Origin of the sequence: Cellulosimicrobium funkei, from assembly GCF_004519295.1 — a bacterium.
In the GTDB taxonomy this organism is placed as follows: Bacteria; Actinomycetota; Actinomycetes; order Actinomycetales; family Cellulomonadaceae; genus Cellulosimicrobium; species Cellulosimicrobium funkei.
Genome location: NZ_SOZH01000005.1, coordinates 1 through 56863, shown reverse-complemented (window position 1 = coordinate 56863; position 56863 = coordinate 1). Strand labels below are relative to the sequence as shown.

Sequence of the window (56863 nt, the reverse complement as noted above, 5' to 3'; positions counted from 1 at the left end):
CGGCACCGCCGACCCGAGCGCGAGCGAGACCGAGCTCGCGTCCCTCATGGTCGGCCGGTCCGTCTCCCTCGGGGTCGACAAGGCGCCCGCGGAGGACGGTGACACCACGTTCCACGTCGACGAGCTCACGGTCATGGACGACGCCGGCACGGCCGTCGTCGACCGCGTGAGCCTGGAGGTCGCGCGCGGCGAGATCCTCGTCGTCGCGGGGGTCCAGGGCAACGGCCAGACCGAGCTCACGGAGACGATCGTCGGGCTGCGCAAGCCGGTCGCGGGCTCGATCCTGCTCGACGGCAAGGAGCTCGTGGGGCGCAGCGTGTCCCAGGTGCTCGAGGCGGGCGTGGGCTACGTGCCCGAGGACCGCAGCACCGACGGGATCATCGGGACGTTCTCCGTCGAGGAGAACCTCGTGCTCGACCTCGTGACGTCCGCGCCCTACTCGCGCGGCGGCGCGCTCGCGCGCGGCACGATCCGCGCGAACGCGGAGCAGCGCATCGGCGAGTTCGACGTGCGCACCCAGTCGGTCGAGACCCCGGCGGGCACGCTCTCCGGCGGCAACCAGCAGAAGGTCGTCCTCGCGCGCGAGATGTCGCGCCCGCTGCGCCTGTTCATCGCGTCGCAGCCGACGCGCGGCCTCGACGTCGGCTCGATCGAGTTCGTGCACCGGCGCATCGTGCAGGAGCGCGACAACGGCACCCCCGTGATCATCGTGTCGACGGAGCTCGACGAGGTGCTCGCCCTCGCCGACCGGATCGCCGTCATGTACCGCGGCCGCGTCGTCGGGGTCGTGCCCGGCGACACCGACCGCGACGTCCTCGGCCTCATGATGGCCGGGGTCCCGCTCGAGGAGGCCGTCGTGCAGGCCGCCGAGCACCACACGACCCTCGGCGAGGCGGACGCCGTCGCCGAGGACGCGCCGTCGGGCGCCGCACAGGACGCGGCCGCCGCCCGCGAGGAGGAGATCCAGTGACCCAGCAGGCCACGCCCGAGGACGCGTCGGCGCTCCCGCCGACGGCGGCACCGCCGAGCGACCCCCAGAAGCCGGAGGCGCCGGCCGGGCAGGGCGTCCTGCGCGAGATGCTCGAGAGCAGCTGGCTCGTCTCGCTGCTCGCGATCGTCGCCGCGCTGATCCTGGGCGGCGTCCTCATCGCGGCCGCCGACCCCGCGGTCCAGGAGGCGGCGTCCTACTTCTTCGCGCGCCCCTCGGACTTCTTCCAGGCCGTCTGGGACGCGGTGTTCGGCGCGTACGCCGCGCTCTTCCAGGGCGCGGTCCTCAACGTCGACGCGCCCGACGTCTCGCGGGCGCTGCGCCCCCTCACCGAGACGATGACGGTCGCGACGCCGCTCATCCTCGCGGGCCTCGGGCTCGGCATCGGCTTCCGCGCGGGCCTGTTCAACATCGGTGCGCAGGGCCAGATCATCCTCGGCGGCATCTTCGCCGGGTTCGTCGGCTGGACGTTCGCGCTCCCGCCGGGGCTGCACCTCCTGCTCGCCGTGCTGGGCGCCGCGCTCGGCGGGGCTCTGTGGGCGAGCATCGCGGGCGTGCTCAAGGCCCGCACGGGCGCCCACGAGGTGATCGTCACGATCATGCTCAACAACATCGCGATCTACCTCGTCGCGTACCTGCTCACGACAAAGCCGTTCCAGGCGCCGGGCAGCTCCAACCCGATCAGCCCGCGCATCCCGGGGAACGCGCAGTTCCCGCTGCTGCTGGGCGAGGGCTTCCGCCTCCACGCGGGGTTCGTCCTCGCGCTGCTCGTCGCGGTCGGCGTGTGGTGGCTCATGGAGCGCTCGACGCTCGGCTTCCGCTTCCGCGCCGTCGGCGAGAACCCGCACGCGGCCCGGACGGCAGGCATGTCGGTCCCGTGGACGACGGTGTGGGTCATGGCCATCGCGGGCGCGCTCGCGGGCCTCGCGGGCAGCGCGCAGGTCCTCGGCACGGAGCACGTCCTCACGGCCGGCGTCGCGGCGAGCTTCGGGTTCGACGCGATCACGGTGGCGCTGCTCGGGCGGTCCCGTCCGCTCGGGACGGTGCTCGCCGGCCTGCTGTTCGGCGCACTGCGCGCGGGCGGGTTCGTCATGCAGGCCCGCACGGGGACGCCGATCGACATCGTCCTCGTCGTGCAGTCGCTCATCGTGCTCTTCATCGCCGCGCCGCCGCTCGTGCGGGCGATCTTCCGCCTCCCGACCCCGGGCGGCCCGACGCGCGCCGAACGGCAGGCAGCCCGCCGCCGCGCGAAGGCCGTCCCGACCACGACGACCACCCAGGAGGCCGGAGCATGAGCACCGCGACCACCACCCCGGCACCGGCCGCCGCGCCGGAGCGCGCGGCCAAGCCCCTGCCGCCCATCAGCTGGAAGGCCCCGGTGGCGTACGGGGTCATCGGGCTGCTGGCCCTCGTCGTCTTCGCGCTGCTCCCCGCGGGCGGCCAGCAGACGACGTTCCGCCTCTCGACGGCGAAGGACTTCTTCCAGATCGAGCCGATCACGGTGAGCTCCACGGGGGCGGCGCTGTTCCTGTCGATCCTCGCGCTGCTCCTCGCCGGCCTGTCGTTCTGGGCCGCGCGCGACCGGCGCAAGGTCGGCGTGTGGCTGCCGATCGTGTACGGCGTCGCGATCGTCTTCGCGTTCCTCTCCTGGGCCGGGGCCGGGAAGTCGGCGATCCCGCTGACGGGCCTGCTCCAGGGCTCGCTCTTCCTCGCGGTCCCGCTCGTGTTCGGCGCGCTGTCCGGCGTGCTGTGCGAGCGCGTCGGCATCATCAACATCGCGATCGAGGGCCAGCTCCTCGCGGGGGCCTTCCTCGCCGCGGTCGTCGCCTCGCTCACGTCGTCGGCGTACGCCGGCCTCATCGCCGCGCCGATCGCGGGCGCGCTCGTGGGCGTGCTGCTCGTGATCTTCTCGGTGAAGTACTGGGTGAACCAGATCATCGTCGGCGTCGTGCTCAACGTGCTGGTCGTCGGCGTGACGAGCTACCTCTACTCGACGGTCCTCAGCGCGGACCCGGCGACGTGGAACTCGCGCAACCCGCTGCCCGTCATCGAGATCCCGGTGCTGTCGCAGATCCCGGTCGTCGGGCCGGTGCTGTTCCGCCAGACCCTCCTCGTGTACCTCATGTACGTGGTCGTGATCCTGCTGCAGGTCTTCCTGTTCCGCAGCCGCTGGGGCCTGCGCCTGCGCGCGGTCGGCGAGCACCCGAAGGCGGCCGACACCGTCGGCATCAAGGTCAACGCGACGCGCGTGCGCAACACGATCCTCGGCGGCGCGGTCGCCGGCCTCGGCGGCGCGTTCTTCACCGTCGCCGCGGGGCTCGCCTTCGGCAAGGAGATGACGGGCGGCAAGGGCTTCATCGCGCTCGCCGCGATGATCCTCGGGCGCTGGAACCCCGTCGGCGCGCTCGTCGCGGCGCTCCTGTTCGGGTTCTCGGACAACCTCCAGACGGTGCTCGGCATCGTCGGGACGCCGATCCCGAGCCAGATCATGCTCATGACGCCGTACGTCGTGACGATCTTCGCCGTCGCCGGCCTCGTCGGGCGCGTGCGCCCGCCGGCCGCCGAGGGCATCCCCTACGTCAAGTGAGGACGGCATGACGGACGTGCACGACGGCGGCACCCGGCCGGGCGGGGGGACGGACCCGGACGGGTCCGCCGCCGGGCCGGCCGTCGACTGGGACGCGCTGCGCACCGCGGCGCGCGACATCATGACCCGCGCCTACGCGCCGTACTCGGGCTTCCCCGTGGGCGCGGCCGCGCTCGTGGACGACGGCCGCGTCGTCGTCGGCTGCAACGTGGAGAACGCCGCGTACGGCGTGACGCTGTGCGCGGAGTGCTCGCTCGTGAGCTCGCTCGTCGGCTCGGGCGCCGGCCGCCTCGTCGCGTTCGCGTGCGTCGACAAGCACGGCGCGCCGCTCATGCCGTGCGGCCGGTGCCGCCAGCTCCTGTGGGAGCACGGGGGGCCCGACCTGCTGGTCGAGACGGTGCGTGGTATCAAGACGATGAGGGACGTGCTGCCCGACGCCTTCGGGCCCGAGGATCTGGAGGAGCGCTCGTGACCAGCGACGACGTGGCCACGCAGGACGGCATCGAGGACGACGGCGAGGACCGCGGCACCGAGGGGCCGGCGCCGGAGGCGTTCGACGCGGTCGACGTCATCCGGACCAAGCGCGACGGGGCGCGGCTCGCGCCCGAGCAGATCGACTGGGTGATCGACGCCTACACGCGCGGCGTGGTGGCCGAGGAGCAGATGGCCGCCCTCGCGATGGCGATCTACCTCAACGGCATGGACCGCGCCGAGATCGGCCGCTGGACGCAGGCGATGATCGCGTCGGGCGAGCGCATGGACTTCTCGGGGCTCTCGCGCCCGACGGCGGACAAGCACTCGACCGGGGGAGTCGGCGACAAGATCACGCTGCCCCTCGCGCCGCTCGTCGCGGTGTACGGCGTCGCGGTGCCGCAGCTCTCCGGCCGCGGCCTGGGCCACACGGGCGGCACGCTCGACAAGCTCGAGGCGATCCCCGGCTGGCGCGCGGCGCTGACCAACGCACAGATGATGAACGCGCTCGAGCACGTCGGCGCCGTGATCTGCCAGGCGGGCTCGGGCCTGGCGCCCGCGGACCGCCTCCTCTACGCGTTGCGCGACGTCACGGGCACGGTCGAGTCGATCCCGCTCATCGCGAGCTCGATCATGAGCAAGAAGATCGCGGAGGGCACGGGCGCTCTCGTGCTCGACGTCAAGGTCGGCTCGGGCGCCTTCATGAAGGAGCTCGGCTCGGCGCGCGAGCTCGCGCGCACGATGGTCGACCTCGGGACCGACGCCGGCGTGCGCACGGTCGCGCTGCTCACCGACATGTCGACCCCGCTCGGCCTCACCGCGGGCAACGCGCTCGAGGTGCGCGAGTCCGTCGAGGTGATGAAGGGCGAGGGGCCGCAGGACGTCGTCGACCTCACCGTCGCGCTCGCGCTCGAGATGCTCGCCGGGGCGGGCCGCCCGCAGGACGAGGACGACGTGCGCCACGCCCTCCTGGGCGGGCGCGCGCTCGACAAGTGGCGCGAGATGATCGCGGAGCAGGGCGGCGACTCGCGCGCCCCGCTGCCCGTCGCGCGCGAGCGCGAGCACGTCGTGGCCGACCGCGACGGGGTGCTCGAACGGCTCGACGCGTACGCTGTCGGGGTCGCCGCGTGGCGCCTCGGGGCAGGCCGGGCCCGCAAGGAGGACCCGGTGCAGGCGGGCGCGGGCGTCGAGCTGTTCGCCAAGCCCGGGGACACCGTCCGCAAGGGCCAGCACCTCATGACCCTGCACACCGACACCCCGGAGCGCTTCGAGCGCGCGGTGCAGGCCCTCGACGGCGCATGGTCCGTCGCGGAGCCCGGCACCGTGGTCGAGCGCGGCTCGGTCGTCCTGGACCGCGTCGACTGAGCGTGTCGGCCGACGAGCAGGGCCCGCCCGAGCCGGCCGACACGCGCCGGCCGCGGTCGGTCTACGGCGTGGGGACCGAGCCCGACGCGCGGTTCAGCCTCGCCAACGAGCGCACCGCCCTCGCGTGGGTGCGCACCGGGCTGGGCCTGGTCGCGGGCGGCGTCGCGCTGACGTCGTTCGCGACGTTCGCGGGCATGGCGGGCCTGCTCGACGTCGTCGCGGGCGTCGCGTGCCTCGCCGGCGCCGGGTTCGCGGGCTACGCGCTCGTGTCGTGGCGCCGTAACGAGCGGGCCCTGCGGCTGCGGTGGCGCCTCCCGGCGCCGAGCGGCCTGCCGGTGCTCGTCGTCGGCGTCGTCGTGCTGGCCCTGCTGCTCGCGGGCTACGCCGTCGGGGCGGCGACCGGAGGGTGAGCGTGCCGGCGGGGGAGCCCGGCGCCGTGCCGCCGCGGGACGAGGGGCTGCAGCCCGAGCGCACGGCGCTCGCGTGGCAGCGCACGGTGCTCGGGGTCGTGGTCGGTGCGCTCGTGCTCGCCGCCGCCGGGCTGCGCTCCGGCTCCGTGGTCACGGTGTGCGCGGCGGTCGCGGTGGCCGTGCTCGCGCTCGTCCCCGCGGTGCTGCGCCCGCCGACCGGCGGGCTCCCGCGCGACGGGCGGCTCCGCTCGTGGTCGTTCCTCGTGCGCGTCGGCGGCCTCGTCGTCGTGCTCGCCCTCGTGGGCGCGGCCTGGGCGTTCGGCCGGGTCCTCGGCGGTGCCGCGTGAGGCGCGGGCCGGGGGCGCTGCGGGCGACCGACGTCGCGCGCCTCCTCCCGGCACGCACCCTGCCGCCGTCCCCGCCGCCCGGCGTCTACGCGCCCGACGCCGCGACCCCCCACGTGCTCGACCTCGCGCGCCGCGCGGGGCACCCCGAGCCCCGCGTGCGCGCGCTCGCGACGACCCTCGACGGGCTGCGGCCCGCGGACCGGCGTGCCGTCGTCGACCCGCTGCGCCGGCTCGACGGACCTGGCGAAGGGCCCGCGGTCCGGCCGCTGGAGATCGCGGGCGCGCCCGCCCGCCAGACCGACGGGACGACGTGCGGGTCGGCCGTGCTGGGCCTCCTCGCCGCGGCCGGCGACCCGGTGCTCGCCCTGTGGCTCGCCACCGGGCTGCGCCCGGGGGACGCCGCGCGGCACGACCCGTCGGACGCTCGCGCCCGGGGCGGCGTCGAGCGGTTCAGGACGCTCCAGCAGGCGCTCAAGCGCCGCACGAACCGGCGCGCGCTCGGGCCGCTGCCGTGGCCCGCGGCGCTCGGGACGCCGCCCTGGGGCGCCGCCCGGACCGCACGCCACGCGGACGTGCGGTTCGTGGACCGGGTCGTCGCGGGGCCGGGCGCGGAGCGTGTCGTGGGCGCCGCGCTCGCGGCGGCGGCGCGCGGCGTGCCCGTGCCGCTCTTCACCGGGGGAGACCTCGCGCTCGGGCTCGCGACCGCCGTCCCGCGCCACGTCGTGCTCCTCACCGACGCCGACGCCGGGGCGGGATGGTGCCGGGTCTACGAGCCGTCGTCGGGCACGCTCCGCACCGTCGCGGCGGGCGCGCTCCTCGACGGTGCCCGGGTGCCCGCCGTGCGCCGCGCGCTCGGGGGCTGGCCGCACGTGTGCTGGGCGCTCCTGCCCGACGGCCGCGCTGGCGAGGGGGCGCGCCCGGCGGCAGGATGGGCGCAGCCGCCACGACCGTGGTGAGCACGCCGATCGTCGAGGAGGAGTCGCGATGAGCACCGTGCCCGGGAACGACGCATGGCGGGACGCCGGACTGGACGAGCAGGGCGAGGACGCCGTCAGCCTGGTGGAAGAGGTCGAGGACGACGACCCCGGGGTCGAGGACCCCGTGCACGAGGTCGACGAGTACCAGCCGCGGACCCCACGCCCCGACCTGGAGGGCGAGGCCGCCGAGGCCGACGTCGTCGAGCAGGCGTCCGCCGTGCCGGGCGGCGACGACGACTACGCCTGACCGTCCGCACCCGGTCGGTGCGCTCGGCGCGAGGCGGGGCGTACCGGCCGGTACCGTGAGCGCATGACCACCGAGAACGCCCCGCTGACGGTCGACGTCATCCGCGCGCTGCCCAAGGTCGTGCTGCACGACCATCTTGACGGCGGGCTCCGCCCCGCCACGATCCTCGAGCTCGCCGCCGACGTGGGGCACCAGCTCCCCGCGGACGACGCCGAGGCGCTCGGCGCCTGGTTCGCGGAGTCCGCGGACTCCGGGTCGCTCGTGCGCTACCTCGAGACGTTCGACCACACGATCGCCGTCATGCAGACGCGCGACGCCCTCGCCCGCGTGGCGCGCGAGGCGGTGCTCGACCTCGCGCGCGACGGCGTCGTGTACGCCGAGCAGCGCTGGGCGCCCGAGCAGCACCTCCAGCGCGGCCTCACCCTCCAGGAGACGGTCGACGCCGTGCAGTCCGGCATCGAGCAGGGCGTCGCCGAGGCGGCCGCCGAGGGGCGGACCATCCGCGTCGGGCAGCTCGTCACCGCGATGCGGCACGCCGACCGCTGGTCGGAGATCGCGGAGCTCGCCGTCGCGAACCGCGGGAACGGCGTCGTCGGGTTCGACATCGCGGGCGCCGAGGACGGCTTCCCGCCCTCGCGCCACGTCGAGATCTGGCGCTACCTGGCCGAGCAGAACTTCCCCGTGACGATCCACGCGGGGGAGGCGGCGGGCCCGCAGTCGATCGCCGAGGCCGTGCACCTGGGCCAGGCGAGCCGCATCGGCCACGGCGTGCGCATCGTCGAGGACATCGCGTTCGACCCGGAGTTCCCGCACAGCGCCGAGGGCGAGCCCGGGACGGCCGCGCTCGGCCTCCTCGCGCACTGGGTGCGCGACCACCAGATCCCGCTCGAGCTGTGCCCGTCGTCGAACGTGCAGACCGGGGCGGCGACGTCGATCGCCGACCACCCGATCACCCGCCTCAAGGAGCTCGACTTCGCGGTCACGCTCAACACCGACAACCGGCTCATGTCGCGCACGACGATGACCCAGGAGATGGCGCTCCTCGTCGAGCACGCCGGCTGGACCATCGACGACCTCGCGGACGTCACGATGACCGCCGCGTGGAGCGCGTTCGTGCACCACGACGAGCGTCGTGCGCTCGTCGACGACGTGATCCTCCCCGGCTACCAGCAGATCGAAGGAGCCCAGCTGTGAGCGACGCGACCGGCACGCAGCCCCTGGACGCGGCGGGCCTGGCCCGCTTCGTCGACCACACGCTGCTCAAGCCCGAGGCCACCCCCGCGGACGTCGCGGCGCTCGTCGAGGAGGGCGTCCGCCTGGGCGTCTACTCCGTGTGCGTCTCCCCGTCGATGCTGCCCCTGGACCCGGCGACCACGCGCGAGCGCGGGCTGCTCGTCGCGACGGTGTGCGGCTTCCCGTCGGGCAAGCACCACAGCGACGTCAAGGCGTTCGAGGCCGCCCGGTCCGTCCGCGACGGCGCCGACGAGGTCGACATGGTCATCGACGTCGGCGCGGCCAAGGCCGGCGCCTGGGACGCGGTGCGCGACGACGTCGCGGCCGTCCGTGCCGCCGTCCCTGCGGACAGGGTCCTCAAGGTCATCATCGAGTCCGCCGCGCTCACGGACCACGAGATCGTCGAGGCGTGCCGCGCGTCCGAGGCGGCGGGCGCGGACTTCGTCAAGACCTCGACCGGGTTCCACCCCGCGGGCGGTGCGTCGACGCACGCCGTCTCGATCATGGCCGAGACCGTCGGCGGTCGCCTCGGCGTCAAGGCGTCGGGCGGCGTCCGCACGCTCGCCGACGCCCTCGCGATGATCGAGCACGGCGCCACGCGCCTCGGGCTGTCCGGTACCGCCGCCGTCCTCGCGGGGTTCGGCGGCGCGGACGCCCCCGCCGGCGGGGACGCGGGCTACTGACGCCGTGGCACGTCTCCTCGACCTGTTCCTGGCGGAGGCGGGACCGGCCACCCGCGCGCGGGTGGCCGCATGGTCGGCCTCGGGCGACGGCTGGACCGAGATTCCCGGAGACGTCGTGGACGTCGAGCTCTTCCGGGCGGAGCGCGTCGCCGTGATCGCCGGGGTCCTCCCGCCCGACGGCGAGGAGCGGGTACCGCTGGACGCGTTCCTCGCCGCCGTCGCGCAGGCCTGACGAGCCGGGGTCCCCGGTCACCGGAACGTTCCGGCGACCGGGGACCCCGGCTCGTGGTGGCTCAGAGGCCGAGCGCGCGCGTCATGTCGGCCTTGACGCGGTCGAGGCGGTCGCGGGCGAAGGCCCGGGCCGCGGTGAGGTCGTCGTGCGAGGCGTCCGGGGCGACCGGGACCACGACCTCGAGGTAGCACTTGACCTTCGGCTCCGTGCCGCTCGGGCGCACGATGACGCGCGTGCCGTCCGCGGTGAGGATCCGCACGCCGTCCGTCGGCGGGAGCCCGTCCAGGCCCGCGGAGAGGTCGGTGACGTCGGAGACGCCGGCCCCCGCGAGGGTGCGCGGGGGAGCGGCCCGCAGGTGGGCCATCGTCTCGCCGATGCGGTCGAGGTCCTCGAACCGGGCGGAGAGCTGGTCGCTCACGTGCAGGCCGTGGGCGCGCGCCAGGTCGTCGAGCGCGTCGACGATCGAGCGCCCCTCGGCCTTGAGGCGGTTCGCGAGCTGCGCGACGAGCAGCGCCGCGCTGATGCCGTCCTTGTCCCGGACGTGGGCCGGGTCGACGCAGTAGCCGAGCGCCTCCTCGTAGCCGAACACGAGGCCGTCGACGCGCGAGATCCACTTGAACCCGGTGAGCGTCGTCGCGAAGCCGAGCCCGTGCGCGGCCGCGATCTTGCCCAGCAGCCGCGACGACACGATCGAGCAGGCGAGCACGCCTCTCGGGGCGCCCGACGCGGCGACGCGGCGCGCGACGTCGTCGCCCAGGAGCGCGCCGACCTCGTCGCCGTGCAGCATGCGCCAGCCGTTCGACCGGGCCGTCTCCGCGCCCTGGTAGGTCCCGACGCGCGGGTCGAGCACCGCGACGGCGCACCGGTCGGCGTCGGGGTCGTTGGCGAGCACGACGTCGGCCGCCGCGTCCTGCGCGACGGCGAGCGCGAGGTCCATCGCGCCCGGCTCCTCCGGGTTGGGGAACGCGACGGACGGGAAGTCGGGGTTCGGGTCGAGCTGCTCCTCGACCGGCACGACCGTCGTGAAGCCCGCGTCGCGCAGGACGTGCGCGACCGTCTCGCCGCCCACGCCGTGCAGCGCCGTGGTGACGACCTTGAGCTCGCGCCGTGCGCCGTCGGACAGCGCGAGGACCGACCGCTCGTAGGCGACGACGACCTCGCGGTCCAGCACGGTCCACCCGGACGACGCGCGCGGGACGGACCGCGCCGGCCCGACGGCCGCGATCGCGGCGGCGATGTGCGCGTCGTAGGGCGGGACGATCTGGGCGCCCTGGCCGGAGTCGGTGACGACGCGGCCGCCGAGGTAGACCTTGTACCCGTTGTCGGCAGGCGGGTTGTGGCTCGCGGTCACCATGACACCCGCGTCGGCGCCGAGGTGGCGCACCGCGAAGGCGAGGACGGGCGTCGGCAGGGCCGACGGCAGGACGAGCACGTCGAGGCCCGCCGCGGTGAGCACGGCCGCGCTGTCCACCGCGAAGGTGCGGGAGCGGTGCCGCGCGTCGAACCCGACGACGACGCGCGGTCGCGCCGCGCCGCCCGCGCCCGCCGGGCCCAGGGTGTCGAGCAGGTAGGCGCCCAGGCCCGCGGCCGCCCGGATCACGACCGCGCGGTTCATGCGGTGCGGCCCCGCCTCCATGCGCCCGCGCAGGCCCGCCGTGCCGAACTCGAGCGGGCCGGAGAACCGGTCCTGCAGGTCGGCGAGCGCCCGCACGCGCACGTCGTGCTTGCGCGGGTCGGGGGAGTCGACGAGCTCGAGCAGACGGCGCAGCTCGTCCTGGTCGCTCGCGTCGACGTCGTCGTCGATCCACGCCGTGACGCGCGCGAGGAACGCCGCGTGGTCGGTCCCCGGGTCGAAGGTCGGGTCGTCGGCCGGGTCGGCCCGGTGCCCCGCAGTGCGGTCCGTCATGTCACACCAGCTTCGCGATGTCGGCCAGGAGGGCGCTGATCCGGGGTCCCGCGGCCTGGCCGGCCTCGATGACCTCGGCGTGGGAGAGCGGCGTCGGGCTGATCCCGGCGGCGAGGTTCGTCACGAGCGAGACGCCGAGCACCTCCAGGCCGCAGTGCCGGGCCGCGATGGCCTCGAGCGTCGTGGACATGCCGACGAGGTCGGCGCCGAGGACCCCGGCCATCCGCACCTCGGCGGGCGTCTCGTAGTGCGGCCCGGGGAACTGGGCGTACACGCCCTCGGGCAGCGTCGGGTCGACGCGGTGCGCGAGCTCGCGCAGGCGCGGCGAGTACACGTCGGTCAGGTCGACGAACGTCGGCCCCTCCAGCGGGCTGCGGGCCGTGAGGTTGATGTGGTCGGAGAGGAGGACGGGAGTGCCCGCGCCCCACTCCTGGTTGAGCCCGCCGCAGCCGTTCGTGAGGATGAGCGTCTCCGCGCCCGTCGCGGCGGCCGTGCGCACGCCGTGCACGACGGCGCGCACCCCCTTGCCCTCGTACAGGTGCGTGCGCGAGCCGAGCACGAGGGCGTGCCGCACGGAGCCGTCGGCGCGCTCGACCCGGATGGACCGCGTCACCGAGAGGTGGCCCGCGACCGCGGGTGCGGAGAAGCCGGGGATCTCGTGCGTCGGGACCTCGGCGACGACCTCGCCGAGCAGCTCCGCGGCGCCGCCCCAGCCCGACCCGAGCACGAGGGCCATGTCGTGGCCCTCGACCCCGGTGGCCTGCGCGATGTGGTCGGCCGCGGCCCGGGCCACGAGGAAGGGGTCGGTCGCGGGATCGTCGAGCGGGGGTGTGCTCGGAGGCGTCGTCGTCATGGTCGCAAGGCTAGTCCGTCCCCGGGCCCGCGACCTGACGAGCACCGCCGTCCCGTGCGGCGCGCCGGACCTGCCGCGACGTCTCGCATGCTGACACCGAGGGACGCGACGGCCTGACAGAATGTCCGGCGTGACGCACGTGAGCATGGACTCCTCGACCGCCCCGGACAGCACCCGCATCGTCGTCGTGGGGGGTGGGCCCGGCGGCTACGAGGCCGCCCTCGTCGCCCGTCGCCTCGGCGCCGACGTCACCGTCGTCGAGCGCCACGGGCTCGGCGGCGCGGCCGTCCTGACGGACGTCGTCCCCTCGAAGACGCTCATCGCCACCGCCGACTGGATGACGATCGCCGAGCGCGCCGCCGAGCTCGGCATCCGCCTCCCCGTCGACACGGCCAAGGCGCAGCACCCCGCGATGCGGCGGCACATCGTCGACCTCGAGGCCGTGAACACGCGCGTCATGGCGCTCGCGGCGGCGCAGTCCGCCGACATCCACGCGCGGCTCGAGCGCGAGGGCGTGCGCGTCGTCATCGGCGAGGGCCGGCTCGACGGCCCCGAGCGCGTCGTGGTCGACGCGCCCGACGGCACCGACGGCCCGCTCGTGCTCGACGCGGACGTCATCCTGCTCGCGCTCGGCGCGACGCCACGCGTGCTCCCGACCGCGCAGCCCGACGGCGAGCGCATCCTCACGTGGACGCAGCTCTACAACCTCTCCGAGCTCCCGGAGCGGCTCGTCGTCGTGGGGTCGGGCGTCACCGGCGCCGAGTTCGCGGGCGCGTACAACGCGCTGGGCTCGGACGTCGTGCTCGTGTCGAGCCGTGACCGCGTGCTCCCCGGCGAGGACGCCGACGCCGCCGAGCTGCTCGAGGGCGTGTTCCGCTCGCGCGGCATGACGGTCATGTCCCGCTCGCGCGCCGAGTCCGCCGAGCGCACCGAGGACGGCGTGCGCGTCACGCTCTCCGACGGCCGCGTCGTCGAGGGCTCGCACGTGCTCATCGCCGTCGGCGCGATCCCCTCGACGAGCGGCATCGGCCTCGAGGAGGCCGGGGTCCGGCTCACGCCCAGCGGGCACGTCGAGGTCGACAAGGTGTCGCGCACGTCGGTGCGCGGGATCTACGCCGCGGGCGACTGCACCGGCGTGCTGCCCCTCGCGTCCGTCGCGGCGATGCAGGGCCGCGTCGCCATGTCGCACGCGCTCGGCGACGCCGTCGTGCCGATCAAGCTGCGCACCGTCGCGGCGAACATCTTCACCGCGCCCGAGATCGCGACCGTCGGGTACAGCGAGGAGCAGCTCAAGGCGCAGAGCAGCAAGTACGTCACGACCGTCCTGCCGCTCGCGCGCAACCCGCGCGCCAAGATGCTCGGGATGCGCGACGGCTTCGTCAAGCTGTTCGCCCACCCGGAGGCGGGGGTCGTGCTGGGCGGCGTGGTCGTCGCGCCGCGCGCGAGCGAGCTCGTGTTCCCCATCACGCTCGCGGTCTCGCACCGCCTCACGGTCGACGACGTCGCGTCGGCCTTCACCGTCTACCCGTCGCTCAGCGGCTCGATCGCCGAGGTGGCGCGCATGCTGCACCACCGGGAGGACTGAGCACTCGGCGGTCCCGGCGGGCGCGGCGCCTCAGCCGAGCGCGGCGACCAGCCGACGGGCGCTCGCGGCGGGGTCCTCGGTGCCCGTGACGAGCGTGCGGTGCGCGAGGCTCCGCGTGCCCGGGTCGTCGAACCACTCGGCGAGGAAGTCGTGCCCCGCGGGTCGCCAGTCGGTGCCCTTGGCGGCGAGGGAGCGGGCGCGCAGCACGCCGAGCGCGTGCTCGCGGTCGGTGCTCGGCAGCACGAGGACGACGTGCGGGACGGGCGCGAGCGCGGCGCGGACGCGGGCGAGCTGCGCGGGGTCGGTGTACGACGCGTGCCCCGCGCCGAGCGCCAGCACCGAGCCCGGGTGCTCCGCGACCGCGCGCTCCGTCGCGTGCGCGCGGGCCGGCTCCCACTCGCGCTCGGCCGCCACGCGGCCCACCACGCCGACGCGCTCGACGAGGCGCTCGACGCTCCAGCCGACCTCCGGGTAGTAGCGGTCGGCCACGGCGTCGAGGTCGACGAACGGCACCCCGAGCCGCTGCGCGACGAGCGCGCCGAGCGTCGACTTGCCGGTCGCCGCGGGACCGAGCAGGACGAGGACGGGCGCCGAGGGACGAGCGTCCGGCACGTCAGAGCCGTCCGTCGAGACGCAGGCTCCCGTCGGCCCAGGCGAGCTCGGTGAGCTGGAAGCCGGGGAACGTGTGCTCGAGCACGCCGCCCAGGAGCGCCTGCACGTCGACCGCGACGCGCGCCTCGGGCAGCACGCGCACGGCCTCGGGCGGCAGGCCGTGCGAGCGCAGGGCGCCCTGCAGCGGCGCCTCGACGAAGCCGAGGAGCTTGTGGGCGGGCAGGCCGGCCGCGCTCGCCTCGACCGCGAGCACCGCCGTGCCCGCGACGACGGACTCCACCCGCAGCGTCGCGCGGACGACCGGGACGAGCCGGGCCGCGAGCCGGAGGGCCGACGGCGGGTCGGGCACCTCGCGCAGGTCGACGACGACCCGCACGTCGTCGCCCTCGCTCGCGACCGACCGCACGTACGGCGGCAGGCCGCCCGTCGCGCGGGCGATCTCGACGGCCTCGGTCACGGTCAGCTCGATGCGCACCCGTCGACCCTAACCCGCCGCCCCGCGCCCGGGTCGGGCCGCGGGCGCCGGGATCCCGGGCCGAGGTGGCCGGGACGGGTCTCAGTCCTGCGCGCGGAGCTCGGCGAGCAGCGGGCGGTGGTCGGACGCCGTGACGTCGAGGACCTCGACCGACCGGAACGTCACCGCGGGGGAGCCGAGGACCCAGTCGATCCGGTGCGCCGGGGCCACGGCGGGCGACGTGAGCGCCGCGGGGTCGCCCGCGACGTCCTGCCCGCTCTCGAGACCGGCGTCCTCGAGGAGGGCGATCTCGTCCCAGCCGGGTTCCGCGTTGAGGTCGCCCGCCAGGACGTACGCGTCCCCGACCTGCTCCGCGGCGAGGAGCGCGTCGAGCTGGTCGAGCCGGGTCGGGGTGTTCTCCTCGCGGTGCTGCACGTGCACCGACGTGACGCGCACCGGGACGCCCGCGGCGTCGACCGTCGCGGAGACGGCCGAGCGCTCCTGGGGACCGGCGCCGTAGGGGAGGGCGTGGCGCACGACGTCGGTGAGGTCGCCCCGCAGCGGGTCCCAGAGGATCGCGTTGCCGAACTGGCGGTCGGCCGCGGGCGCGAAGACGACCCGCATGCCGGTCGCGCGCGCGAGGTACGTCGCCATGTCGGCGCCGCCGCCGAGCACCCAGCCGCGGGACACCTCCTGGAGCGTCACGACGTCGGCCCCGGACTCCGTGATCGTCGCCGCCATCTCGTCGAGCCGGACCGACGGGTCGGCGCTCACGCCGTAGTGCAGGTTCCAGTCCAGCAGCCGGAGGTCGCCCACCGGGTAGTCGGCGACGGCGGACGTCGTCGTCGGCACGTGGACCTGGGAGACGCCGACGAGCGCGAGCAGCGCGACCGCGCCCCCGAGGGCGAGCGCGAGCGGCCCGCGCTCCCGAGGGGCGGGCCGCTCGTCGTCCGGGGTCGGCGCGGCGCGGTGCGCACGCCTCCCCGCGACCACGGCGGGGACGGCCACCGCGAGCGCGGCCGCGACGGGCAGCAGGGTGTGAGGGAACGGCAGCGGCACGTCGTACTCGAGCTGGTAGCCCAGCAGCGGGACGGCGACGCCGAGACCCGCGGCGCTCGCGGCGCCGGCGAGCCGGAGCCACGTGAGCGGCAGCGCCGGGCGGGTCAGCGCGAGGGCGAGCGTGCGCCCCGCGACCGGGACCAGCAGCACGAGCAGGGCGAGGAGCACCCAGCCCCACGCGCCCGGCCCGTCGACCCGGGGGACCGCGAGCAGGACGACGGCGACGCCCACCACGAGCACCGCGGGCGGGAGCCACACACCGGGCCGGGACCGCGCGGGTCGCGGGACGGCCCAGGCCGTGAGCAGCGCGGCGACGGCGAGCCCGGCGACCGCGAACGGGAGCGCGACCCCCGTCTGCGCCGCCGCGAACGCCGGGTTGACCGACACCTGCACGGCGAGCGCGACGAACGGGCCGAGCACCCACAGCCCGCGCGACCCCGGCAGGGCGTCGCGCCCGCGCAGCACCCACGCGCAGGCGAGCGCGGCCCCCGTGACGACGACCGTCACGACCCACGCGCCGACGTCGACCCGCCAGTAGGCGTCCCACGTGCCCAGGGCCGCGCTCAGCGCCGCGGCGAGGAGCGCGCCGAGCACGACGCCCAGGGCCACGAGGCGGCCCCGCGCGAGGCCGTCGGCCGCGCCGGGGCGGGCGCCGCTCGCGGACCCCGCCACGAGGACGAGCACGCCGATCCCGAGCGCGACGGTCGCCAGGCCCACGCCGTACCGGACGAGCCCGAGGTCCGCGCCCGAGGCGATCGCCGTGCCGAGCGCCTGGAGCACGAGCCGCGCCACGACGAGCGCGGAGACGGCGAGCAGCACGACGCGGCCGGTGAGCTCGAGCCGCGCGGCGATCATCGCGACGAGCAGCCCCGGCGCCGCGTACGTCGCGAGGGCCGTCAGGGCCACGGTGACGACCCCCGCGGAGAACGCGTGGTCGAGCAGCGGGCCGCTCGACCGCACGAGCTCGACCACCGTCGCCGTGACCGTGACGACGAGGAGCAGGAGGGCGAGGTCGGCGCGGTCGCGCGGGACGACGGGGGCCGGCGCGGGGTTCACGAGGTGTGACGCTACCGCCCCGGGCGCGCGCGGCACAGGACGGCCGGCGTGCGGGCGGGCGGCGTCGGTGCTCGGGACGCCGCCCGGGCCCTCAGTCCTCGGACGGGTCCTCGAGCAGGGCACGCAGCCCCGGCCAGGCGTCCGCGAAGGCCGGGAGGAGGTCGAGGCCCGCGACGTCGTCGACGGGGACCCACCGGACCTCGATGCTCTCGGCGTCGGTCGCACGCGGCTCGACCGGCGTGCCGTCCACGACCTCGGCGAGGACCGTCGTGTACCGCCACGGGCCGTGGTCGAGCACGCGCTCGCCCACGACGCGCACGGCCGCGGGGTCGATCCCTGCCTCCTCCTCCGCCTCGCGCAGGGCTCCCTGCGCGGCGGTCTCGTCCGGCCCGACGGCGCCCCCCGGCACGCCCCACGTCCCGCCCTGGTCGGACCACGGGGCCCGGTGCTGGAGCACGACGTCGGTCGGCCGCCCGGTGCCGTCGCGCCGGGCGAGCAGCAGCCCGGCCGCCCCGAACAGCCCCCAGTGCCGACGTCCGCACGCGCACTCGACCCAGCCGTCGCCCGGCTGGAGGTGGCGGGGGAGCCGGGTCGGCGGCTCGTCGGGGTCGCGGGGGGCGGTCGGGATCGTCACGAGCCCCATGCTGCCAGCCCGGTGCCGTGCCCCGCCGCGCGCGGCGGTGCGCCGTCGGCGAATTCCGTGGACCGTGTGGGTGGCGCCCGGCACGATGTCCGGGTGAGCCATACGCCGTACGAGAACACCGACGCCGCGCCCGCGGACGCCGTCGACCGTCCCGCCGAGGACGACACGCTCGCCCGGCCCCGGTGGCGCCGGGACACCGCGGTGTTCCTCTCGGGGCAGACGGTCTCCCTGTTCGGCTCGATGCTCGTCCAGTACGCCGTCATGTGGCACCTGACGATCGAGACCAAGTCCGGCTCGGTGCTCGCGCTGAGCACGCTGTTCGGGTTCCTGCCGCAGGCCGTCGTCTCCATCTTCGGCGGCGTGTGGGCGGACCGGGTGAACCGCAAGGTGCTCGTGATCGCCGCCGACGCCACGATCGCCGTGACGACGCTCGCGCTCGCGCTCCTCATGCTGGGCGGGGCCGACGACCTCTGGCTCATCTACGCCGCGCTGGCCGTCCGCTCGACGGGCGCCGGCGTCCAGACCCCGGCCGTCGCGGCGCTGCTCCCGCAGATCGTGCCCACGAGCAGGCTCCTGCGGGTCAACGGCATCAACCAGTCGATCCAGTCCGCGATGATGCTCCTCGCCCCCGCGGTCGCTGCGGCCCTGTACGCGAGCCTGTCCCTGGTCGCCGTGTTCTTCGTCGACGTCGTCACCGCCGCGATCGGGATCGGGCTCCTCCTGCTCGTGCCCGTCCCGACCCTCGCGCGCGCCGCCGCGGGTGAGCGCGCCGGGTACTTCGACGACCTCGTCGAAGGGTTCCGCTACCTCGGGTCGCACCCGTTCGTCCGGTGGGTGCTGGGCCTCTACGCCGTCGTGTTCCTGCTCATCGTCGCGCCGTCGTACCTCACGCCGCTCATGGTCGCGCGCACCTTCGGCGAGGAGGTCTGGAAGCTCACCGTCAACGAGGTCGCGTTCTCCGTCGGGATGCTCCTCGGGGGCGTGCTGCTCGCGACGTGGGGCGGCCTCAAGAACCGGATCGCGATGATCGTCGGCTCGACGTTCGTCTTCGGCCTGCTGTCGGTCGCGATGGGCGTCTCGACGAACATGTGGGTGTTCTTCGTCTTCATGTTCCTGCTCGGGCTCTCCGTGCCGCCCTTCTCCACGACGTCGATGACCGTGCTCCAGGAGACCGTCGAGCCGGAGCGCCAGGGCCGGGTCTTCGGGTTCGTCGGCATCGTCATGGCGGTCTCGATGCCGCTCGGCATGGTCGTGTTCGGCCCGCTCGCGGACCGCTTCTCCGTCGAGTCGTTGCTCGTCGTCTCCGGGGTCCTCATGTTCGTCGTCGTGACCGTCGCCGTCGCGCTGCCCTCGGGACGGCGGGCGATGCGCGCCGCCGCCCAGCCCGGCTGACAGCAGGCAGACGGCGAGCTCGGCACCCGCGGTCAGGATCGGCAGTCGGTGCTACCGAACTCGACCTCGGGTGCCGAGCTCGGTCGGAGGTGCCGATCTCGGGACGACCGCGTCCACCCCGACAAGGTGCCGGGGCGGGACGCGCAGGTCAGTCGACGATCTCGCAGATGGCGGTGCCCGAGCTGACGCTCGCGCCCGCGGTCGCCGAGAGCGAACGGACGGTGCCGGCGCGGTGGGCGAGGAGGGGCTGCTCCATCTTCATCGCCTCGAGCACGACGACGAGGTCGCCCTCGGCGACCTGGGTGCCGTCGACCACGGCGACCTTGACGATCGTGCCCTGCATGGGCGAGGCGAGCGTCGTGCCGGACCCGCCGCCGTTGGACTTCGCGGCGCTGCGGCGCGCGGGGCGTCGGGCGGCGTTGGCGGTGCGGGCGCGCCCGGCGGCCATGCCGAGCCCCGCGGGGAGCACGACCTCGAGCCGCTTGCCGCCGACCTCGACGACGACGCGCTCGGTGGCGAGCGGCTCGTCGTCCTCGTCCACGGGCGCCGCCGGGGCCGGTGCGAGCGTGGCGAGCCGGTCGGCGAACTCGGTCTCGATCCACCGGGTGTGCACGCGGAACGGCTCGTCGTCGGTGGGGACGAACGCCTCGGCGTCGAGCACGGCTCGGTGGAACGGGACGACGGTCGGGATGCCCTCGACCTCGAGCTCGCGCAGGGCGCGGCGGGCGCGCTGGACGGCCTGCTCACGCGTGGCGCCGGTGACGACGAGCTTGGCGATCATCGAGTCGAACGCGCCGGAGATCGTGTCGCCCTCGACGACGCCGGAGTCGACGCGCACGCCCGGCCCGGACGGGAAGCGCAGGCGCGTGATGCGCCCCGGGGCGGGGAGGAAGTTGGCCGCCGGGTCCTCGCCGTTGATGCGGAACTCGATCGAGTGGCCGCGCACCTGCGTGGAGGTGTACCCGAGCGGCTCCCCGGCGGCGATGCGCAGCTGCTCGCGCACGAGGTCGATGCCGGTGACCTCCTCGGAGACGGGGTGCTCGACCTGCAGGCGGGTGTTGACCTCGAGGAAGGAGATGGTGCCGTCGGCGCCCACGAGGAACTCGCACGTCCCGGCGCCCACGTACCCGGCCTCCCGGAGGATCGCCTCGGACGCCATGTACAGCTCGGCCTCCTGCGCGGCGCTGAGGAACGGCGCGGGAGCCTCCTCGACGAGCTTCTGGTGGCGACGCTGGAGCGAGCAGTCGCGCGTGGAGACGACGACGACCGTGCCGTGCTCGTCGGCGAGGCACTGGGTCTCGACGTGCCGGGGGGTGTCGAGGTACCGCTCGACGAAGCACTCGCCGCGCCCGAACGCCGCGGTCGCCTCGCGGACGGCGGACTCGTAGAGCTCGTCGATCTCGTCGGTGGTGCGCGCGACCTTGAGGCCGCGGCCCCCGCCGCCGAACGCTGCCTTGATCGCGATGGGCAGCCCGTGCTCGGCCGCGAACGCGTGGACCTCGCTCGCGTCGGCGACCGGGTCGGGCGTGCCGGGCACGAGGGGGGCGCCCGCACGGTGCGCGATGTGGCGGGCGCTGACCTTGTCGCCGAGCGCGTCGATCGCGGCGGGCGGCGGGCCGATCCAGACGAGCCCGGCGTCGAGCACGGCCTGCGCGAACTCGGCGTTCTCGGCGAGGAAGCCGTACCCGGGGTGCACGGCGTCGGCGCCGGAGCGGCGCGCGACGTCGAGCAGCTTCGCGATGTCGAGGTAGGTCTCGGCCGCGCGCGTGCCGCCGAGCGCGAACGCCTCGTCGGCGAGGTGCACGTGCAGGGCCTGGCGGTCGGGGTCGGCGTAGACCGCGACGGACGCGATGCCGGCGTCGGCGCACGCGCGCACGATCCGGACGGCGATCTCGCCACGGTTGGCGACGAGGACCTTGCTCAGGGGGCGGGTGGGGTTCGCGGGCACGGCTCACGGTAACGCGTGCGCACGGCGCGGTTCACGCTCCTGCGCGCGGTACCGGACAAGATTGGAGAACAAACCAAGCCGCGCCGAGGGCGGTTGTCGGAAACCTCCATAGCGGCCCGTCCCTGGGCTCCGTGAGGTGCGCGGCGTTGTCCGGCCTCGACAACGGGCGCCGCGCAGCGCGTCAGGCGCGCAGCGCGTGCCAGGCCACGCCGACCTCGCGCAGGAGCGACCGCACGAGCGGCAGGCTGATCCCGACGACGCCGTGGTGGTCGCCCTCGATCCGCTCGACGTACGGGCCGCCGAGGCCGTCGACCGTGAACGCGCCGGCCACGTGGAGCGGCTCGCCGCTGGCGACGTACGCGTCGATCTCGTCGTCGGCGAGGTCGGCGAAGTGCACGACGGTCGAGCTCGTCGCGCCCACCGCCGCACCCGTCCCCCCGGCGTCGGCCGGGCGCAGGTCCACGAGCCAGTGCCCGGTGTGCAGGACGCCGGCCCGGCCGCGCATGGCGCGCCAGCGGGCGCGCGCGTCGTCCGCGTCGGCGGGCTTGCCGAGCACCTCGCCGTCGAGCTCGAGCATCGAGTCGCACCCGACGAGCAGCGCGGCGTCGTCCTCCGGCGTCCCTGGGGCGGTCGCGTCGAGCGTGCGCACGACCTCCTCCGCCTTGGCGCGCGCGAGCACGAGCACGGCGTCGACGGGCGCGAGCCCGCCACGTTCCGCGGCGGCGTCGCGCAGCACGGCGTCCTCGTCGACCCCCGACACGCGCACCAGCGGGTCGACGCCGGCCGCACGGAGCGTCGCGAGGCGGGCGGGGGAGCGGGAGGCGAGGAGCAGTCGGAGCACCCGCGCAGACTACCCGGCGCGGCTCGCGGCCCCGGCTACGCCAGGAGCAGCGCGGCAGCGAGGAGCACGACGGGCGAGCCGACCGTCGTGACGAGGATCGTGTCGCGCGCGAGGATCTCGCCGCGCCCGAACCGTGCCGCGTAGTTGTAGACGTTCTGCGCGGTGGGCAGCGCGGCGAGCGTGACCGCCGAGGCGACGGCCGCGTCGTCGAGCCCGAGCACGAGCCGGGCGACGACGAACGCGACCACCGGCATGACGACGAGCTTCGCGGCGCTCGCGACGCCGACGGCCGCGCGCGGCTCGCCGCGCCGGAGCGGGCGCGTGCCGTGCAGCGACATGCCGAACGCGAGCAGGATCATGGGGATCGCGGCGCCGCCGAGGATGTCGAGCGGGGCCATGACCGCGACCGGCGGCGTCCAGCCGCTCACGGAGACGACGGCGCCCGCGAGCGACCCGAGGATGATCGGGTTGCGCACGGGCTGGGCGAGCACGAGCCGCCACGACGTCCGTCCGGTCGTCGTCGCGTCGAGCACGAGCAGCGTGAGCGGCGCGAGCACGAGGAGCTGGAGCAGGAGCACCGGCACGACGGCCGTCGCGTCGCCCAGCACGTAGACCGCGACGGGCAGGCCGATGTTGTTCGCGTTCACGTATCCCGAGCCGACGACGCCGACCGTCGCCTCCGGGGCTGGCAGCCGCAGCCAGAGCCGATCGACGGCCACGAAGACGCCGGCCGTGACGACGGCGGAGGTCGCGGCCACCGCGAGGGGCGCATGGAACAGCGCGCCGACGTCGGCCCGGGCGAGGACGGTGAACAGCAGCGCCGGGCTCGCGACGAAGAATCCGACGCGGTTGAGCGCGGTCCGTGCGTCGGGGCCCCCGACGTCGAGACGTGCGGTGACGTACCCGGCGGCCACGACGACGGCGATGACCGCGAAGCCGGTGAGGACGGCGCCCATGGGCTCAGAGCACCCGGGCGCCCACCGGCCCGGGACGGCGCGCCGCCGTCCCGGGCCGGCCGTGCGCGGGGGTCACGACGAGAGCGCGTCGCGCAGCACGTCGAGGCCCACGGAGCCGAGGTTGAGCGCACGCTCGTGGAACGCCTTCGCGTCGAACTGCTCGCCGCGGGACTGCGCCGCGGCGCGCGCGTCGTCGCGCGTGGCCTCCCACAGGCGCTGCCCGACCTTGTACGACGGCGCCTGCCCCGGCCAGCCGAGGTAGCGGTCGAGCTCGAACCGCACGAACGAGTCGGGCATGTTGACGTTCGCGCGCAGGAACGCGAGCGCCTTGTCGGCGTCCCACGTGCCACCGCCCCACTCCTGCGGGGCGGGGAGCCCGAGGTGCACGCCGATGTCGAGCACGACGCGCGCGGCACGCATGCGCTGCGCGTCGAGCATGCCGAGGCGGTCGCCGTCGTCGTCGAGGAACCCGAGGTCCGCCATGAGGCGCTCCGCGTACAGGGCCCAGCCCTCGCCGTGGCCCGAGACCCAGCACGCGAGGCGGCGCCACGTGTTGAGCGTCGCGCGCGCGTACACGGCCTGGCCGCACTGCAGGTGGTGGCCGGGGACGCCCTCGTGGTAGACGGTCGTCTTCTCGCGCCACGTGTTGAACTCGGTGACGTCCGCGGGCACGGACCACCACATGCGGCCCGGGCGGGAGAAGTCGTCGCTCGGCGGGGTGTAGTAGATCCCGCCGGTCTGCGTCGGCGCGATCATGCACTCGAGGTCGAGCACCGGCGCCGGGATGTCGAAGTGGACGCCGTTCAGCGCGGTGACCGCGGCGTCCGAGGTCTCCTGCATCCAGGCCTTGAGCGCGTCCGTGCCGAGCAGCTTGCGGCTCGGGTCGGCGTCCAGCGCCGCGACCGCGTCCTCGACGCTCGCGCCGGGGCCGGCGATGCGGCGCGCGATCTCCTCCTGCTCCGCGACGACGCGCGCGAGCTCCTCCAGACCCCACGCGTACGTCTCGTCGAGGTCGACCTCGGCGCCGAGGAACGTGCGCGAGAAGAGGGCGTAGCGCTCGCGGCCGACGGCGTCCTCGGTGCGGGCCTGCGGGGCGAGGGTCGTCTCGAGGAAGTCCGCGAGCCGGCCGTACGCCTCGCGCGCGGCGGCGGCGCCGTGCTCGAGCTCCTTGCGCACGAGCGAGCACGCGGCGGAGTCGTCGAGGACGGCGTCGGCCTCGGGGCCCGAGACGAACGTCGTGAAGAAGGAGCCCTGCGGGTCGGCGAGCTCGCGTGACTGCGCCACGCCGATCCGCACCTGGCGGATCGCGGCGACGTTGCCGCGCGACGCCGCCTCCGCGAGCGACGCCATGTAGCCGTCGATCGCGCCGGGAAGGCCGTTCAGGCGGGCCGCGATGTTCTCCCACGCCTCGACCGTGCCCGTCGGCATGATGTCGAAGACGTCGCGCAGCTCCTGCACGGGCGACGCGATGTTGTTGAGGCTCGCGAGCGGCTCGCCGGCCTCGTGCAGCTCGAGCTGCAGGCCGATGCGCTCGCGCATCGCCGCGAGGGTGACGCGGTCGACGTCGTCGACCGGCTCGAGACCGTCGAGCTCGCGCAGCACCGCGCGGTCGGCCTCGGCGCGCGCCTCGTGCCCGGCGGGGGACAGGTCGGTGACGAGGTGGTCGTAGCCGGACAGGCCCATCGAGGTGGCGGCCAGCGGGTCGAGCTCGGCGACCTGCGTGACGTACGCCTCGGCGACGGCGTCGATCGGCGTGGGAGTGCGGTCGGGGGTCCCGGCGGAGGCGCCGGCGGGGGTGGTGGTGGTGTCGCTCACCCGGACGAGACTACTCGGCGCGGGGCGGGCGCTCCGTCGGATCCTCCGGGACTTTCGGCCCGTCCTGAGGTGCCCCGTCGCCCGCGACCGGGCGTCCCCCGCGCAGCGCGGCGAGCAGGTCGTCGGCCCAGTCACGGTGGTAGCGCACGAGCAGCACGCCGGTCGCGTCCTCGTCGTCGGTCGCGTGCCAGACGGCGACCGGGTCACCCGGGCGCGGGCCCGCCGTGCCGGTGGGCGCGACGATGCGCACCGGGCGCGCCGTCGCCGCGCCCGAGCTCGTCGTGACGACGAGCGTCCCGCGCACGTCGTGCGCACCGGGCTGCGGGGCGTCGGTGGTCGGTGCGGGCACGGTGAGCGTGCCCGTGGCCCGGACGGGGGCGGCGAGCAGCGCGTCGCGACCGCGCGCGAGGCGCGCCGTGGCGCGGTCGTCTTGGTAGCGCACGAGCGCGAGCACGGCCGTCAGCAGCAGGCCGAAGGTCGCGACGACGACGAGCGCCTCCGGCACGGGCCAGCCGCGCGACGCGCCCGCGCGCTGGTAGACGAGGAGCGCGACCGTCGGCACGAAGGCGACCGCCCAGGCCCAGCGTCGCCACGCCGCGACGGGCGCGACGGGCGGCAGCGCCGTCGGGTCGGTCTCGACGGCGTCGGCCGTCGGAGCCTGCTCCACGAGCACCGCCCGCTCGGGCAGCCGACGCACGCGCGGGGAGGTGCCGGGCGTCGTCACGAGCGCAGGCTCCAGCGCCAGGAGTCGGCGTTGTGCCGTCCCGAGCGCCCACCGAAGCTCTTCGCCGTCGCGCCGTCGCCCGTCCCGCGCAGCACGCGCGCCCGGTTGGTCCACTCGTCCACGGGCGCGACGTCGTCGGGCACGTCGCCGGCCGCGGCCGCCGCGGCGAGCCCGGCCACGAGCGCGGCGACCTCGAGATCGTCGGGGGCGCCGCGCACGACGCGGACGCTCGGGGCACCGGGCACCGGCTGCTGCTCGCTCACGCGTCGTCCTCGTGCTCGTCCGTGCCGCGGACCACGCCCCACTCCGGGACGTCGTAGCCCGCCTCGGTGAGGCGCGCCTGCGCCTCGTGGCCCCACGAGTCCAGCAGCCCGACGACGTCGTCCAGGTCCGGGCCGCCGGGGCGCGAGACGACGACGTACTCCAGGGTGAACGTGTCGTCCTCCAGGTCCGCGGGCGCGGCGTCCGCGTCGTCGGCCTCCTCGCCCTCCGTCGGCTCCCACACGGACGACGTGAGGTCGGGGTGGATGCCGAGCGCCTCGTGCAGCACGTCGAAGAGCTGGGCGTTGAGCGCGCCGACGCGCGCCTCGAGCGCGAGGACGCGCGGGTCCTCGTCCGCCTCCGACGCCCCGAACTCGGCGCGCACCCCCACGGCGGTGCCGACGTACTCGTGCAGCGCCGCGGCGAGCGCGTCGACGACGGCGTGCATCGGTGCCGGGTCGACCGCGCCGAGCGGCGCGGGGCCGTGCGTGGCGTCCTCGTGGCTCATGACCGTCCTTCTCTCGGGCCGCTCGTGCGGCGGGTCGTCGGGGGCGTGCGGTCCGCGACGCTCACAGGGGGATGTTGCCGTGCTTCTTGGGCGGCAGGCTCGCGCGCTTGGTCCGCAGCGCCCGCAGCGCACGCACCACCTGCACGCGCGTCTCGGACGGGCGGATCACCGCGTCCACGTAGCCGCGCTCCGCGGCGTCCCACGGGTTGACGATCGCGTCCTCGTACTCGGCGACGAGGCGCGCGCGCTCCGCCTCGACGTCGTCGCCCGCGTCGGCCGTCCGCTTGAGCGCCGCGCGCTGCAGGATGTTCACCGCGCCGCCCGCGCCCATGACGGCGACCTGCGCCGTCGGCCACGCGAGGTTGACGTCCGCGCCGAGCTGCTTGGACCCCATGACGATGTAGGCGCCGCCGTACGCCTTGCGCGTGATGACCGTGACGAGCGGGACGGTGGCCTCCGCGTAGGCGTAGATGAGCTTCGCGCCGCGGCGGATGATGCCCTGGTGCTCCTGGTCGACGCCCGGCAGGAAGCCCGGGACGTCCACGAGCGTGAGCACGGGGATGTTGAACGCGTCGCACGTGCGCACGAACCGCGCCGCCTTCTCGGCCGCGTCGATGTCGAGCGTGCCCGCCATCGCGAGCGGCTGGTTCGCGACGACGCCGACCGACTGGCCCTCCACGTGCCCGAACCCGACCAGCACGTTCTTCGCGAACAGGGGCTGCACCTCGAGGAACGCGCCCTCGTCGAGCACGTGCTCGATCACCGTGCGCATGTCGTACGGCTGCGAGTCCGAGTCCGGGACGAGCGCGTCGAGCTCCTCGTCCTCCTCCGTGACCGCGAGCTCGACGTCGTCGGGCAGGAACGACGGCGCGTCCGACAGGTTGTTCTGCGGCAGGTACGACACGAGGTGGCGCACGTAGTCGATCGCGTCGTCCTCGTCGCTGCCCAGGTAGTGCGCGACACCGGACCTCTCGTTGTGCGTCAGGCCGCCCCCGAGCTCCTCGAAGCCCACGTCCTCGCCCGTCACCGCGCGGATCACGTCCGGCCCGGTGATGAACATGTTCGACGTCTTGTCGGCCATGACGATGAAGTCCGTGAGGGCCGGGGAGTACACCGCGCCGCCCGCGCTCGGGCCGAGGATGAGCGAGATCTGCGGGATCACGCCCGACGACGCGACGTTGCGGCGGAAGATCTCCGCGAACTGCGTGAGCGCCGCGACGCCCTCCTGGATGCGGGCCCCGCCGCCGTCGGAGATGCCGATGAGCGGCACCCCGGTGCGCAGCGCGAGGTCCTGCACCTTGGTGATCTTCTGCCCGTGGACCTCGCCGAGGCTGCCGCCGAACACCGTGAAGTCCTGCGAGTACACGCACACCTGGCGGCCGTCGATCGTGCCGTGACCGACGACGACGCCGTCGCCCGCCAGCCGCTTCTTCTCCAGACCGAAGTTGTGGGAGCGGTGCTTCGCGAACGCGTCGAGCTCGACGAAGCTCCCCTCGTCGAGGAGCGCGTCGATGCGCTCGCGGGCCGTCTTCTTGCCGCGCGCGTGCTGCTTGGTCCGCGCTGCCTCCTCGGGCAGCCCGACCGCCTCCGCACGACGGCGGTCGAGGTCGGCGAGCTTCGCCGCGGTCCCGGTGAGGCGGGGCGCGTCGGCGCTCTCGGTCGTCGCGGGCGAGGTCGTCGCAGAGTCCGTCACGCACCCGAGCCTAGTTGGAGGATCGCACCCACTCGATGCGGCCGCCGCCAGCACCGCGGGGGCCCGGATTGGTGGGTACCCACAACTCGGCCGGTCGCAGGTCGGCCGGTCCCCGCCTCGTGCGGCGCCCGCGCGGTGCGCGAGGATGGCGGGCATGGCGACCGCGCACGACCCCGAGACCCCGTCCGGCGACGAGCGACCCCCGCTGCGGGCCGACTTCCTGCGCGAGCTGCTCGTGGCGCCCGCCGGGCCGCTCGCCCGGCTCGAGGTCGTGCCCGAGTCCGCGTCCACCAACGCGGAGCTCGCGGACGCCGTCGCGCGCGACCCGGCGGCGTGGCCCGCTCCCGCGCTCCTCGTCGCCGAGCACCAGCCCGGGGGCCGCGGCCGGCTCGGCCGCTCGTGGACGACGCCGCCCCGCACCGCCCTGCTCGGCTCCCTCCTCCTGCGGCCCGACGTGCCGCGCGAGGCCCTGAGCTGGCTCCCGCTGCTCGCCGGGCTCGCGACCGCCCGCGCGCTGCGCGCCACCGCCGGCGTCGAGGCCGTCGTCAAGTGGCCCAACGACGTCCTCGTCCCCGACCCCGGCGCGGGCGAGCCCGCACCGCTGCGCAAGGTCGCCGGCATCCTCGCCGAGGTGCTGCCCGACGGCGGGGTCGTCGTCGGCGTCGGCCTCAACGTCGCGCAGCGGCTCGACGAGCTGCCCGTCCCGACCGCCACCTCGCTCGCCCTCGCCGGAGCCGCGACCACCGACCGGGAGGTCGTGCTCGTCGCGCTGCACGAGGCCTTCGGCGAGGTCCTCGCGCGCTGGCAGGACGCCGGGGGCGACGCGCACGCCGCCGGGCTCGACGCCGACTGCGCCGAGGTCAGCGCGACGCTCGGCACGCGCGTGCGCGTCGAGCGCGTCGCGGGCGGGGACGTCGTCGGGCTCGCGACCGGGCTCGCCCCCGACGGCGGCCTCGAGGTCCGCCTCGACGACGGCACGACGACCGTCCACCACAGCGGCGACGTGCACCACCTGCGCCCCCACGCCTGACCGGCCCCCGGACTACCCCTCGAGATCGGCGGTCCGCGGCCGGATCGGCGGTCGTGCGTGCCGATCTCGCGTGCGCCTGCCGACGTCGACGAGCCCGGCCGAGGAATAGGATCGCCGGGTGCCAGTGGACCCGGAGAACGAGCTCGCCCCCGCACCGTCCGCGACGACCGCGGAGGACGGCGCGCCGACCACCGAGGCCGAGGCGACCGAGGCGGTGCTCGACGAGGCGCTCCTCGGCGGACCCCGCACCCTGACCGTCGAACGGCTCGCCGAGCGGGCCGGCGTCGACGAGGACCGCGTCCGCGCCTACTGGCAGGCGCTCGGCCTCCCGCTCACCGAGGGCGAGGAGCACGCCTTCACCGAGCGCGACGCGCAGGCGCTCGCGGACGTGTTCGCGTTCGCCGAGCAGGAGCAGCTCGACCAGCGCGCGCTCACGACGCTCATCCGTTCGACGGGGCACACGACCGAGCGCCTCGTGCTGTGGCAGGTCGAGGCGCTCGTCGAGCACCTCACGCGGCGCTTCGACCTCGACGACACGAGCGCGCGCCTGCTCGTGCTCGACCGGCTGCCCGAGCTCGCGCCCGTCCTCGAGGAGCAGCTCCTGCACGCGTGGCGGCGCCAGCTCGCGGCCGTCGCCGGGAGGTTCGCGGTCGAGTTCTCCGACGCCCGCGCGACCGCGGTCGACGAGCACGAGCTCCCGCTCCCGCGTGCGGTCGGGTTCGCGGACATCGTCTCCTTCACGCAGCGCACGCGCGGGCTCGGCTCGAGCGAGCTCGCCGAGTTCGTGCAGCTCTTCGAGACGAGCGCGCGCGACGTCATCACCGCGGCGGGCGGTCGCGTCGTCAAGACGATCGGCGACGCGGTGCTCTACGTGGCCGACGACGTCGCGACCGGCGCGCGCGTCGCGCTCGGCCTGGCCGCGGCGGGCGGCCGCGAGGAGGACGTCGACGTGCCGCCCGTGCGCGTGAGCCTCGTGTGGGGCCGCGTGCTGTCCCGGTTCGGCGACGTGTTCGGCCCGAGCGTCAACCTCGCGGCGCGCCTCGTCGACATCGCCGACCCGACGACGGTGCTCGTCGACCGCGAGACCGCGGGCCTGCTCGCCGGCGACCAGCGGTTCGCGCTCACGGCGCAGCCCGAGACGGAGGTGCAGGGTCTCGGCACGATCGAGCCCGTGCGCCTCCAGTGGGCCTACCGCGGCTGACCGGCTGCGCCGGGCGCGCGGTCGCCGACGTCCGCCCGCCAGCGCAGGGCCCGGTCAGACGGCCTCGAGGAGCCCCGGGCCGTCGTTCGTCACCGAGTTGACCAGGGTCGAGATCTCGCGCGCGACCATGGGGACGTCGTCGTGCGGGCCGCCGAGCCCGAGGAGGTCGGCGGCGCCCCGCGCGTCGACCGCCGGGTCGAGCCACGCGTCCCAGGCGTCGGACGGCAGGGCGAGCGGCATGCGGTCGTGGATCTCGGCGAGGTAGGGCGCCGCGTCGGTCGTGATGATGGTCGTCGAGACGAGCCAGCGGTCCGGGTCGTCGTCCGCCTTGGTGCGGTCGCGCCAGAACTCGTAGAGCCCCGCGAACGCGGCGCTGCGCCCGTCGCCGGGCGCGATCCAGTACGGCTGCTTGGGGACCTTGCCCCGGCGCGCCGGCGCGCCCGCGGACCCGGCGGGGGACGCGCCGTCGGGCAGGACGCGCCACTCGTAGTAGCCGTCGGCGGGCACGAGGCACCGTCGCACGCCGAACGGCTTGGCGAACGCCGGCTTGTCCAGGATCGACTCCGCGCGCGCGTTGATCATCCGCGCGCCGCCCTTCGGGTCCTTCGACCACGACGGCACGAGGCCCCAGCGCGCGAGCCGCAGCGAGCGGCGCACCTCTCCCGTGTCCTTCGCGGCGCGCTCGACGACGATCCGCACCGGGTCCGTCGGCGCGAGGTTCCACGACGGCGGGAGGAGGCGCGCGTCGTCGGCCACGTCGGCGATCGCGAACTCGTCCGCGAGGTCCTGGGCGTCCCGGAAGGAGGCATAGCGTCCGCACATGCCTCCAGGGTGCCGCACGCCACCCACGCTCGCGCCGGGCCGGCGGGCGCGCGCACGGGGAGGGCCGCCGGGGGAGAGCAGGGTCACGCCCGGAAGCCCGGTCCGCACGCGATCGAATCGTTACGATGGGAGTCATGCCACCCTCCTCGGTCGACCCCGCCGTGCCCCGACCGAGATCGTCCGCCCGCTGGGTCCTGCTCCTCGGCGCGCTCGCCACGCTGCCCGCGCTCACGGTGGACATGTACCTCCCGCTCCTGCCCGAGGTGGGCGCCGAGCTCGGTGCGCCCGACTCCCTCGCGCAGCTCACGCTGTCCGGCATGCTCCTCGGTGGCGCGGTCGGGCAGCTCGTCATCGGGCCGCTCTCCGACCGCTACGGCCGTCGTCTGCCCGTGCTCGTCGGGCTCTCGCTGCACGTCGTCACGTCGCTCCTGTGCGCGTTCGCGCCCAACATCGGCATCCTCGTCGGCCTGCGCGTGCTCCAGGGGTTCTTCAACGCGTCCGCGTCCGTCGTCGCGATCGCCGCCATCCGCGACCGGTTCACCGGGTCCGACGCCGCGCGCGTCCTGTCGCGGCTCATGCTCGTCATCGGGCTCGCGCCGCTCCTCGCGCCCTCCATCGGGTCGTTCATCGGCGCGCACGCCACCTGGCGGGCGGTCTTCTGGGTCCTCGCGCTCGGCGGCGTCGTCCTGGGCGCGATCGTCCTGTTCTTCATGCCCGAGTCCCTGCCGCTCGAGCGGCGTCGCCCCGCCGGGGCGCGCACCGTCCTGCGCGGGTACGCAGGCCTCCTGCGCGACCGGCACTTCGTCGCGCTCGCCGTGCTCCCCGGCCTCGGGCAGGCCGTCCTCATGAGCTACGTCGTCGGCTCACCCTTCGTCCTGCAGGAGGGGTACGGGCTGAGCCACGGGCAGTTCGCGCTCCTGTTCGCCGTGAACGGCATCGGGCTCGTGCTGTCGGCGCAGGCGAACGCCGCGCTCGTCCGCCGCGTCGCACCCGTGCGGCTGCTGCGGACGGCGCTCGTCGTGCAGGGCGTGTTCGCCGTCGGCCTCCTCGTGGTCGCCCTGACGGGGGCGGGCGGGATCGTCGGGATCGTCGCCGCGCTGTTCCTCGTCCTGTCGATGCAGGGCCTCATCCCCGCGAACGCCTCCGCGCTCGCGCTGACCCGGCACGGCGAGATCGCCGGCACCGCCGCCGCGGTCATCGGCGCGTTCCAGGCAGGCGTCGCGGGGCTCGTGAGCCCGCTCGTCGGCGTCCTCGGCGGCGACGCCGTCGCGATGTCCACCGTCATGCTCGGGGCGGTCGTCGCGTCGATCCTCGTGCTCGCGCTCGCCACGCCGGCGTTCCGCCGCGGGGGCTGGCACACGCCCGTCTGACCCGGTCTTCGCCGCCCTTTCACACGTCCTCCCGCTGGTCCGGCGCACGCATTCGCGCCCGACCATCTACTCTCGGACCGTGCCGAAGACCGCCCCCGCCTCGCCGCCCGCACGCGCGAGGTCCCGCGCGACGCAGGAGACACGCTCCCGCAAGGGGGCGCCGGACAAGCCCGCCGGGGGCCCGCACCACGCCCGCGCGCTCCGCTCGCACCGCGTCGCCCGGGCGATCGGGCTGGTCCTCACCGGCGCGTTCGTCTTCCTGGCCGTCGGCGCCGGAGCCGTGTACCTCGACCTCAAGTCGAAGATCACCGTGAGCGACGTGTCCGAGTACGTGGTCGGCATGCCGACCGAGGAACCACCGAAGGACCCGTCCGACCCGTTCGCCGGCAAGGCGCTCAACATCCTCGTCATGGGCACGGACTACCGCGACGCCGAGAACGCCGCGCTCGCGGGCGAGGAGGAGGGAATGCGGTCCGACACCACGTTCATCGTGCACGTGTCCGGCGACCGCACGCGCATGGAGGTCGTGTCGATCCCGCGCGACTCGCTCGTCGACCTGCCCGCGTGCAAGCTTCCCGACGGGTCGATGTCCTCGCCGCGCCGCAACACCATGTTCAACGAGGCGTTCCAGATCGGGTCGGGCGGCGTCGACGACATGGACGCGGCCGCCGGCTGCACGATCTCGTCGGTCTACAGCCTCACGGGCGTGCCCATCACCAACCACGTCGTGGTCAAGATGACCGGGGTCGTCGGCGTGGTCGACGCGATCGACGGCGTGACCATGTGCTTCCCGGAGCCGATCAAGGAGGATCCGCGGTACGGCACCCTCGACCTGCCCGCCGGCGAGCACACGCTCAACGGTCACGAGGCGATCGGTTTCCTCCGGGCACGGCACGGCAAGGGCATGGGACTCGAGATGGGCTCCGACCTCACGCGCATCGCCCGACAGCAGGCGTTCATCGACTCGGCGGTGCGCGAGCTGCTCTCGCAGAACATCATCACCAACTCGCCCCAGCTCTACGGGGTCATCGAGGCCGTGCTCGGCTCGATCAGCGCGGACCCCACCATCGCCGACCCGACGGCGCTCGCCGGGCTCGCGTTCAGCCTGCGGGCCATCAAGCCCTCCGAGGTCGTCTTCACCCAGGTCCCCGTCGTGGACGCGGCGAGCGATCGCAACCGCGTCGAGTGGACGGCGGAGGCCGACGCGATCTGGCAGCGGCTGATCGACGACGCACCCCCGCCCGGCCACGAGCCCGTCACGGACCCGCGCGACGACGCCACGGCCCCCGCGGACGGCGCGACCGACCCCGGAGCGGGGACCGACCCGGGCACCACCGACCCCGGGACCGGTGCCGTCGACCCTGGCACGGGCGCGACGGACCCGGGAGCGGGGACCGACCCGGGTGCCGGCGCGACGGAAGCGCCACGCGACGGCGTGTGCCCCTGACGTCGCTCAGGGCCGCGACGCGCCGAGCGCGGCCAGGCGTCGCACGGCCTCGTGCAGGACGTCCTCGCGCTTGACGAACGTGAACCGGACGCGCGACGCGAGCGCGCGCGCCGTCGTCGACCCCGGGGTGCAGAACGCGCTCACGGGGACGGCCACGACGCCCGCGAGGGCGGGCAGCTCGCGGCACAGCGCGGTGCCGTCCTCGACGCCGAGCGCGGCGCCGTCGGCGATGACGAAGTACGTGCCCTGCGGCACGACGACGTCGAACCCCGCGCAGACCAGGCCCTCGCACAGCAGGTCACGGCGTGCGGCGAGCGAGTCGGCGAGCGCGCGCGGGGTCTCGTCGTCCGCGAGCGCGTCGGCGATCGCGGGCTGGAACGGCGCGCCCGACGTGTAGGTGAGGAACTGCTTCACCGTGCGGACCGCCGTGACGAGCGGCTCGGGGCCGTGCAGCCACCCCACCTTCCACCCCGTGAACGAGAACGTCTTGCCGGCCGAGGAGATGGTGATCGTCCGCTGCCGCATCCCCGGCAGCGTCGCGATCGGCACGTGCCGGGCGTCGTCGAACGTCAGGTGCTCGTACACCTCGTCCGTGACGACCACGACGTCGTGCCGGCGCGCGACGGCGGCGATCGCGTCGAGCTCGTCGAGGTCGAGGACCGTGCCCGTCGGGTTGTGCGGCGAGTTCACGACGATCAGGCGCGTCCGGTCGGTGACGGCGGCGCGCAGCGCGTCCACGTCGAGCCGGAAGCGGTCGGGGCCGGGGAGCAGGGGGACCGTGACGTGGCGCGCGCCCGCGAGCGCGATGCACGCGGCGTGGGAGTCGTAGAACGGCTCCAGCGTCACGACGTCGTCGCCCGGCCCGGCGAGCGCGAGGATCGTCGCCGCGAGCGCCTCGGTGGCGCCCGTCGTCACGAGCACCTCGGTCTCCGGGTCCGGGTCCAGGCCGTAGTGGCGGAGCTGGTGGCTCGCGACCGCGTTGCGCAGCTCGAGGATGCCCGGGCCCGGCGGGTACTGGTTGTGGCCGTCCTCGATCGCGCGCACCGCGGCGTGCTTCACCGCGGCCGGGCCGTCGACGTCCGGGAAGCCCTGCCCGAGGTTGATCGCCCCGGTGCGCTGCGCGAGCGCCGTCATCTCGGCGAAGATCGTCGCCGCGACCGCGCCGTCGGCGCCCAGGAGGCCCGTGGCGCGCGCGGCGGCCTGCCAGCGGCCGGGCGGGAGGTCCGTCATGGCCCGACCCTAGCCGTCGCGACGACCACGATGTGGGACGCCGGAAGGGGGGTCCCCTCTCGACGGCGCGGGATTCCGGGGCGCCCGCGACCTTGTCCACAGGGGCGGTTCACGGGGGCGCGTCCATGCCCTACTCTCTGGCGCAGATCGTTGACGACCGGCGGGGCAGCCGGCCGACGGAGCAGGGGGAATGCTCGACATGTCTACGGACACGCACGCCGTCGGCGTGCTCGAGGGCGAGGTGCGCGAGCTCGTCCGACGGCGCGGGGTGGACCCCGCGCGCGACCGCGCGGCCGTCGACCAGCTCGTGCGCGACGTCGTCGCGGACTACGAGACGCGCAGCGCGCTCGGGGCCGTCGCGCCGCTCGCCGACCCCGCCGCTGCCGGTCGTGCGGTCGTCGACGCCGTCGCCGGGCTGGGGCCGCTCCAGCCCTACCTCGACGACCCGGAGATCGAGGAGATCTGGATCAACGCGCCCTCCCAGGTGTTCGTGGCGCGCAGCGGCTCGTCGGAGCTGACGACGACGATCCTCACGGCACAGCAGGTGCGCGACCTCGTGGAGCAGATGCTGCGGTCGTCCGGGCGTCGGCTCGACCTGTCGAGCCCGTTCGTCGACGCGTGCCTCCCGGGCGGGGAGCGGCTGCACGTCGTCATCCCCGACGTCACGCGCAGCGAGTGGGCGGTGAACATCCGCAAGCACGTCGTCCGGGCGTCGCACCTGGACGACCTGGTCCGGCTCGGCGCGCTCCCGCCCCAGGCCGCCGCCTTCCTCGACGCGTCCGTGCGGGCCGGGCTGAACATCCTCGTCGCGGGAGCCACGCAGGCGGGCAAGACGACGATGCTCAACGCCCTCGCCGGGTCGGTCCCGCCCGCGCAGCGCGTCGTCACGTGCGAGGAGGTGTTCGAGCTGCGCTTCGCCGTGCGCGACGTCGTGTCGCTCCAGTGCCGGCAGCCGAGCCTCGAGGGCACGGGCGAGATCCCCCTGCGGCGCCTGGTGAAGGAGGCGCTGCGCATGCGCCCGGACCGCATCGTCATCGGCGAGGTCCGCGAGGCGGAGAGCCTCGACCTGCTCGTCGCGCTGAACGCCGGAGTCCCGGGGATGTGCACGATCCACGCGAACTCCGCCCGGGAGGCGATCACCAAGATGTGCACGCTGCCCCTGCTCGCGGGCGAGAACGTCTCGGACCGCTTCGTGGTGCCGACGGTCGCGTCCGCGATCGACCTCGTCGTGCACCTGGGCGTCGACGCCGACGGGCGTCGCGGCGTGCGCGAGATCCTCGGTGTGACGGGCCGCGTCGAGCAGGGCGTCGTGGAGGCCGCGGAGATCTTCGTCCGCTCGGGCGACCGTCTGGTGCGCGCGGGCGGTTTCCCGCCGCGCGCCGAGCGCTTCGCCCGCGCGGGCATCGACCTGGCAGCGGTCCTGCGGGCGGGCCCGGCCGGGGCCGACGTGCTCGACGGCGCCGCGCCGACGAGGGTGGGCTGACCGTGGGCGTGGCGGTGGGCCTCCTCCTCGGCGCGGGGCTGTTCTGCGTCTGGTGGTCGTTCTGGGCGCCCGGGCCCCCGCGCGTGCGTCGTGCCGACGGGTGGGCGGCACGCACGCAGGACCTGCTCGTCCAGGCCAGCGCACCGGCAGTGACACCCGGTGCCCTGGTGGTCGCGAGCGTCGGCGTCGGGCTCGTCGTCCTCGTGGTCGGGACCGTCCTCGCGCGGTCGTGGACGATCGCGGCCTGCTTCGGTGTGATCGCCGCGGGAGCGCCCTCCCTCCTCGTGCGGTCCCGCGCCCGGCTGCGGCGTGCGCGGCTCCGGGAGGTCTGGCCCGAGGTGCTGGACCACCTGTCCTCGGGCGTGCGCGCGGGGCTGTCGCTGCCCGAGGCCGTCGGTCAGCTCGGCGAGCGCGGTCCGGTCGAGCTGCGCGAGCCGTTCACCCAGTTCGCGCGGGACTACCGCGCGTCCGGCCGGTTCGGGGAGTGCCTCGACCTGCTCAAGGACCGGCTCGCGGACCCTGTCGCCGACCGCATCGTCGAGGCGCTCCGCATCACGCGGGACGTCGGCGGCACCGATCTGGGTCGCCTCCTGCGCACCCTGTCTACCTTCTTGCGCGAGGACGCCCGCACGCGCGGTGAGCTCGAGGCCCGCCAGTCGTGGACCGTGAACGGGGCGCGACTCGCGGTCGCCGGCCCGTGGGTCGTGCTCGGCTTCCTCGCGACGCGCCCGGAGACGGCGGCCGCGTACAACACGATGGCGGGTGCGGTCGTCCTGGCCGCCGGCGCCGCGTGCTCCGCGGCGGCGTACCAGCTGATGCTGCGGATCGGGCGGCTGCCCGAGGAGGAGCGGGTGCTGCGATGAGCGCCGTCGACGTGTCCTGGACCGGTGCCGCGCTCGGCGCGCTCGGCGGGCTGGGTGTCCTCCTCGTGGTCGCCGGGCTCCGGGGGCGGTCAATCCGGCTCGACGAGCGGCTCGCGCCCTACCTGCGCACCCACGACCGCACGTCCGTCCTGCTGCGCGACCACCCCGTGCGATCACCCTTCCCGACCCTCGAACGACTCCTCGCGCCGCTGCTCGCCGACGCGGGCCGCGCGCTGGAACGGTTCGGTTCGACGGCGTCCGACGTCCGGCGCCGCCTCGACCGTGCCGGCCGCGGACGCAGCGTCGAGCAGTTCCGCGCACGGCAGCTCGTGTGGGGCGTCGTCGGGCTCGGCGGCGGGACGGCGCTCGCCGTGCTGCTCGCGGCGACGCGGGGGTCGTCCGTCGCCGCACTGGTGGTCCTCGTGCTGCTGTGCGGCGTCGGCGGTGTGCTCGCGTGCGACCACGCGCTGACCCGCGCCGTGCGACGTCGGGAGGAGCGCATGCTCGCCGAGTTCCCCACGGTCGCCGAGCTCCTGGCGCTCGCGGTGAACGCGGGCGAGGGGCCGGTCGCCGCGCTCGAGCGCGTCGCGACCACCGCGCACGGCGAGCTCTCCGGCGAGCTGCGCACGACCCTCGCGACCGTGCGTGCCGGGACCCCGCTCGCCCGGGCGCTCGAGCAGCTCGCCGACCGCACCGGACTGCCGAGCCTCACCCGTTTCGCGGAGGGTGTCGCGGTGGCCGTGGAACGGGGGACCCCGCTCGCCGACGTGCTGCGGGCGCAGGCGCAGGACGTTCGTGAGTCGGGACGTCGCGCGCTCATGGAGGCGGGCGGGAGGAAAGAGGTCGTGATGATGGTCCCCGTCGTCTTCCTCATCCTCCCCGTGACGGTGGTCTACGCCGTCTTCCCGTCGCTCGCGACCCTGCGGCTCGGCTTCTGAGCAGCAGCGACCAAGTGTCCGGGACGACCGCCCGGCACGACCGATCGAAACGACGACGAAGGAGAACCATGCAGGGGTGGAATCGAGGGAACCAGGCGGTGCGCGCCGCAGCGCGCGGCGCGCTCGGGCGGCTGACCGGTCAGGACCCGGAACGCGGCGACGTGCCGGGCTGGGTGCTCATCACCCTGATGACGGCCGGGTTGGTGATCGCCCTCTGGGCCGTCGCCGGGCCGGCGCTGACGCAGGCCTTCAGCAACGCCATCTCGAGCGTCGGCGCCCCCTGAGATGGTGCGTCGCGGTGGTCCGGGAGCCGGCGTCGAGGACCCGGAGCGGGGCTCCGCCGTCGTCGAGTTCACCCTCGTCTCCGTCCTCGTGCTCGTGCTGTTCCTCGGGGTCGTCCAGGTCGCGCTCGCCGTCCACGTGCGCGCGACGCTGGTGGACTGCGCGGCGGAAGGTGCCCGCGTCGCGGGCCGTGCCGACCGTGGCCCGCACGACGGCGCGGACCGCACGCGCGACCTCGTCGTGTCCGCGCTCTCGGCGCGGTACGCGCAGGACGTCGTCGCGCGCCGGACCGTCGTGGACGGTCTGCCCGTCGTCGAGGTCACGGTGACCGCGCCGCTCCCGGTCGTCGGACTGCTCGGCCCGGCCGGAGCACTCACCGTCCGCGGTCACGCGCTGGAGGAGGCCCCGTGACGCGCCTGCTCGCTCGGCTCCGCGCGAGGCTGACGGGGCAGCGCGCGGACCGGGGGAGCGCGGTCGTCGAGTTCCTCGGTGTCGCGCTCGTCCTCCTCCTGCCGGTCCTGTACCTCGTGCTCACGGTGGGGCGGGTGCAGGCCGCGACGTTCGCCGTGGAGGGCGCCTCCCGCGAGGCGGCGCGTGCGTTCGTCACGGCGCCGTCGAGCGACGACGGGGCCCGGCTCGCCTCGGCGGCCGTGGCCCTGGCGCTCGACGACCAGGGTTTCTCCCCGGCCACCGACGGCCTGACGATCTCCTGCTCGTCACGGCCCTGCCTGGAGCCGGGCGGCGAGGTGACGGCGCACGTCCGGCTCGACGTGCCGCTCCCGCTCGTGCCCGAGCTCGTGCGGCGGGTCGTCCCCCTCGTGGTCCCCGTGGAGGCGCGGCACGTCGTGTCCGTCGACGCGTACGCGGCGAGGCGGCCGTGAGCGCCCCGCCACCCCTGGGCACCTCGACACCCGGGGGCGCACCCGGACGCGGTCCCGGGCGGCGGTCCGGCGCAGTCGGGCGCGGTTCGGCGGCGCTCGTCGCGCGGCTCCGGGGCTCGAACGAGCGGGAGGAGGGCCGCATCCTGCTGCTCACGAGCGCGTTCGTGGCGTTCGCGCTGCTCCTCGTGACGGTCGTGGTGAGCGCCACGGAGGTGCACCTCGAACGCAAGCGGCTCTACGCGCTCGCGGATGCGCTCGCCCTCACGGCGGCCGACTCGACGACCCCGGAGACGTTCTACTCCGGCAGCGCGGCGCCGCCGGTCGAGGGTGCCGTCCTCACGCTGACCGACGCCGGGATCCGCGCGGACGTCGACGACTATCTCGCCCGGAACCCCGCGGCGCTCGCCGGTCTGAGCGAGGTCGTGGTGACCGACGCGTCGACCGGCGACGGGCGCACGGCGTCGGTCGGCCTCGCCGCGCGGGCGCGACCCGCGATGATCAGCTGGGTGACCGGGGCGTGGAGTGATGGCATCATCGTGCGTGCAGAGTCACGTGCCAGAGCGTGGTGAGCACCTGTTGCTGTTCGACGAAGAACGTCCAGGGAAAGGAATACCGCAGCGTCGCGTGAGCGCGCTCGCGCGCCTTTGTTCACTTTCTTAACTTTGGATGGCCACTTCTGGTTCGGCCCTGTCAAAACCCCAGGTTCGCCGCTATGGTGATCCGGTCCGACAACAACTCCAACGATGGAGAGCTACAACATGAACGCACGAGCAACGAAGAAGCTCGTCGCCGGGGGTGCCCTCGGTGCGATGCTCATCGGCACGGTCGCCCTCGCGTCCGCCGCCTCCGCCGACCCGGTGGACGGCACCGACGTCGACGTCTCCGTGGAGATCGAGTCCAACGTGGAGCCGGGCAACCTCGCCCTCACCGTCGCCGCGAGCTCGACCACGCTGACCGAGGCCGACGAGTCGTCGGTCGAGGGCACGCGCGAGTTCAACGGTGCGCTGCCGGAGGTCACCGTCACCGACACGCGGACCGAGGTGTCCGAGGGCGCCTACTGGTACGTGCTGGGCAGCGCGTCGGCCTTCACGGGTGACGCGGGCGAGATCGGTGCCGACAACCTCGGCTGGGCCCCGACCCTCGTCGACGGTGGCGACACCGGCCTGGTCTCCGAGGGCGAGCCGGTCGAGCCCTCCCTCGAGAACGGCCCGGGTCTCGTCGACCAGGAGCTCCTGGTCTCGACGTTCGACTCGGCCGAGGTCAACCCCGAGGGTTCCTGGACCGCCGGCGCGAACCTCACGCTGCGCACGGGTGAGGACGTCGCGCCGGGCGCGTACAACTCGACCATCACGCTGTCCCTGTTCGAGGACTGAGCCGTCCCGACGTCCCGGTGACCGGTTCCGACCGGGCACCGACCGAGTAGTCACACGACGGGTCGCACCGTCCCGCACGACCACGGTCGTGCCGGGCGGGCGACCCGTCGTCGTACGGAGAGAAGCCCCTGCGTGATCCCCGCACCAACGCACCCCGCCCGCACCGGGTCCCCGTCCCGCCGCCGCGGGCGTCGTCTCGTCCTGGCCGCGACCGCCCTCGCCCTCGGCCTCCTGCCCGCGACCCCGCTCGCCGTCGGCGCGTCCGCGACGACCGCCGCCACGAGCGCGCACGCCGGCGTCACGAACGCGCAGGCCGACGTCGTGAGCGCTCTGCCGACGGCGCTGCCCCTCGACACCGAGGACCGCATCACGTGGGGCGCCAAGCCCGCGGACGCGAACGGTCCCGACGGGCGTCGCGGCGTCGACCTCGTCGCCGACCCGGGCACGACGGTCGAGGAGCACATCGCCGTCTCGAACTTCAGCGACGTGCCGGCCACGTTCGCGCTCAAGGCCGCGGACGGCTACCTCACCGCCAACGGGCGCTTCAACATGCTCTCCTCGGACCAGGAGTCCACCGACGCGGGGACGTGGTTCACCGTCCAGGAGAGCGTCGATGTGGGCCCGAAGGAGACGGTCGTCGTCCCGTACACGATCACGGTCCCCGAGAACGCGACCCCGGGCGACCACCCGGCGGGCATCGCCGCGTCGGTCACGAGCACGGGCGGCGGCGAGGGCGGGACGAGCGTCGGCGTCGAGAGCCGTGTCGGGTTCCGCGTCACGACGCGCGTCACCGGCGAGGTCCAGCCCGCGCTCGCCGTCGAGGACGTCAAGGCGTCCTACGCGCCGTCGTGGAACCCGTTCGCCGCGGGCGACCTCAGTGTCTCCTACGACGTCGCCAACGACGGCAACGTGCGCCTCGGTGCCGAGGGCCAGGTCGCGACGTCCGCACTCTTCGGCGCCGTGACGGACGAGGCGACGGCGGAGCCGCTCGGGGAGGTCCTGCCGGGCGGATCCCTGCGGAGCAAGGTCGCGTTCGCCGACGTCTGGCCGCTCGGACCGGTCAGCACGACGATCACCGTCACGCCGACGGTCGTCGGCGACGACCAGGTGGACGCGCAGCTCGACCCGGTCACGGTCACCGTCACCACGTGGGCGGTCCCGTGGCCGCAGCTCCTGCTCCTCGCGATCGTCGTGGTCGTGATCGTGGGCGTCCGGGACGATCGCCGACGCCGGCGCCAGCGCCTCGAGGCGATGCTCGCGAAGGCGCGCGACGAAGGCCGCCAGCAGGCGACCACCGCCGAGCCGGCGTCGTCGACCACGGGCGGCTCCGCCGTGCGGGGCGGCACGAAGGACTGACGGCGACGCGCCGTCGGGCGTGCCCCGCCCGGGGACGCCGAACCCCCGCGGCGGCCCCGCGCGCGGACCCCGCGCGGAGCCCCCGCGCGGTCCCGTCGCCGTCGCCTCGCGCGACGGCGCCGACCGCGCGCGGGGTCGCGTAACCTTGAACCTCGTGGCCACCATCGACTTCCCGTCCGAGATCAAGGCGCTGCGGAGCACGCTCGAGTCCATCGAGAGCGTGAGCGACCCGGAGGAGCTGCGCGCGACGATCGCGAACCTCTCGGAGAAGGCGTCGGCGCCCGACCTGTGGGACGACCCCGACGCGGCGCAGAAGGTGACGTCGGCGCTCTCCGCCGCGCAGTCGGAGCTGGACCGGGTGAAGAAGCTCGGGCAGCGCATCGCCGACGTCGAGACCCTGGTCGAGATGGGCCAGGAGATGGAGGACGAGGACACCCTCGTCGAGGCCGAGAACGAGGTCGCCGCCATCCGCAAGGACCTCGACCAGCTCGAGGTCCGCACCCTGCTCGCCGGCGAGTACGACGCGCGCGAGGCCGTCGTGACGATCCGTGCGGGAGCCGGTGGCGTGGACGCGGCCGACTTCGCCGAGATGCTGCTGCGCATGTACCTGCGCTGGGCGGAGCGCCACGGCTACCCGACCACGGTCCTCGACACGTCGTACGCCGAGGAGGCGGGGCTCAAGTCCGCGACGTTCGAGGTGAAGGCGCCGTACGCGTTCGGCCACCTCTCCGTCGAGGCGGGCACCCACCGCCTCGTGCGCATCTCGCCGTTCGACAACCAGGGCCGTCGCCAGACGTCGTTCGCGGCGGTCGAGGTGATCCCGCTCATCGAGCAGACGGACTCGATCGAGATCCCGGAGTCGGAGATCAAGGTCGACGTGTTCCGGTCCTCGGGCCCGGGCGGGCAGTCGGTCAACACCACCGACTCCGCGGTGCGCATGACACACATCCCGACGGGCATCGTCGTCTCGATGCAGAACGAGAAGTCGCAGATCCAGAACCGCGCCGCGGCTCTCCGCGTGCTCCAGTCCCGCCTGCTGCTCGTGCGCCAGGAGGAGGAGAACGCGAAGAAGAAGGAGCTCGCGGGCGACATCAAGGCGAGCTGGGGCGACCAGATGCGCTCCTACGTGCTGCAGCCGTACCAGATGGTCAAGGACCTGCGCACCGAGCACGAGGTGGGCAACCCCTCGGCGGTGTTCGACGGCGACATCGACGACTTCATCGAGGCCGGGATCCGCTGGCGCCGCGGGGTGCAGAAGGAGGTCTGACCTTCTGCGGCCGCCCCGGGCCGATTGATCCGAGCAACGGATCGATGCACCCGGGCGCGGCGTGTCCGCCCCGCCGGGCCGGAGACACATGCCTACCCTCGGGATCGTGCGACGAACCCCGTTCGTCCACGGATCGACCCCCGACCCGAGGAACGTGCCGCTGTGATCCGCTTCGAGAACGTCACCAAGGTCTACGCGCGCGGCGCGAGGCCGGCCGTCGACGACGTGTCGTTGGAGGTCCGGCGCGGCGAGTTCGTCTTCCTCGTCGGCGCGTCCGGCTCCGGCAAGTCGACGTGCCTGCACCTCGTCCTGCGCGAGGAGCGCCCGACGAAGGGCAAGGTCTTCGTCGCGGGCCGCGACCTCGGGTCGATGTCGAGCTGGAACGTCCCGAAGCTCCGCCGCCAGATCGGGGTGGTCTTCCAGGACTTCCGCCTGCTGCCCAACAAGACCGTGTTCGAGAACGTCGCGTTCGCGCTCCAGGTGATCGGCAAGCCGCGTCACACCATCGCCATCACGGTGCCCGAGACGCTCGAGATGGTGGGCCTCGCGGGCAAGGAGAAGCGTCGCCCGCACGAGCTCTCCGGCGGTGAGCAGCAGCGCGTCGCCATCGCGCGCGCCATGGTCAACCGCCCGCCGATCCTGCTCGCCGACGAGCCGACCGGGAACCTCGACCCCACGACGTCCCTCGGGATCATGCGCCTGCTCGACCGCATCAACCGCACCGGCACGACCGTCGTCATGGCGACGCACGACGAGGAGATCGTCAACCAGATGCGCCGCCGCGTCGTCGAGCTCGACACCGGCACGCTCGTGCGCGACCAGGCGCACGGTTCGTACGGCGCCCGCGGCCAGGTCATCCCCGACCCGACGTCCGGCCCGGCGCCCGAGTCGGCGCCGACCGCCGTCGTGCGCCGGACCGCACGCCCGTCCGCGGCGCCCGACCCGGCGTCGTCCTCGGCGCAGGACCCGGCCGAGGCGCCGGTCCGGACGACGGCGACCGGCGCGACGCCCGCGGCCGACGCACCGGGCCGGCCGCCGCTGCCCCGGCGACGCTCGGCGCGTCGTCACGTCGACGCGACGGCGGGGGAGTGAGCGGCGTGCGACTCCAGTTCATCCTCGCGGAGCTCGGTCAGGGCCTGCGGCGCAATGTCTCCATGGCCGTCTCCGTCGTGCTCGTCACCTTCGTCTCGCTCACGTTCGTGGGGTCGTCGCTGCTGCTCCAGGCGCAGATCGGCAAGCTCAAGGACGACTGGTACGACAAGGTCGAGGTGTCCGTCTTCCTCTGCCCGGCCGGGTCGCCGTCGCCCACGTGCGCGGCCGGCGAGGCCACGCCCGAGCAGATCGCGGCGATCGAGGACCTGTTCGACACCGAGCTCGGCGACGAGATCCAGACGGTCTACTTCGAGTCCAAGGACGACGCGTTCGCGGCGTTCACCGAGCGCTACCCCGACGGGTACCTGGGCACGCAGCTCACGGTCGACGACATGCAGGCGTCCTTCCGCCTCAAGCTCACCAACCCGGAGAACTACGAGGTGGTCAACGACGTCGTGACGGGGCGGCCGGGCGTCGAGGTGGTCGAGGACCAGCGCCGCATCTTCGACTCGCTGTTCCTCGCGCTCAACCGCGCGTCCCTGCTCGCGGCCGGTCTCGCGGCGGTCATGCTGCTCGCGGCCGTGCTGCTCATCACGACGACGATCCGCCTCTCCGCGCTGAGCCGACGGCGCGAGACGGGCATCATGCGGCTCGTCGGGGCGTCGAACCTGTTCATCCAGCTCCCGTTCCTCCTCGAGGGCGCGATCGCCGCCGTGCTCGGCGCGGTCCTGGCGGTCGGCGGGCTCTGGGTCGGCGTGAAGTACCTCGTCACCGACTGGCTGTCCCAGTCCGTGACGTGGGTGGCCTACGTCGACGAGGCGGACGTGCTGCGCATCGCACCCGTCCTCGTCGGGATCGCTTTCCTGCTGGCGGCCGTGTCCTCGGTCGTCACGCTCAACCGCCACACGAGGGTGTGAGATGACCCGGGACCTCCGCCGCGCGACAGCGGCTCTGATCGCGACGACCCTGCTCCTCGTGGGCGGTGTCGCCTCGGCGTCCGCCGACGACATCGACGACCGCCGGGCGGCGGCGGAGCGTCGCCAGTCCGAGATCCTCGGCAACCGCGAGCAGCTGCAGTCCGAGCTCGAGGACACGGACGCGGCGCTCGCGCAGGCCGTCGTCGACCTCCAGGCCATCGAGGCGCGGCTGCCCGTCGCGCAGGCCGAGCTCGACGCGGCCCAGGCCGAGGTCGAGCGGACGCAGCGCGAGGCGGAGCTGCTCGCGCAGCGGCTCGAGGACGCGCTGGGCCAGGAGGCCGCGATCAGCGCCGAGATCGAGCGCGGCGCGACCGAGGTGGCCGACGCCAAGTCGAGCATCGCCGAGATGGCGCGCCAGGCGTACCGCGGCCAGGGCGACGTCTCGAGCCTCGGCATCGTCACGGGTGCGCAGAGCACCGAGGAGTTCATCGCGGAGTACGCCGTCTCCTCGACGGCGGCGCGCAGCCAGTCCCGCTCGCTCCAGGAGCTGCTCGAGGCCGAGTCGGTGTCGCGCAACCGCGAGGCGCGCCTCCAGGCGGTGCGCGAGACGGTCACCGACCTCAAGCAGCAGGCGGACGAGAACCTCGTCGCCGCCGAGGCGGCGCGCACGGCCGCGGCCGACCGCAAGGCCGAGGTCGAGCAGCTGATCGTCGACCAGCAGGCCAAGAAGGCGACGATCGAGGAGCGCAAGTCCGCGGCCGAGGCCAAGGTCGCCGAGAACGAGGCCGCGCAGCAGTCCCTGCAGAGCGAGATCAAGGGCATCATCGCGGAGCAGGCCGAACGTGACCGCAAGGCCGCCGAGGAGGAGGCGCGCCGCCAGCAGCAGAGCCAGCAGTCCGGCGGCGGCGGTGGCGGTGACGGCGGCGGCTCGTCCTCCGGCGGTGGCGGTGGCGGTGGCGGAGGTGGCGGCTCGTCCTCCGGCGGCGACCGCGGCAGCATCTCGAGCTTCCTGTCGTACCCGACGGCGGTGCCCTACGTGACCTCGAGCTACGGGATGCGCCTGCACCCCATCCTCGGCTACTACCGCCTGCACGCGGGGACGGACCTGCGCGCCTACTGCGGCACGCCGATCATGGCGGCCGGGCCCGGGACGGTCGTCCACGCCCAGTGGCGCAACGGTTTCGGCAACCAGGTGCTCGTCAACCACGGCACGGTGGGCGGCAAGAACCTCATGACGAGCTACAACCACCTCACGCGCTTCGCGGTGTCGTCCGGCCGGACCGTCAACAAGGGTGACGTCATCGGCTACTCGGGCAACACCGGCCTCTCGGGGGCGTGCCACCTGCACTTCGAGGTGTACGTCAACGGGTCGACGATCGACCCGATGTCCGTGCTGCGCTGACCGGGCCGGGTCGCGCTCCGGGCGTCGCGCCCGACCCGTCCCGGCCCCCGCGCGACCGCACCCGGGGGATAATCGGTACCGGGCGCCGTCGGGCACCCGTACGCTCGGGCGCCCGCACGGCTCGGGGCCGGCGCACGGACGGTGCCCCGGACGAGCACCCGGGCGACAGCACCGACAGCAGAGAAGGACGGTAGGACACGGATGGCGAAGGACAGCGGCCGCAAGGTCGTCGCCAGCAACCGCAAGGCACGCCACGACTACGTGATCGAGGACGTGTACGAGGCGGGGATCGTCCTGTCCGGGACCGAGGTCAAGGCGCTGCGGATGGGCAGGGCGTCGCTCGTCGACGGCTACGTCGCGGTCGACCGCGGCGAGGCCTGGCTCGAGAACGTCCACATCCCCGAGTACACCGAGGGCACGTGGAACAACCACGCCCCGCGCCGCAAGCGCAAGCTGCTCCTGCACAAGGAGGAGATCCTGCGCCTGGAGTCCAAGACGCGCGAGAAGGGGCACACGATCGTGCCCCTCGCGCTGTACTTCCTCGACGGCCGCGCCAAGGTCGAGATCGCGCTCGCGCGCGGCAAGAAGGAGTACGACAAGCGCCAGGCGCTCCGCGAGAAGCAGGACAACCGCGAGGCGCAGCGCGCCATGCGGCAGCGCGAGCTGCGCTGACGCCGCGCGGGGCGTCCCGCACGCCGTTCCTGTGCCCGACGCCGGCCCCACCCGCTGGTGACGCCGTCGCCCTCGACGTACGGTCGAGGGCGAGACGACGACCGCGAACCAGGAGGCCCCATGGTCAAGCTCCGCCAGTACATCCCGCGCCTCGCGGCGGGGGCGTACATCCTCAACTCCGGCCTGACCAAGCGCGGTGCCGACGAGGAGACCGCGCAGGGACTGCACGGGATGGCCGCCGGCACGTACTCGTTCCTCGGGGAGGTCGAGCCGAAGCAGTTCACCAAGACCCTGTCGACCGCCGAGATCGCGCTCGGCGCGGCCCTCGTGGCGCCCTTCGTCCCGACCGGTCTCGTCGCCGTCGGGCTCGGCGTCTTCTCGGCCGGCCTCGTCGGCATGTACCTCAAGACGCCGGGCATGACGCGCGAGGACGGGGTGCGACCTACCGAGCAGGGGACCGGGCTCGCGAAGGACGTGTTCCTCCTCGGGATCGCCGGCGGGCTGCTCGTCGACTCGCTGAGCCGGAAGAAGTAGCCACGACGCGGGTACCGGCGGTGCGCGACCGCCGGTACCCGGCCGCGCGGAAATATCCGTGCGGGGCACGGCGTTGATCGCGTAGGCTGGACCTGCTGCACGAGGTCCGGGTCCGCCCGGGCGCCGCGCAGTGCTTGACAACTGCACAGGGGGTGATCGGTTTCGACGGTGGTCGTGCTTCGAGGAGAAGCGGGCCGAGGATGCAGGCTTATCTCGTAAACGATGTCTGCAAAACACAGGTGCCGATAACAAGCGCACCGACTTCGCCCTCGCCGCCTGAGCGAGCCCCGAAGTCCGTCAGCCCGAGCTAGCTCTCGACTCGGATCCTGGCGTCATCTAGAGAGCCACTGCTCGCAGTCCTCGTCACCGGGGCTGCGGGGACTTTCAGGTGACTGAGCCCGTCCGCATCTTGTCTGCGTGAGTGCGGGGGCCGAGAAAAACGACAGCAGACTGCGCCCGGAGAAGTCCTCGATCGGCGTCACCGGACCGGGGTTCGATTCCCCGCACCTCCACCCCTGCGGCGACGGCCCGCACCCCTCTCGGGGTGCGGGCCGTCGTCGTACCGGCGCTCTGTGCGGTCACCAGCCGTGGCGCTCCCAGGCTGCCGCCGCCTCGTCGCCGTCGAGCCACTCGAGGCGCAGCCGCCGCCCCCGCACCTCGAGCCGGTCGTCGTCCCGGGGGAGCGGGGGCGCGCCGGGGTCGTCGCTGTACAGGTCCTCGTCGCCGTCCGCGCCGTCGAGGTGGACCCGCCACTGCACGCGCGGCTCCGGGTTGACGTGCCGGGGGAACGTCTGCGGCCCGACCGTGTCCCAGTGCGTGCACACGCGCGTCACGAGGTGGCCGGCGAGCCGGGCCGTCCCCTCGTCGTCGGCCCACAGGCGCGCGACGCGACCGGTGCCCTCGGGGGTGACGGGCTCAGTCACGGGCGGACGCCCCGACGAGCGGAGCCCGTCCCGACGACGGCGCCTGCGGGTCGTCGTCCGGCCCCGTGCCGCCGTCGTCGGCCGGGGGAGCGCCGCCGTCCTGCGCACGACGGCGCACCCGGCGCAGCACCCAGCGCACGACGAGCAGCACGAGACCGGCGACGACGAGCCACGGGAGCAGCGCGCCGAGGACGACGACCAGGCCGTTGAGCGTGCTCAGCAGAGCGTTCCAGCCGTTCTGCAGACCGCCGAGGAAGCCGCCGGGAGCGAGCCGCTCGGCCGGCACCACCTGCACGACCGTGACGTGCAGCGTCGACATCGAGACCTGGTCCGTGAGCGCGGCGCGCTGCGACTGGAGCGACTCGAGCTCTGCCTGGCGCGTCGTGAGCTCCTGCTCGGCGGCGAGCAGGTCCGCGGTCGTCGCGGCGTCGCCCATGAGCGTCCGCAGACGCTCGACCGACGTGGTGAGCGCCGCGACGCGGGCGTCGAGGTCGCGCGCGGTGCCGGTCACGTCGACCGCCTCGATCGCGAGGTCGCGTACTTCGCCGACCTGACCGAGCGCGTCCACGGTCGCGGTCGTCTGGGCCGCCGGCACGCGCACGGTCAGCTCGGCCGTAGGCCGCGCGTCGCCCTCGGGCTCGGACTGCCGACGGCTCTCGACCCGCCCGCCCGCGCTCTCCGCGAGCTCGGCGACCTGCTCGGCGGCCGCCGACGGGTCCTTCGCGACGACGGTCACCGAGCCGGTCGTGACGATCTCCCGGTCCGCCTCGACCACGGCGTCCTCGTCGCCGGTCGTGATCCCGGCCGGGGCGCCGGACGAGGCGTCGGTGCCGTCGACCACCGCCGCCTCGGACCGCGCGCCGGAGTCGAGGGCGGCGTCGCCGACACCCGGCGTCGCGGAGCAGCCGGCCAGGAGCGCGCCGCCGAGCACCAGGGCGGCGACGACGGCGAGAGGGCGAGTGGTCCGCATGCTGCGAGGGTAGGGGGCCAACCGCGCGAACCGGACAGCCGCACCCACATCGTGACCGTCTTGTGAACTGTCCGTGATCCGACCGTCGCCCGGCGCCGTGCGGACACGCCGGTCAGCGCGCGAGGATGGGCGCGTGCTCGTGTGCTGCGGACTCGTGACCCTCGACGTCGTCCAGGTCGTCGACGCCCTGCCCGGACCCGACGAGAAGGTCGTCGCGCGGTCCCTCGCCGCGACCTTCGGCGGCCCGGCCGCGAACGCCGCGGCCACCGCCGTCGCGCTCGGCGTCCCGACGGCCCTCGTGACCGCCGTGGGCCACGGGCCCCTCGCCGCGGTCGTGCGGGCCGAGCTCGAGTCCTCCGGCGTCACGCTCGTCGACGCGGCGGACGGCGTCGCCGGGGCGGTGCAGCCCGCGGTCTCGACGGTGCTGGTCACGCGTGCGACCGGCGAGCGCGCGGTCGTGAGCACCAACGCCTCCGGCTTCGGCGACCTCACCGATGCGCGGCTCGTCGCGCCGGGTCGCACGACGGACCCGCTGGACGAGCTCGGCCCCGGGGACGTGCTGCTCCTCGACGGCCACCACCCGGGGCTCGCGCTCCGGGTCGCGCGCCGCGCGCGGGAGCGCGGGTGCGCCGTCGTGCTGGACGGGGGCTCCTGGAAGCCCGACGCGCCCGCGATGATCGGGCTGTGCGACGCCGTGGTCGTGTCGGCGGACTTCCGGCCGCCCGGCGTCGCGACGGACGACGTGCTCGACGCCGTCGCCGCGCTGGGCCCTCGGTTCGTCGCGCGGACCCGCGGTCCGCGGTCCGTCGAGGTGCTCGACGCGGGGGAGAGGTACGAGGTCGCGGTCCCGCGGCCGCGCCGCGTGGTCGACACCCTGGGTGCGGGCGACGTGGTCCACGGCGCGTTCGCCGCGGCGGCGGCGCACGGGTCGTCGTGGCGCGCGGCGCTGGAGAACGCCGTGCTGGTCGCGTCCCGCTCGGTCGAGCACGCCGGTGCGCGGGGCTGGATCACCGCGACGTCGTGACGTGCGGGGCCGTGGGACCAAGGTCCCGGGTCGTGGCCTCCTCGGCTACATTTCGGTCACGAAGCCGGGAGGGAGTTGACAGCCACTTAGTAAAGGCAGTCTACTAACAAACATGACAACGGCAGTCACCGGCACCGGCGCACCGAGGAGGCGACTGAGCACAGGGCTCAGGCCGACCTCCAAGGTGCTCCCCGAGCACGCTCGGGCCCACAACCGGTCGCTCGTGCTGCAGCACCTGTTCCACGAGGGGCCCACGTCGCGCGCCGACCTCGCGCGCGCCACCTCGCTCACTCGCGTGACCATCTCCGACCTCGTCTCCGTGCTCATCGCCGAGGGCCTGGTCGAGGAGCTCGGCGTCCGCCCGGGGCAGCGCGTGGGCAAGCCCGCGATCCTCGTCGGCATGCGCACGAGCGCGTACCAGATCGTCTCCGTCGACCTCACCGACGACGAGGTCCTGCGCGGCGCCGTCGTCACGCTCACGGGCGACTTCGTCGTCCGGCAGAGCCTCGCGGTGGACGGCCGCACCGGCACCGAGCTCGTCGACCTCCTCATGCGCTTCTGCCGCGGCCTCATCGCGTCCGCGACCCAGCCGGTCATCGGCGTGGGGATCGGGTCGCCCGGCGTCGTCGACGCCGAGGGCCGCGTCATCGAGGCGCCGAACCGCCGCTGGTACGACGTCCCCCTCGCGGCCCAGCTCACGGAGCGGCTCGGGCTCGCGGTCCACGTCGCCAACGACGCCAACATCGCCGCGCTCGGCGAGTTCACGTTCGGGGGAGCGGCCGGGGACGGCCTGCTCGTCCTCACGGTGGGCGAGGGCGTGGGCGCCGGCATCATGGTCGACGGCGCACGCGTGCACGGGCACGCCGACGCCGCCGGCGAGCTCGGCCACGTGACCGTGGTCGAGGACGGCGAGCCGTGCGCCTGCGGGCGCCGCGGCTGCCTGGAGACCGTCCTGTCCGTGCCGGCGCTGCGCCGCGCGGTGGACGGGCTCGACACCGAGGCTTCCGACGCCGTGCTGGCGTCGGTGGGCAGGACGCTGGGCATCGCCCTGGCCCCTGTCGTCAGTGCGCTCAACCTCGCGGAGGTGCTCGTGAGCGGTCCTGCGGACCTGCTCGACGGCCCCCTGCGCGAGTCGGCGTTCGAGACCATCCGTTCCCGCACCATGCCGGTCATCGGCAGCGGGCTGCAGGTGCGGATGGCCACGCTCGACGAAGACGTCGTCCTCGCTGGGGCCGCCGTCCTCGTCCTCTCCGGACAGCTGGGGGTCTCGTGAGCCGACGACGCTCCGCCTGACCCACCCTGCCCGACCTGGGCGCGGGCCACGACCCGCCCCTCACGACCTCCTGGGACCCCCAGTGCAGCACCCCCGGGAACGCAGTAACACAGCAGCACCCCTGCACACGCTCGATTACGCAGGACTCCTGCCACACCTCCGGTGGGGGCATCGCCGCCACCACCAAGAATCACCGAGAGGAAGCACCCAGTGAAGAGGAACCGTCTCGTCGCCGCCTCCGTGGCGTCGACGATCACCCTGGCGCTCGCGCTGACCGCCTGCAGCACCGGCGGCGGGAGCGACGACAACGGCTCCGGCGACGGCGAGTCCGCCTCCGGCGACATCCGCGTCTGGCTCAACGGGTCGGACACGCCCGACGCCGCGCGCGACTACCTCAAGACCACGTTCGAGGAGGAGAACCCGGGCAGCACCCTCACCATCGAGGAGCAGTCCTGGACCGGCCTCGTCGACAAGCTCACCACGTCGCTCTCCGGCTCCGACAGCCCGGACATCGTCGAGGTCGGCAACACGCAGTCCCCGGCGTTCACGTCGGCCGGCTACTTCCGCGAGATCACGGAGGACGAGTTCCAGTCCCTGGGCGGCGACGACCTGCTCGGTGGCTTCGTCGAGGCCGGCGACTGGGAGGGCAAGCACTACGCCCTCCCGTACTACGCCGGCTCGCGCGCCGTGTTCTACACCCCGCAGGTCACCGGCTCCACGCCGGTCCCGACGACGCTCGACGAGTACGTCGCGACGGCGAAGTCGCTCAAGACGGACACGGTCTCCGGCGTCTACTGGCCCGGTCAGGACTGGTACAACGCCCTGCCCTTCGTCTGGGAGAACGGCGGCTTCATCGCCGAGCAGAACGACGACGGCGAGTGGGAGGCCGGGTTCTCCTCGGAGGGCGGCCTCGCCGGCCTCGCGCAGGTCCAGGACCTCATGACGAACGCGTCGCTCGCGCCGAAGGACGGCCAGGAGACCGATCTCCAGGTGCCGTTCTGCGAGGGCAAGGTGGCGTTCGTGTCGGCCCCGACGTGGATCGCCGGCACCATCAAGACCTCGGCCACGCCCGAGGACCCCAAGACCACCCCCGGGTGCCTCGAGACCTACGGCTCCGACCTCGCGGCGTTCCCGCTGCCCGGCAAGACCGCGGGCGAGCCGGCGGCCGTGTTCGCCGGTGGCTCGAACATCGCCGTCGCGGCGAAGTCCAACAACCCGGACCTCGCGTACAAGGCGTTCGAGATCATGATGAGCGACGAGTACCAGACCATCCTCGCCCAGGCGAACATGATCCCGGCGAAGAAGTCGCTCGCGAACCAGGTGCCGCAGGACAACCCGATCGCCCAGGCGGGCGTCGAGGCGGCGCAGAACGCTCGCCTCACCCCGGCGTCCCCGAAGTGGGCCGACGTCGAGGCGCAGAACGTGCTCCAGAGCGCCTTCACGAAGATCGCCAACGGCGACGACGTGCAGACGGTCGCCGAGGAGCTCGACGCGAAGATCGAGTCGATCCTCAACAGCTGAGCCGGTCCGACGGTGCCCGGTGACCGCCGGGCACCGTCGGAGGCTCGAGCCGTCAGGGGTGGGGACTCCTTCGCCGGAGCCCCCACCCCTTCCCATGACGAGCCCCGGAGGCACGTCGCCTGCGCACCACCGCGCAACCCCTGACGGAGTGAGGAAATGAGCTCAACCACCCTCGAACCCCGCACCGAGCGCTCCGGCGCGCCCGTGCGGCCACCCAAGAAGCGGCGTCCACCGATCCTGCCGTGGACGCTCCTCGTCCCCAGCCTCGTCGTGCTCGGCATCCTCGTCGGATACCCGCTCGTGCGGCTCGTCATCATGTCGTTCCAGGAGTACGAGCGGGCCCAGCTCATGGGCCAGCCCGCCGAGTGGGTCGGCTTCGACAACTACGTCCAGGTCCTCACCGACGTCGACGGCTTCTGGACCGTGCTCCTGCGCAGCTTCGTGTTCATGGTCGCGTGCGTCGTCCTGACCATGGTGCTCGGCACGCTCATCGCGCTGCTCATGATGCGTCTCGGCAAGGGCTTCCGCCTGCTGGTCTCGGTCGGGCTGCTGCTGGCGTGGGCCATGCCGGCGCTCGCCGCGACCATCGTCTGGGGCTGGATCTTCGACACCCAGTACGGCGTCATCAACAACCTGCTGACCACGATCACGGGCGACAACTGGATGGGCCACTCGTGGCTGCTCAACCCGCTCCAGTTCTTCCTCATCGCGACGATCGTCATCGTGTGGGGCGCCGTGCCGTTCGTCGCCTTCACGATGTACGCGGGACTGACGCAGATCCCCGGCGAGGTCCTCGAGGCCGCCCAGCTCGACGGCGCCCGCCCGGTTCAGCGGTTCCGGCTCATCATGGTCCCGTACGTCCGGAGCATCATCACGGTGCTCATCGTGCTGTCGATCATCTGGGACCTGCGCGTCTTCACGCAGATCTACGCCCTTCAGGGCGTGGGTGGTGACCGCGACAAGACGAACACGATCGGCGTGTACATCTACCAGATGGGCATGGCCCAGGGGCACTACGGGCTCGCGGGCGCCATCTCGGTGATCTTCGTGTTCATCATGCTCGGCATCTCGTTCTACTACGTGCGCCAGACGGTCCGGGAGGAAGAACTGTGAGCACCGTCCAGACCACCCCCCGCGCCGCGGTCCGGCACGCGTCTGCCGCAACGGGCCCTGCCCCTCGCGTGAGCCGTGAGAAGCAGCGCAAGAAGTTGGCGAACGTCGGCTACGCGATCCTGGCGATCATCGTCTTCGTCTCGTCGGTCTTCCCCGTCTACTGGATGATCAACACGTCCTTCCTGCCGTCGAGCCTCGTGCGCGGGACGGAGCTCAAGTTCTTCCCGACGCCCGACGTCTTCACGCTGAACAACTACGTGACGGCGATCACCGACGAGACCCGCGCTCCGTTCATCCCGGCGATGGGGAACTCGCTCACGGTGACGTTCTTCACGCTCGTCATCGCCATGGTCCTCGGGTTCCTCGCGTCGCTCGCGGTGACGCGGTTCCGGTTCAAGGGCCGCCGCACGTTCATCCTCGCGATCCTCGTGGTCCAGATGATCCCGGGCGAGGCGATGATGATCTCGATCTTCCGGATCATCGACAACTGGCAGATGCTCAACACCATCGTCGGCCTGGGGATCGTCTACGTGTCCGGCGTGCTGCCGTTCACGATCTGGACGCTGCGCGGGTTCGTCAACGGCGTTCCCGCGGACCTCGAGGAGGCCGCCATGATCGACGGGTGCTCGCGAGGCAAGGCGTTCTGGAAGATCACCTTCCCGCTCCTGGCCCCCGGGCTGGTCGCGACGGGTGTCTTCGCGTTCATCCAGGCGTGGAACGAGTTCGTCATGGCCCTGATCATCATGCAGCGCCCGGAGTCCATGACCTTGCCGGTCTGGCTGCGCACCTTCCAGCAGGCGACCCAGGCGACCAACTGGGGCGCGCTCATGGCCGGCTCGGTGCTCATCGCCATCCCGGCGGTGGTCTTCTTCCTCATCGTCCAGGGTCGGATGACCGGTGGCCTCGTCTCGGGTGCGGTGAAGGGCTGACGTGAGCGACCTGAGCACGGCTGCCTCGCTCGACGGCGAGGCGGCCGCAGCCCTGGCCGGACGCCCCGGTCCCGGGACCGCGTCACGGCGCGGCCCCGCGGGACCGGGCAGCGCGGTGGGCCTCGACATCGGCGGCACCAAGGTGCTCGCGGCCTTCCTCGGCCCCGACGGGGTCGCGCGCGAGACGCTGCGGCTGCCGACGGTGCGCGGACCGGAGGGCGTCGTGTCCAGCGCGGCGCGCGCGGTCCGCGAGGTGGTCCGGCGCGCCTGCGGTGACCTCGCGGACGTCGACGGCGTCGGTGTCGGGGTCCCCGGGCTGGTGGACCCCGCCGACGGCTCCGTCGTGCACGCGGTGAACCTCGGCATCGAGGGCGGACGCTTCGCCCTCGCCGAGGCGCTGTCCGCGGAGCTCGGCGGCGTCCCGGTCCAGGTCGACAACGACCTCAACGTGGCCGCCCTCGGTGCCTCGCACCTGCGCGGCGCGGAGGGGGAGGACCTCGCGTTCCTCGCTCTCGGCACCGGGCTCGCGGCCGGCATCGTGCTCGGCGGCGAGCTCCGCCGTGGCGTGAGCGGCGCGGCGGGGGAGATCGGGCACATCCCGATCGACCCGCGCGGGCCCGAGTGCGCGTGCGGGCAGCGCGGGTGCGTGGAGGTCTACGCGTCGGGCTCCGCCGTGTCGGCGCGCTGGCCGTCGCGCCACGGCCGTCCGGCCCCTGCCGAGCTCTTCGAGGCCGCGGCCGCGGGCGACCCGGAAGCGATCCGGATCAAGGACGAGTTCGCGTCCGCCGTCGCCTCCGCCGTGCGGATCCTCGAGCTGACGGTGGACGTGCGCCACGTGGTGCTCGGCGGCGGCGTGTCCGCGCTGGGCCAGCCGCTGCTGGACGCGGTCCGCGACGCGCTCGACGCGCAGTCGAGCACGTCCCCCTTCCTGTCTTCGTTGCGTCTGTCGGAGCGGGTCTCCCTCGCTCCGTCGGACGTCCCGGTCGCCGCCGTGGGCGCTGCTCTCGTCGGCCGTCGAAAGGTGTTGTGATGGAGGTCGTGATCGCTCCGGCGGAGCGGTTGGCGGTGCTGGCTGCGGATGCCGTGGAGGCGGTGGTGCGGTCG

Annotated in this window: 57 protein-coding genes and 1 other RNA gene (1 of these 58 cut by a window edge); 40 read left to right on the top strand and 18 right to left on the bottom strand. The window is 74.3% G+C overall.

Annotated elements, in window-relative coordinates; genetic code table 11:
• From E1O70_RS08890 to E1O70_RS08835, 12 genes are all read left to right on the top strand, one after another.
• Positions 1–970, top strand: the 3' portion of a protein-coding gene (locus E1O70_RS08890; protein ID WP_061267649.1) for an ABC transporter ATP-binding protein. 653 nt of this gene lie to the left of the window's left edge; the window shows 970 of its 1623 coding nt (coding positions 654–1623); its start codon lies off the left edge, out of view; its stop codon occupies positions 968–970.
• On the top strand, positions 967–2283 hold the full coding sequence (locus E1O70_RS08885) for an ABC transporter permease (protein WP_061267650.1): 1317 nt from the start codon (positions 967–969) through the stop codon (positions 2281–2283). Before E1O70_RS08890 ends, E1O70_RS08885 begins: the two co-directional genes overlap by 4 nt.
• Positions 2280–3575 (top strand): ABC transporter permease, encoded by a 1296-nt coding sequence (locus E1O70_RS08880; protein ID WP_061267651.1) that lies wholly within the window; start codon positions 2280–2282, stop codon positions 3573–3575. The genes E1O70_RS08885 and E1O70_RS08880 overlap by 4 nt, the downstream gene beginning before the upstream one ends.
• Before the next feature lie 7 nt (positions 3576–3582).
• Positions 3583–4047 carry a cytidine deaminase gene (locus E1O70_RS08875; RefSeq protein ID WP_082774431.1) on the top strand — a complete coding sequence of 155 codons (465 nt, stop codon included), beginning with the start codon at positions 3583–3585 and terminating at the stop codon, positions 4045–4047.
• A gap of 29 nt (positions 4048–4076) precedes the next feature.
• Complete coding sequence (locus E1O70_RS08870; protein ID WP_061267697.1) at positions 4077–5411, top strand: thymidine phosphorylase; 1335 nt, start codon at positions 4077–4079, stop codon at positions 5409–5411.
• Between the two features lie 2 nt (positions 5412–5413).
• Positions 5414–5821, top strand: a complete 408-nt coding sequence (locus E1O70_RS08865) for a YidH family protein (RefSeq protein ID WP_061267652.1) — start codon at positions 5414–5416, stop codon at positions 5819–5821.
• 2 nt (positions 5822–5823) lie between these two features.
• Positions 5824–6168, top strand: a complete 345-nt coding sequence (locus E1O70_RS08860) for a DUF202 domain-containing protein (RefSeq protein WP_128957533.1) — start codon at positions 5824–5826, stop codon at positions 6166–6168.
• Entirely contained in the window at positions 6165–7124 is a 960-nt protein-coding gene (locus E1O70_RS08855; protein ID WP_061267654.1) for a hypothetical protein, read from the top strand. The genes E1O70_RS08860 and E1O70_RS08855 overlap by 4 nt, the downstream gene beginning before the upstream one ends.
• Positions 7125–7152: 28 nt before the next feature.
• Positions 7153–7392: a hypothetical protein gene (locus E1O70_RS08850; protein WP_061267655.1), complete on the top strand. Its 240-nt coding sequence runs from the start codon at positions 7153–7155 to the stop codon at positions 7390–7392.
• 63 nt (positions 7393–7455) lie between these two features.
• Entirely contained in the window at positions 7456–8586 is a 1131-nt protein-coding gene (locus E1O70_RS08845; RefSeq protein ID WP_043651295.1) for an adenosine deaminase, read from the top strand.
• Positions 8583–9308 carry a deoxyribose-phosphate aldolase gene (gene deoC / locus E1O70_RS08840; RefSeq protein WP_061267656.1) on the top strand — a complete coding sequence of 242 codons (726 nt, stop codon included), beginning with the start codon at positions 8583–8585 and terminating at the stop codon, positions 9306–9308. The genes E1O70_RS08845 and deoC overlap by 4 nt, the downstream gene beginning before the upstream one ends.
• 4 nt (positions 9309–9312) lie before the next feature.
• Positions 9313–9540 carry a hypothetical protein gene (locus E1O70_RS08835; protein ID WP_061267657.1) on the top strand — a complete coding sequence of 76 codons (228 nt, stop codon included), beginning with the start codon at positions 9313–9315 and terminating at the stop codon, positions 9538–9540.
• A 61-nt stretch (positions 9541–9601) separates the two neighbouring features.
• Here the strand turns inward: E1O70_RS08835 and E1O70_RS08830 are convergent, their stop codons facing one another.
• Both E1O70_RS08830 and E1O70_RS08825 read right to left on the bottom strand, forming a co-directional pair.
• On the bottom strand, positions 9602–11446 hold the full coding sequence (locus tag E1O70_RS08830; RefSeq protein ID WP_082774433.1) for a phospho-sugar mutase: 1845 nt from the start codon (positions 11444–11446) through the stop codon (positions 9602–9604).
• A gap of 1 nt (position 11447) precedes the next feature.
• Positions 11448–12299 (bottom strand): purine-nucleoside phosphorylase, encoded by an 852-nt coding sequence (locus tag E1O70_RS08825; protein ID WP_043651298.1) that lies wholly within the window; start codon positions 12297–12299, stop codon positions 11448–11450.
• 121 nt (positions 12300–12420) lie between these two features.
• Between E1O70_RS08825 and E1O70_RS08820 the strand changes: the two genes are divergently transcribed.
• Positions 12421–13884 (top strand): NAD(P)H-quinone dehydrogenase, encoded by a 1464-nt coding sequence (locus E1O70_RS08820; protein ID WP_061267658.1) that lies wholly within the window; start codon positions 12421–12423, stop codon positions 13882–13884.
• Positions 13885–13914: 30 nt separating this feature from the next.
• Here the strand turns inward: E1O70_RS08820 and E1O70_RS08815 are convergent, their stop codons facing one another.
• The 4 genes from E1O70_RS08815 to E1O70_RS08800 all read right to left on the bottom strand — a co-directional run bounded on the left by E1O70_RS08815 (position 13915) and on the right by E1O70_RS08800 (position 17693).
• A complete protein-coding gene (locus E1O70_RS08815) occupies positions 13915–14496 on the bottom strand; it encodes a shikimate kinase (RefSeq protein ID WP_061267659.1) in 582 nt (193 codons plus the stop codon).
• 1 nt (position 14497) lies between these two features.
• Positions 14498–14971: a hypothetical protein gene (locus E1O70_RS08810; protein WP_061267660.1), complete on the bottom strand. Its 474-nt coding sequence runs from the start codon at positions 14969–14971 to the stop codon at positions 14498–14500.
• 81 nt (positions 14972–15052) lie between these two features.
• Entirely contained in the window at positions 15053–17065 is a 2013-nt protein-coding gene (locus E1O70_RS08805; protein WP_061267661.1) for an endonuclease/exonuclease/phosphatase family protein, read from the bottom strand.
• Positions 17066–17156: 91 nt separating this feature from the next.
• Positions 17157–17693 carry an NUDIX hydrolase gene (locus E1O70_RS08800; protein ID WP_370670911.1) on the bottom strand — a complete coding sequence of 179 codons (537 nt, stop codon included), beginning with the start codon at positions 17691–17693 and terminating at the stop codon, positions 17157–17159.
• A 108-nt stretch (positions 17694–17801) separates the two neighbouring features.
• Here E1O70_RS08800 and E1O70_RS08795 point away from each other — a divergent pair, with 108 nt between their 5' ends.
• Positions 17802–19100, top strand: coding sequence for an MFS transporter (locus E1O70_RS08795; RefSeq protein WP_061267663.1), 1299 nt, complete (start codon positions 17802–17804; stop codon positions 19098–19100).
• Between the two features lie 148 nt (positions 19101–19248).
• Here E1O70_RS08795 and E1O70_RS08790 read toward each other — a convergent pair whose 3' ends face one another.
• The 8 genes from E1O70_RS08790 to E1O70_RS08755 all read right to left on the bottom strand — a co-directional run bounded on the left by E1O70_RS08790 (position 19249) and on the right by E1O70_RS08755 (position 27846).
• Complete coding sequence (locus E1O70_RS08790; RefSeq protein WP_240696652.1) at positions 19249–21048, bottom strand: acetyl/propionyl/methylcrotonyl-CoA carboxylase subunit alpha; 1800 nt, start codon at positions 21046–21048, stop codon at positions 19249–19251.
• A gap of 181 nt (positions 21049–21229) precedes the next feature.
• Positions 21230–21889, bottom strand: a complete 660-nt coding sequence (locus E1O70_RS08785) for a Maf family protein (RefSeq protein ID WP_061267664.1) — start codon at positions 21887–21889, stop codon at positions 21230–21232.
• A 35-nt stretch (positions 21890–21924) separates the two neighbouring features.
• The gene (locus E1O70_RS08780) at positions 21925–22845 is read right to left on the bottom strand and encodes an AEC family transporter (RefSeq protein ID WP_061267665.1); all 921 of its coding nucleotides are present in this window, start codon (positions 22843–22845) and stop codon (positions 21925–21927) included.
• Positions 22846–22917: 72 nt separating this feature from the next.
• Positions 22918–24660 (bottom strand): DUF885 domain-containing protein, encoded by a 1743-nt coding sequence (locus tag E1O70_RS08775; RefSeq protein WP_061267666.1) that lies wholly within the window; start codon positions 24658–24660, stop codon positions 22918–22920.
• Between the two features lie 10 nt (positions 24661–24670).
• A complete protein-coding gene (locus tag E1O70_RS08770; protein WP_061267667.1) occupies positions 24671–25384 on the bottom strand; it encodes a hypothetical protein in 714 nt (237 codons plus the stop codon).
• Positions 25381–25647, bottom strand: a complete 267-nt coding sequence (locus E1O70_RS08765) for an acyl-CoA carboxylase epsilon subunit (protein ID WP_082774434.1) — start codon at positions 25645–25647, stop codon at positions 25381–25383. Before E1O70_RS08765 ends, E1O70_RS08770 begins: the two co-directional genes overlap by 4 nt.
• Positions 25644–26153 (bottom strand): hypothetical protein, encoded by a 510-nt coding sequence (locus E1O70_RS08760; protein WP_061267668.1) that lies wholly within the window; start codon positions 26151–26153, stop codon positions 25644–25646. Before E1O70_RS08760 ends, E1O70_RS08765 begins: the two co-directional genes overlap by 4 nt.
• 61 nt (positions 26154–26214) lie before the next feature.
• On the bottom strand, positions 26215–27846 hold the full coding sequence (locus E1O70_RS08755) for an acyl-CoA carboxylase subunit beta (protein WP_061267669.1): 1632 nt from the start codon (positions 27844–27846) through the stop codon (positions 26215–26217).
• Between the two features lie 154 nt (positions 27847–28000).
• Between E1O70_RS08755 and E1O70_RS08750 the strand changes: the two genes are divergently transcribed.
• Both E1O70_RS08750 and E1O70_RS08745 read left to right on the top strand, forming a co-directional pair.
• Complete coding sequence (locus E1O70_RS08750) at positions 28001–28876, top strand: biotin--[acetyl-CoA-carboxylase] ligase (protein ID WP_061267670.1); 876 nt, start codon at positions 28001–28003, stop codon at positions 28874–28876.
• Between the two features lie 118 nt (positions 28877–28994).
• Entirely contained in the window at positions 28995–30077 is a 1083-nt protein-coding gene (locus E1O70_RS08745; RefSeq protein WP_369824877.1) for an adenylate/guanylate cyclase domain-containing protein, read from the top strand.
• Between the two features lie 54 nt (positions 30078–30131).
• On the opposite strand, the gene E1O70_RS08740 is transcribed toward E1O70_RS08745, so the two are convergent.
• Positions 30132–30899, bottom strand: coding sequence for an SOS response-associated peptidase (locus E1O70_RS08740; protein ID WP_061267671.1), 768 nt, complete (start codon positions 30897–30899; stop codon positions 30132–30134).
• A 134-nt stretch (positions 30900–31033) separates the two neighbouring features.
• On the opposite strand from E1O70_RS08740, the gene E1O70_RS08735 reads away from it, so the two are divergent.
• Complete coding sequence (locus E1O70_RS08735) at positions 31034–32269, top strand: multidrug effflux MFS transporter (protein WP_061267672.1); 1236 nt, start codon at positions 31034–31036, stop codon at positions 32267–32269.
• 79 nt (positions 32270–32348) lie between these two features.
• Complete coding sequence (locus E1O70_RS08730; RefSeq protein ID WP_240696651.1) at positions 32349–33716, top strand: LCP family protein; 1368 nt, start codon at positions 32349–32351, stop codon at positions 33714–33716.
• A gap of 6 nt (positions 33717–33722) precedes the next feature.
• Here the strand turns inward: E1O70_RS08730 and E1O70_RS08725 are convergent, their stop codons facing one another.
• Complete coding sequence (locus E1O70_RS08725; protein WP_061267673.1) at positions 33723–34946, bottom strand: pyridoxal phosphate-dependent aminotransferase; 1224 nt, start codon at positions 34944–34946, stop codon at positions 33723–33725.
• A 199-nt stretch (positions 34947–35145) separates the two neighbouring features.
• On the opposite strand from E1O70_RS08725, the gene E1O70_RS08720 reads away from it, so the two are divergent.
• The 16 genes from E1O70_RS08720 (at position 35146) to ssrA (ending at position 48521) form a co-directional block, all read left to right on the top strand.
• Complete coding sequence (locus tag E1O70_RS08720; RefSeq protein WP_128957593.1) at positions 35146–36429, top strand: TadA family conjugal transfer-associated ATPase; 1284 nt, start codon at positions 35146–35148, stop codon at positions 36427–36429.
• Between the two features lie 2 nt (positions 36430–36431).
• Positions 36432–37292 carry a type II secretion system F family protein gene (locus E1O70_RS08715; protein ID WP_061267675.1) on the top strand — a complete coding sequence of 287 codons (861 nt, stop codon included), beginning with the start codon at positions 36432–36434 and terminating at the stop codon, positions 37290–37292.
• Positions 37289–38230 (top strand): type II secretion system F family protein, encoded by a 942-nt coding sequence (locus E1O70_RS08710; protein WP_061267676.1) that lies wholly within the window; start codon positions 37289–37291, stop codon positions 38228–38230. Before E1O70_RS08715 ends, E1O70_RS08710 begins: the two co-directional genes overlap by 4 nt.
• Before the next feature lie 68 nt (positions 38231–38298).
• Positions 38299–38514, top strand: coding sequence for a hypothetical protein (locus tag E1O70_RS08705; protein WP_061267677.1), 216 nt, complete (start codon positions 38299–38301; stop codon positions 38512–38514).
• A gap of 1 nt (position 38515) precedes the next feature.
• Positions 38516–38923, top strand: coding sequence for a TadE/TadG family type IV pilus assembly protein (locus E1O70_RS08700; RefSeq protein WP_061267678.1), 408 nt, complete (start codon positions 38516–38518; stop codon positions 38921–38923).
• Positions 38920–39393 (top strand): TadE/TadG family type IV pilus assembly protein, encoded by a 474-nt coding sequence (locus E1O70_RS08695; protein WP_061267679.1) that lies wholly within the window; start codon positions 38920–38922, stop codon positions 39391–39393. Before E1O70_RS08700 ends, E1O70_RS08695 begins: the two co-directional genes overlap by 4 nt.
• On the top strand, positions 39390–39962 hold the full coding sequence (locus E1O70_RS08690) for a hypothetical protein (protein WP_240696650.1): 573 nt from the start codon (positions 39390–39392) through the stop codon (positions 39960–39962). The genes E1O70_RS08695 and E1O70_RS08690 overlap by 4 nt, the downstream gene beginning before the upstream one ends.
• A gap of 189 nt (positions 39963–40151) precedes the next feature.
• Complete coding sequence (locus E1O70_RS08685) at positions 40152–40766, top strand: hypothetical protein (RefSeq protein WP_061267703.1); 615 nt, start codon at positions 40152–40154, stop codon at positions 40764–40766.
• Between the two features lie 132 nt (positions 40767–40898).
• The gene (locus tag E1O70_RS08680) at positions 40899–42122 is read left to right on the top strand and encodes a WxL protein peptidoglycan domain-containing protein (RefSeq protein ID WP_205688635.1); all 1224 of its coding nucleotides are present in this window, start codon (positions 40899–40901) and stop codon (positions 42120–42122) included.
• A 154-nt stretch (positions 42123–42276) separates the two neighbouring features.
• Positions 42277–43389, top strand: coding sequence for a peptide chain release factor 2 (gene prfB / locus E1O70_RS08675; RefSeq protein ID WP_061267704.1), 1113 nt, complete (start codon positions 42277–42279; stop codon positions 43387–43389).
• Positions 43390–43551: 162 nt separating this feature from the next.
• The gene (gene ftsE / locus E1O70_RS08670; RefSeq protein ID WP_082774435.1) at positions 43552–44481 is read left to right on the top strand and encodes a cell division ATP-binding protein FtsE; all 930 of its coding nucleotides are present in this window, start codon (positions 43552–43554) and stop codon (positions 44479–44481) included.
• Positions 44482–44486: 5 nt separating this feature from the next.
• Positions 44487–45398, top strand: coding sequence for a permease-like cell division protein FtsX (gene ftsX, locus E1O70_RS08665; protein WP_061267705.1), 912 nt, complete (start codon positions 44487–44489; stop codon positions 45396–45398).
• A 1-nt stretch (position 45399) separates the two neighbouring features.
• Positions 45400–46800, top strand: a complete 1401-nt coding sequence (locus E1O70_RS08660) for a M23 family metallopeptidase (RefSeq protein ID WP_061267680.1) — start codon at positions 45400–45402, stop codon at positions 46798–46800.
• A 201-nt stretch (positions 46801–47001) separates the two neighbouring features.
• Positions 47002–47472, top strand: a complete 471-nt coding sequence (gene smpB / locus E1O70_RS08655) for an SsrA-binding protein SmpB (protein ID WP_021482407.1) — start codon at positions 47002–47004, stop codon at positions 47470–47472.
• A 120-nt stretch (positions 47473–47592) separates the two neighbouring features.
• Positions 47593–48006, top strand: coding sequence for a hypothetical protein (locus E1O70_RS08650; RefSeq protein ID WP_061267681.1), 414 nt, complete (start codon positions 47593–47595; stop codon positions 48004–48006).
• 148 nt (positions 48007–48154) lie between these two features.
• Positions 48155–48521: a transfer-messenger RNA gene (ssrA, locus tag E1O70_RS08645) on the top strand.
• A 63-nt stretch (positions 48522–48584) separates the two neighbouring features.
• On the opposite strand, the gene E1O70_RS08640 is transcribed toward ssrA, so the two are convergent.
• Both E1O70_RS08640 and E1O70_RS08635 read right to left on the bottom strand, forming a co-directional pair.
• Positions 48585–48929: a hypothetical protein gene (locus E1O70_RS08640; protein WP_061267682.1), complete on the bottom strand. Its 345-nt coding sequence runs from the start codon at positions 48927–48929 to the stop codon at positions 48585–48587.
• Positions 48922–49899: a DUF4349 domain-containing protein gene (locus E1O70_RS08635; protein ID WP_061267683.1), complete on the bottom strand. Its 978-nt coding sequence runs from the start codon at positions 49897–49899 to the stop codon at positions 48922–48924. Before E1O70_RS08635 ends, E1O70_RS08640 begins: the two co-directional genes overlap by 8 nt.
• Before the next feature lie 133 nt (positions 49900–50032).
• Between E1O70_RS08635 and E1O70_RS08630 the strand changes: the two genes are divergently transcribed.
• From E1O70_RS08630 to E1O70_RS08605, 6 genes are all read left to right on the top strand, one after another.
• Positions 50033–50923: a PfkB family carbohydrate kinase gene (locus tag E1O70_RS08630; RefSeq protein WP_061267684.1), complete on the top strand. Its 891-nt coding sequence runs from the start codon at positions 50033–50035 to the stop codon at positions 50921–50923.
• Positions 50924–51035: 112 nt separating this feature from the next.
• A complete protein-coding gene (locus E1O70_RS08625; RefSeq protein ID WP_051027709.1) occupies positions 51036–52196 on the top strand; it encodes an ROK family transcriptional regulator in 1161 nt (386 codons plus the stop codon).
• Positions 52197–52406: 210 nt separating this feature from the next.
• A complete protein-coding gene (locus E1O70_RS08620; RefSeq protein ID WP_076405296.1) occupies positions 52407–53717 on the top strand; it encodes an extracellular solute-binding protein in 1311 nt (436 codons plus the stop codon).
• A 156-nt stretch (positions 53718–53873) separates the two neighbouring features.
• A complete protein-coding gene (locus tag E1O70_RS08615; RefSeq protein WP_061267685.1) occupies positions 53874–54830 on the top strand; it encodes a carbohydrate ABC transporter permease in 957 nt (318 codons plus the stop codon).
• 68 nt (positions 54831–54898) lie between these two features.
• Entirely contained in the window at positions 54899–55759 is an 861-nt protein-coding gene (locus E1O70_RS08610) for a carbohydrate ABC transporter permease (RefSeq protein WP_061267707.1), read from the top strand.
• A gap of 1 nt (position 55760) precedes the next feature.
• Entirely contained in the window at positions 55761–56789 is a 1029-nt protein-coding gene (locus E1O70_RS08605) for an ROK family protein (RefSeq protein WP_240696649.1), read from the top strand.
• The last annotated feature ends 74 nt before the right edge of the window (positions 56790–56863 follow it).

Bases quoted from the DNA above. Each gene is read 5' to 3' on its own strand.
- smpB (WP_021482407.1), top strand. From the start codon at position 47,002: ATGGCGAAGGACAGCGGCCGCAAGGTCGTCGCCAGCAACCGCAAGGCA.
- E1O70_RS08650 (WP_061267681.1), top strand. From the start codon at position 47,593: ATGGTCAAGCTCCGCCAGTACATCCCGCGCCTCGCGGCGGGGGCGTAC.
- E1O70_RS08830 (WP_082774433.1), bottom strand. From the start codon at position 11,446: ATGACGGACCGCACTGCGGGGCACCGGGCCGACCCGGCCGACGACCCG.
- E1O70_RS08615 (WP_061267685.1), top strand. From the start codon at position 53,874: ATGAGCTCAACCACCCTCGAACCCCGCACCGAGCGCTCCGGCGCGCCC.
- E1O70_RS08710 (WP_061267676.1), top strand. From the start codon at position 37,289: ATGAGCGCCGTCGACGTGTCCTGGACCGGTGCCGCGCTCGGCGCGCTC.
- E1O70_RS08635 (WP_061267683.1), bottom strand. From the start codon at position 49,899: ATGCGGACCACTCGCCCTCTCGCCGTCGTCGCCGCCCTGGTGCTCGGC.
- E1O70_RS08685 (WP_061267703.1), top strand. From the start codon at position 40,152: ATGAACGCACGAGCAACGAAGAAGCTCGTCGCCGGGGGTGCCCTCGGT.
- E1O70_RS08725 (WP_061267673.1), bottom strand. From the start codon at position 34,946: ATGACGGACCTCCCGCCCGGCCGCTGGCAGGCCGCCGCGCGCGCCACG.
- E1O70_RS08820 (WP_061267658.1), top strand. From the start codon at position 12,421: ATGTCCGGCGTGACGCACGTGAGCATGGACTCCTCGACCGCCCCGGAC.
- E1O70_RS08625 (WP_051027709.1), top strand. From the start codon at position 51,036: ATGACAACGGCAGTCACCGGCACCGGCGCACCGAGGAGGCGACTGAGC.
- E1O70_RS08720 (WP_128957593.1), top strand. From the start codon at position 35,146: ATGTCTACGGACACGCACGCCGTCGGCGTGCTCGAGGGCGAGGTGCGC.
- E1O70_RS08705 (WP_061267677.1), top strand. From the start codon at position 38,299: ATGCAGGGGTGGAATCGAGGGAACCAGGCGGTGCGCGCCGCAGCGCGC.
- E1O70_RS08760 (WP_061267668.1), bottom strand. From the start codon at position 26,153: ATGAGCCACGAGGACGCCACGCACGGCCCCGCGCCGCTCGGCGCGGTC.
- E1O70_RS08735 (WP_061267672.1), top strand. From the start codon at position 31,034: ATGCCACCCTCCTCGGTCGACCCCGCCGTGCCCCGACCGAGATCGTCC.
- E1O70_RS08780 (WP_061267665.1), bottom strand. From the start codon at position 22,845: ATGGGCGCCGTCCTCACCGGCTTCGCGGTCATCGCCGTCGTCGTGGCC.
- E1O70_RS08700 (WP_061267678.1), top strand. From the start codon at position 38,516: ATGGTGCGTCGCGGTGGTCCGGGAGCCGGCGTCGAGGACCCGGAGCGG.
- E1O70_RS08740 (WP_061267671.1), bottom strand. From the start codon at position 30,899: ATGTGCGGACGCTATGCCTCCTTCCGGGACGCCCAGGACCTCGCGGAC.
- E1O70_RS08750 (WP_061267670.1), top strand. From the start codon at position 28,001: ATGGCGACCGCGCACGACCCCGAGACCCCGTCCGGCGACGAGCGACCC.
- E1O70_RS08880 (WP_061267651.1), top strand. From the start codon at position 2,280: ATGAGCACCGCGACCACCACCCCGGCACCGGCCGCCGCGCCGGAGCGC.
- E1O70_RS08875 (WP_082774431.1), top strand. From the start codon at position 3,583: ATGACGGACGTGCACGACGGCGGCACCCGGCCGGGCGGGGGGACGGAC.
- E1O70_RS08825 (WP_043651298.1), bottom strand. From the start codon at position 12,299: ATGACGACGACGCCTCCGAGCACACCCCCGCTCGACGATCCCGCGACC.
- E1O70_RS08845 (WP_043651295.1), top strand. From the start codon at position 7,456: ATGACCACCGAGAACGCCCCGCTGACGGTCGACGTCATCCGCGCGCTG.
- E1O70_RS08660 (WP_061267680.1), top strand. From the start codon at position 45,400: ATGACCCGGGACCTCCGCCGCGCGACAGCGGCTCTGATCGCGACGACC.
- E1O70_RS08850 (WP_061267655.1), top strand. From the start codon at position 7,153: ATGAGCACCGTGCCCGGGAACGACGCATGGCGGGACGCCGGACTGGAC.